This is a genomic window from Alphaproteobacteria bacterium (assembly GCA_040905865.1).
Taxonomy (GTDB): domain Bacteria; phylum Pseudomonadota; class Alphaproteobacteria; order UBA8366.
The window spans coordinates 1-57,671 of record JBBDQU010000005.1 but is presented as its reverse complement, the minus strand read 5'-3'; the positions used below and the strand labels follow the sequence as shown (position 1 = coordinate 57,671).

The window sequence follows — 57,671 nt, the reverse complement described above, 5'->3', positions numbered from 1 at the left end:
GTCCGCGCGGGATCGCGCTCCGCCGCCGTGCGCTGCGACGTGCATACGGATAGCGGCGACATCGTCGCCACCGGGCTCGGCACCTTCATGACACGGCGGGTCCACAAGACCGATCCCGATGGAATGGCGCCGCCGAAGGGGTAGACAACTCCAGGTTCCAATCAGACCTGATGTGCTATAGCCATCGGCGGCGCACGATGGCAACCTGACGACAGCAACCGGAACATCAGGGACACCGCCATGTCGATCACCGTCTACGAATCCTTCCGCGCCGTCTTCTACACCCCCTTCTACCTGCCCCATGCGCTGGGCGCCTATGAAGCCGAGGGCGTCGATGTGCGGCTCGGCACCAGCCCGGATCTCGATCAGGTCGCGACCCATCTGGGCGCCGGCCAGGCGGATGTTTACTGGGGCGGGCCGATGCGCATCCTGATGAACCGTGACCGCGATGCGAATCTGGATCTTGTCGGGTTCTGCGAAGCGGTGACCCGCGACCCGTTCTTCCTGGTCGGCAACCGCCCGAACCCGGATTTCACCATGAGGGGCCTGACCGGCGTCACTGTCGCCACGGTTTCGGAGGTACCGACGCCCTGGATGTGCCTGCAGGACGACCTGCGCCGCGCGGGCATCGACCCCGCCGGCATTTCCCGAATCGCCGACGGCACGATGGCGGAGAATGCGGCGGCGCTGCGGGCCGGCTCGATCGACGTGGCGCAGATATTCCAGCCCGCCGTCGAGGAACTCGTCAGCAGCGGCGCCGGGCATATCTGGTATGCGGCGGCGAACCGGGGCCCCTGCACCTATACGACGCTCTACACGGTGCGCCGGACGCTGGACGAGAAAGCCGACGAACTGCACCGCATGACCCGCGCCATGTATCGCGCGCAGAAATGGCTGCATGCCCATTCCGGCGCGGAGATCGGGGCGGCATTGGCCGGTTTCTTTCCCGATTGCCCGCCGGAAATTCTCAACGCCGCCATCGACCGTTACAAGTCGCTGGGAATCTGGGGCCGCAATCCGATTCTGCCGCGCGAGGGCTTCGAGCGGCTCAGCACGGCATTGCTGTCCGGCGGGCTGATCGCCGAGCCGATCCCCTACGATGCCTGCATCGACATGCGCTTCGCCGAAGCGGCGGTCGCCGAAGTCAGGTAACCGTCGGAAGAAGTGGCGATCCCGGCAGGACTCGAACCTGCAACCGTCGGATTAGAAATCCGATGCTCTATCCGGTTGAGCTACGGGATCCCGGATGATCCGTGCGTAACGCCTAGTGCGTCCAGGGCTGGGTCCGGTTCACGGAAAAATTGTCCGCATAGGCCTTCGGCCGGATGCGGCGTTCCTTCGGTTTCTGCACCGTATAGGTCCAGCCATTGCGTTCGGCATGGGCAATGGCCTCTTCCTTCGTATCGAAGTTCAGCCGCACCTGGCGGCGCGTGTCGGTCGACCTTGCCCAGCCCATCAGCGGATCCGGATCCGCGCGCGACGTGGGTTCGAACTCGATGACCCAGCCGCCGGTCTTGGCGCGGCCGGACTGCATGGCGTTCTTCGACGGCGCAAAAATACGAACTTCCATTGGCGTCACTTTCCTTCGCTTCGTTCCCCGAACGTCCACCCGCTTGCGGGTTCCCGGAAGGCTCCTTCCGGAACCGTGAAACATGGTCGGGGCGGCTGGATTCGAACCAACGACATCCTGCTCCCAAAGCAGGCACTCTACCAGGCTGAGCTACGCCCCGGGCGGCGAGAAACTAGGGTATTCCGGTGCCGCTGGCAACAAAACGATAATGCGCCTGCCTCGGGGTCCTGTCCGGTCGATTAACAGCACTTTCACTGTCGAACAGCGGCGGACCGTGCCTATACTCCCGCTGCCGTTAGATCAGATCTAGCACCTTCACAGGATTGAACAGAACCCGTTGTGGTTCTGTTCAATCCTGATGTGCTCTAACAAAGGGGGAAGCCAACATGCCGGATATCAAGAATGTATTGCTTATCGTCGTCGACCAGTGGCGCGGCGATACGATGGGTGTGCTTGGCCATCCCTGCATCCGGACGCCGAACCTGGACATGCTGTGCCGTGACGGCGTTACCTTCCGCAACAGTTATACCCAGGGTGTGCCCTGCGGACCGGCCAGGGCGTCGCTGCTGACCGGGCAATATGTCATGAACCACCGGCTGGTCCAGAACGGCGTGCCCCTGGATGCGCGGCATTACAATCTGGCGGACGCCCTGCGCGAAGCGGGCTACGACCCGGCGCTGGTCGGATATACCTCGACGGCCCCGGACCCGCGAACGACCTCGCCGAACGACCCGCGGTTTTCGGATCTCGGCCACATGATGCCGGGCTGGAGCGTGGTGGCGTCGCTGGAACCGCGCCGGCGGCCCTATTTCGACTGGCTGCGCCAGCGGGGCGTCGACGTACCGGCAAATCCCAACGACATCTGGCTGCCCGCCGAACCGGGCGATGCGGGCCCCGGCGCCACCATGGCGCCGTCGCGGGTCGACGCCGCGCATTCGGATACGACATGGACGACCGAACACGGACTGGCCTACCTGAAAGGGGCCGAGGGCAAGCCCTGGTTCCTGCATCTCGGCTACTGGCGACCGCACCCGCCCTTCATCGCGCCGCACCCCTACAACGCGCGCTACGATCCGGCCGAAGTGCCGCCGCCGGTCCGCGCCGCCAGCCCGGAGGCGGAAGCGGCGCAGCATCCGCTGCTGGACCATCAGCTCGGCAAGGTCGGGCAGGACAAGTTCTTCCGCGACGGCGCGGGACTGGGCTGCGACATGGACGACGCCGCCGTGCGCCGCATGCGCGCCGCCTATTACGGATTGATCGAGGAGGTCGACGAACATATTGGCCGCGTCATCGCCTGGCTGAAGGAAAGCGGCCAGTACGACAATACCCTGATCGTCTTCACGAGCGATCACGGCGAACAGCTGGGCGACCACTACCTGCTGGGCAAGCAGGGCTATTTCGATGAATCCTTCCACGTCCCCCTGGTCATCCGCGACCCGCGCGCGGCGGCGGACGGCGCACGCGGCGATATCGTCGAGGCCTTCACGGAATCCATCGATGTCATGCCGACGATCCTCGACTGGCTGGGCCGGGACAGGCCGCGAAGCTGCGAGGGCGCCTCGCTGCTACCGTTCCTGGCCGGGAAAACCCCCGCCGGCTGGCGCACGGAGGCGCATTACGAATACGATTTCCGGCCCAATTACGACGTGGCGGACAGCGCCCCGCCCTTCGGCCTGTCCGTCGACCAGTGCGGCATGTCGATCATCCGCGACGCGGACTACAAATACGTCCATTTCGATGCGCTGCCGCCGCTGTTCTTCGACCTGAAGGACGATCCGAACCAGTTCCGCAACCTTGCCGAAGACCCGGCCTATACCGGCCGCGTACTGGAATATGCCCAGAAGATGCTGTCCTGGCGGCTGCACCACGCGGAACGGACGCTGACAGGTTATTCATCCTCGCCGAAGGGTTTGTTGAAAACCGCCTGAGGGTGCTTTACGGCGCGCGCCGCAGCGTGAAGACGCTATCCGCCGGGTTGCGCGGGATGACGACCCGGATGAAATGCGTCGAATTGCGTTTCAGCCAGCGGTTGCTGTCATCCTCGCCATGGATGACCACATGCTGCCGCGCCCCCCACCTGATATCGTCGAAATACCGCACATTCGGTCCAGGCGGCTGCGCGGAAATGCTGAGGCAGAGCAGCCTTGCCGAGTCCTGGCCGCCGTAGAAATTGCGCATCAGGTCGTTCCTGTCGATGAAGAAGCAGCGCCGCGCCGGCAGGCTGGCGTTCACATGCACATGCTCCAGGACTTCCGAATGGAAATAAACCGCGTCCGACACGTCCTCGTCGTTTTCGGTGGCGAAGAACTCAAGGAAATAATCGTCAACCGGCCGGCCGCTGTCGTCAACGACGTCGACGACGATCTGGAAATACTGGTGGAAATGGTCCGGGTCGTCGTCGCGACCGAAGCGCGCCACACGCGCATCCGCATCGTCGGCGAGACTTGCCGTATCCTCATTCAGCGCCCTCCAGGTTTCCGCCAGCGCCTGGTATTCCGCATAGGTCTCGCAGTTGAGCGCGTTCAGGATCAGGCTGTCCAGCGTGTAGTGCGGCCGCGGCGCATTATACGGCACATCCGGGTCTTCCGGGTCGATGACCGAGGCATGGGTCCGGTCCGGCAGGATCGCGAAGGGAAAGGCATATCCGTCATTGTATTCATGCCGCGTCCGCCATTCCGAAACGCGGGGCCTGCGGGATTCATGGGAAAAATCGATGGTCCGGCCCCGTATGTTGAGGTTGGCGGCGGCCACCCGCACCGTGCCGTCGCCGCCGTTTTCATTGACGATCGCCCGTAACTTGCCGGGATAGGGATGCGTTCCGGTGATCACGAAAGGCCAGACCTTGTCGCTGCCATAGGGCGATGGCGACGGGCCGGCGCCTTCCGGCACGAACAGGTCGCGCCGCGCCAGGTCGTACTGATAGAGAGAGGCAAGCTCCAGCGCATGCAGCATGCTCTCGCCGGTTTCGAACCAGTTGCCCCAGCCTTTCGTCACCCGGCCGATGAAGCTGCGCCCCATCCTGGCCAGCACCGAACCGAAATTCGCCGGCGCCAGCATCAGCAGGCGCCGCGCCGGGCACTTTCCCGCGGCGTAATACGCCGAAACCCACTGGCGGGCGACAAGGCCGCCCGTGCTGTGTACGATCATGTCGAACGGCGCCGCCAGCCTGCCGTCTGCCAGATAATCGGTAATGACATCCTGCATCCGCCGGCCGACATCCTCCACCCGGACCTCGTCCTCCATCGAAAGGTAGTCGCCGAGCCAGATCGGCACGGCCTCAAATCCGTTCTGGTGCAGATATCGCGCGAGGGGTTCAAAGGACGAACTTGTGTCGCTCCAGCCATGTACGATGACGACCTGACGTGGCATTCCATGTCCCCCCGATAGCTGCCCCCTCATTCCGTACGCCAGGCACCGCCCGACATGACGAACACGGAATCCACCCTACCACCGTCACGAGAAAATTAAACCCGGAAGGACGAGCCGGAATCGGGATATCCGTTATCCGGCATCCCGCAGGGCGGCCTGCACCGTGGTTTCCAGCGCCTGCAGGAAGTCGGACCGGTCGCGTTTGGAAAACCCGCGGCCGCCGCCATGGATTTCGCCCCTGTCGCGCAGATCCGACATGAGGTTCCGCACGGCGAGCGCATTGCCGATATTGTCCGGCGTGAAGGGCTTGCCGTCATGATTCAGCACCCGCGCGCCGGCCTTCACGCAGCGGTCGGCCAGGGGGATATCGGCGGTAATGGCGATATCGCCCGGGCCCACATGTTCCGCGATCCAGTCATCGGCGACATCCAGCCCGTCCGCGACCACGACCTGCCGGACCAGCGGGCTGCGCGACGGCCGCATACCGCTGTTCGATACCAGATGAACGGTCAGCCCGTGCCGTTCGGCAACCCGGACCACCTCATCCTTGACCGGGCAGGCATCGCCATCGACATAAATCGCCATTCGCTCCCCGGTCCGCGGGTCAGCCCCGCGGTTCGGCCCCGACTTCGGTCAGCAGATGGGCTATAGCCTCATAGGGCTGCGCCCCAACCACGCCATGGCCGCCGGCCACGAAGGTCGGCACGCCGGTCACGCCATACCGGTGCGATTTCGCCCAGTCGGCGTCCACCGCATCCTTGAAGCTGCGGCTTTCCAGCACTTCGCGCGCCGCATCCACCGACAGGCCGACGGATTTGACGATATCGAGCAGCACATCGACATCCCCAATATTCCGTTTGTCGACAAAGTATCCGCGATACAGGGCATCGTGGAGCTTTTCGCCGCCGGGCTGGTTATCGGCCCATTTGCCGAGTTCCTGCGCCAGCCGGCTGTTATAGGTATGCGAACGCTCGCCATAGGGCAGGCCCTCGGCGTCCATCAATCCCTTCATCCGGTTATAGCTGGCCTTCAGGTCCATGCCCCGGCCGGCGAACAGGTCTTCCAGCGACTTTCCTTCGCCCGGCGTATCCGGGTGCAGCGGGAAATGCACCAGCCTGACCGCGATGTTGAAATTTTCCTTCAGCTTTTCAATACGAACCGTACTGAGATAGCACCAGGGTCAGACGTAGTCGGTAAAGACTTCCAGCGTAACGGGCTCTGCCATCGGGCGGCTCCTTTGTTGGGAAAATGGCCGTATCCGGCCTTTGCGCGACAATGCCACGGGACAGGCAACGCGACAACCCGCCGCCGTATAACAATCCCGTGCTATCGCTTGCCTGCGCGGCGCGCCGCGGCATAGTCTGCGGGCGGATTTCCGGAGTAATCTGCATGTCGTTCGGTCGTTTTCGCGAGCCGCTGGCGCTTTGGATCGGCCGGCGCTTCTTTTTCGGCTGGGCGATGCTCGGCGTCGCCGCGCTGGGCATCTTCGTCAGCGGCGCCGGGCAGTCGCATACCTTCAGCGTCTTCATCGGTCCCATCGGCCGGGACCTCGGCCTGTCGGAAACCGCCATTGCCTCGGCCTACGGGTTCGCGACGCTGGGCGCGGCCTTCTGCCTGCCGCTGATGGGACGGCAGGTCGACCGGCACGGCGCGCGCAAGGTGCTGCTGCTGGTGACGCTGGCGCTCGGCCTCGCCTGTTTCGCCTTCGGCGCGGCGGGCGGCATGGTCTGGCTGGCGCTCGGTTTCGCCGCGCTGCGTTTCCTCGGCCAGGGCTCGCTGATGATGATCTGCACCAACCTGGTCTCGCAGTGGTTCGCGCGCAACCGCGGCTTCGCCATCAGCCTGATGACCCTGGGGTTTTCGGTCTCGATGGCGGCTCATCCGGCGCTGTCGCAATGGCTGATAGACCTGGTCGGCTGGCGGCAGGCCTGGATATGGCTTGGGGTCACGACCTGGGTGCTGCTGCTGACGCCGGTGCTGTTCCTGGTGCTGGACAGGCCGTCCAATATCGGCCTGCTGCCCGATGGTGCGGTCGAACCCGCCGACAAGGCCACCGCTGTCACCCTGGCCGCGCGGGCGGCGCGGCAGGATGCGTCCCTCACCCTGCAACAGGCGCTGCGCGGTCCTGCCTTCTACATCGTCGCCGGTGGTTTATGCCTGCTGTCGATGATGGTGACGGCGCTGCATTTCTTCCAGGTGTCGATATTCGCGACTCACGACCTGGACGCGACGATTGCCTCGCGCGTCTTCGCCGTTTCCGCCATCACCATGGTCGCCACCATGCCGCTGATCGGGCGCATGCTGGACCGCTTTCCGACCCACTACATGTTCGCCGCCGGGCTGATCATCGTGGCCTGCGCCCTGACCGGCGCGACGCTGGTCGACGGGCTGCTGACGGCGATCCTCTACGCCGTCGTGTTCGGCCTTGGCAACGCCTTCACGATTACCCTGTACGGCTATATGTGGCCGCGCTATTTCGGGCTGAAACACCTGGGCAGCATCATGGGTGTGGGACAAATGATCGGCGTGATCGGCGCCTCCGTCGGTCCGCTGCCGCTGGGCGTCGCCAATGACTGGCTGGGCGGTTACGATCCGATGCTGCTGGGCATGGCGACGGTTCCCGCAGGATGGGCCGTGATAGCGCTTTTCCTGCGGCCTCCGAAAGCGGCATAACCCGTTATTGCCTGTCCGGGTAGGGCCGCGCCATGCCGGGGCGGACGGGAATCCGGAAGGCGTTCAGGGTCATCGACGCCATGACATACAGCCCGGCGACGCCGATCAGTTCCACCAGCTTCGCCTCGCCCAATACGTCCAGCGCCGCCTTGTAGGTCGCGTCGTCGACCTCGTGCTCGGTCGTCAGGCGATGGACGAAATTATAAACCGCTTCCTCGTCCTGCCTGGCAAAAACCGGCGTCTTGCGGTGGCGGATCGCCTCGACGATTTCGCTGTCGATGCCGACCTTCACCGCGACCGGCGCATGCGAGCCGAAGACGATTTCCGCCGACCAGATGCGCCCCACCGTGATCGCCGTCAGTTCGATCAGCCGCGGCTCCAGCAGCCCTTGGACGCGCAGATACTGTTCCAGCACGCCCAGCTTTTCCGCATAGGCCGGCGCGTGCTGCCAGGCGTGATACGGGCCGGTCAGCGGCGTGCCTTCCGGCAGGTCCCGGAAATTCGGCCGCGCGGCGATGGATTCGTAATAGGCCCGCTGTTCGGGCGACATATCCTTCGGGTGAAACGGCTCAAGTCTCGACATTGTCGGGTTCTCCCTGCATTTCCGTAGATCAGATCATGGTTGAATGGAACCTGTGAAGGTTCCATTCAAACCTGATGTGCTATAGCGGTATCGCCGCCGGCGGCGGATTCCTGCTGTTTCTTCCACATGGCCGCATAGGCGCCGCCCTTTTTCAGCAGCGCGTCATGACGGCCGCGCTCCACGATCCGGCCGGCTTCGAGCACGAGGATTTCATCCGCGTCGATGACGGTGGACAGGCGGTGCGCGATGACCAGCGTGGTGCGGTTGCTGGACACCTCGCGCAGGCTTTCCTGGATTTCCTTTTCGGTATGGGTGTCCAGCGCCGAGGTCGCCTCGTCGAACAGCAGCACCGCCGGGCTTTTCAGGATTGTGCGCGCGATGGCGACCCGCTGTTTCTCGCCCCCGGACAGTTTCAGTCCGCGCTCGCCGACGCCGGTCCTGTAGCCGTCCGGCAGCCCCTCGACGAAATCATGGATGCGCGCCAGCTTCGCCGCCGCCTCGACCTCTTCCCTGCTGGCGTCGGTGCGGCCATACAGGACGTTGTAATAGATCGAGTCGTTGAACAGCACCGTATCCTGGGGAACGATGCCGATGGCGGCGCGCAGACTGTCCTGCGTCACATCGCGGATATCCTGTCCGTCGATCTTCACGGACCCGCCGGCGACATCGTAGAAGCGGAACAGGATACGGCTGATCGTCGACTTCCCTGCCCCGCTTGGGCCGACGATAGCGACCGTCTTGCCCGGCGGCACGGTGAAGGACACGTCGCGCAGGATCGGCCGGCGTTCGTCGTAACGGAAATCCACATGGTCGAAGGTGACCTCGCCGCCGCTTACCTGCAGCGCAACCGCGCCAGGCTTGTCGGTGATTTCCGCCTCGATATCCAATACGCCAAACATGACTTCCATATCGGTCAGCGACTGGCGGATCTGCCGATAGACAAAGCCGAGGAAATTAAGAGGCTGATACAACTGGATCAGATAGGTGTTCACCAGCACGAAATCGCCCAGGGTCATGGTCCCGTCCACCACCCCCCGCCCGGCCATGAGCATCAGCAGCACAAGGCCGACAGCGATGAGCCCGCCCTGCCCCACATTCAGCGCCGACAGGCTGACCGTGCTGCGTACAGAGGCGTTTTCATAGCCCTGCATCGCCTTGTCGAAGCGGTTGGCCTCATGGGTCTCGTTGCCGAAATACTTCACCGTTTCGTAGTTCAGCAGGCTGTCGATCGCCTTGGTATTGGCTTCGGTGTCGCGATCGTTCATTTCCCGGCGGTACTTGATCCGCCATTCGGTGACGACAAGCGTGAAGACGATATAGGACACGATGGTCACGAAGGTGACCACCGCGAACCATATATCGAACATCTTCCACAGGATGCCGCAGACGATCAGGATTTCGAACAGGGTCGGCAGGATGTTGAACATCATGAAGGACAGCAGGAATTCGATGCCCTTCACGCCGCGTTCGATCACCCGGGACAGCCCGCCGGTCTGGCGTTCCAGATGGAAGCGCAGGCTGAGCGCGTGGAGATGTTCGAAGGTGCGCAGCGCCGCCCGGCGCACCGCCCGCTGGGCCACGCGGGCGAAGACCGCCTCGCGCAGTTCGGCGAAGGCGACGGAACCCAGCCGCGCCAGCCCGTAGGCCAGCAACAGGGCGACCGGGAGGACGATGACCGGGCTGGCGTCGCCGCTGAGGACGTCGACCGCGTCCTTGTAAAGGAGCGGCACATAGACATTGACGACCTTCGACAAAACCATGAAAACCAGCGCGACCAGCACCCGGGCGCGCATCGACCATTCGCCGGCTGGCCACAGATAGGGCAGCAGCGTCACCAGCGCCTTGTACTGCTGCCGGCGACCTTGGGTCTTGCTGGAACTGTAAATGCTGGTCTGACTCATGCTGATACGGCATCCGCGAGTCGGCAGGGCCAAGGGACCCCGCTATGCGACCCGCTAACGGTCAGACGTAATAGACCAGCAGATAGCCGCCTAGCAACACCATCACCCAGAGGGCCGAGCCGCTGATAGACCAGTTGCGCGCCATGATACCCCGGGGGCCCAGGTAGCGGAAAATCCGCTCAAGGAAAAACTGCAGCACCGCGTCCCGCCAGCGCGCCAGTTCCCGGCCCGCGTCACGCAGACTGGCCATGAACCGACGGACCAGGACGGGTAGCGCCCAGCGGTACACCCAGTCCGTATCGATGCTGATTTTCGCTTCGCCCCCGACATGTTTCAGCAACACAAAGAAGCCCACGCCGGTAAAGAGGAGGAGTTGCAGTTCCCAGAGAATATGCCCCGCGGTGTAGGCATGGTAATCCACCAGTGTCGGCATCAGGGCGTACAGCCAGTCCGGATAGACGCCGATGAACACGCACAGGAACGCGGCGATGCCCATTGCCACAAGCATGTTGGTCGGCGCTTCTGACGGCCGCAAGCCAGAATCCTTTCCCATGAACGTGAAATAGGGCAGCTTCAGGCCGGTGTGCAGGAACGTGCCCGCGGATGCGAGCGACAGCATCAGCCATATCGCCGCGCGACCGTCCACGGCCGCCGCCTCCACCACCATGGTCTTGCTGACAAAGCCGCTGAACAGCGGGAAGGCCGAAATCGAAAAGGCGCCGACCATGTAGAACAGGAAGGTCAGCGGCATATAGCGGTAGATGCCGCCCAGCTCCGTCAGCTTGCTGCGGCCGGTCATGTGAATGACCGCTCCGGCGCCCATGAACAGCAACCCCTTGTACAGGATATGCGTGAAGGCGTGCGACGCGGACCCGTTGAGGGCAATGGCGGTGCCCATGCCGACCCCGGCCACCATGTAGCCGACCTGACTGATGATATGATAGGCGAGCAGCCGGCGGATATCGTTGGCGAGCACGGCATAGACAACGCCGTAGATCGCCATCACCGCGCCGAACCAGACCAGCATCTCGGTGCCGGGATAGCCGCGGATCAGTGTGTAGACGGCTGTTTTTGTCGTCAGCGCGCTGAGGAAGATAGCGCCGGTGATCGTCGATTCCGGATAGGCATCGGTCAGCCAGGCATGCAGCGGAGGAACGGCCGCGTTGATCATGAACCCGACCAGGATGAGGTAGAAGGCGGGACCGACATTGCGGATCGCATCGAATTCGATTGAGCCGGTCTGGCGGTAGTAAAGTATGATCCCGGCGAGCAGGATCACGCCGCCTGCGGCGTGGACCATGACATATCGCCAGCCGGCGCTCCACGATACCGGGTCGCGGCGGCACCAGATCAGCAGGACCGACGCGAAAGCCATGACTTCCCAGAACACGTAGAGTGTGATCAGGTCGCCGGCAAACACCACGCCCAGCGCGGCGCCGGCATAGACGAACGCCGCGACATGCTGCAGCGCCTCGGTGACATGCAGCGCGTAGATTGCGCCTATCACGAGCATGATGCCAAACACATAGACAAAGACGAGGCTCAGGGAATCGACGCGTCCCATCGTGAGGTCCATGCCGAGGAACTGGAACGTTCCGAAAGCGCCCTTCGAAACCGACGCGATGAGCGCGAGCGTGACCGCGGGCAACAGCAACAGATAGGCCTGCCGCAATCGCCCGGCAAATACCGGGATCAGCAATGCGCCCGCGATCAGCACAAAGGACGGGTGCACCCAGTCGAGCATCGCCACATCAGTCATCGTAAAAATTTTCCCGACGGTAGAGCAGCGCATATCCGAGCGCCTTCGACACGACGATGATCAGGACGCAGGCGCCGAATCCGTAGAGCGCGCCGAAACCGCCGATGCCGTCCCAGGGGAACCGGCCGTAGCCGGTCGGGATCAGCACATCGAGCACGACGAGCAGCGCCAGCACGCCGTACATGACCCGCCGCAGCAGGCGGCTGTTCCGGACCAGTGTTTCGAGAAACCCGCCGATCGTCATCGCGTCCAACCTCCGGCATCGAAAATTCCCTGAAGCAGCCCCATCAGCGGCTCCACATAAAAGAACAGCGCGATGCTGCCAAGCGCGGTCAGGCACAGCGGCACCACGCAGAATAGCGGCGCCTCCTGGATTCCTCCCTTCGCCGCGCCGCCATCGCCGCCGTGCGCGTGGTCATTCCCGTGGTCGTGCGCCTCGTCCTCCGGCTTCGGCGGCAGCAGGAAGGCGCGCACCACCGGCGGAAGCAGATAGGCGACGTTGAGCAGGGTGCTGACCAGGAAGACGGTCACCACCAGCCACATGCCGGCGTCGAAGGCGCCGGAGACGAGGTGCCACTTGCTCCAGAACCCACCAAGCGGCGGCACTCCGATCACGCACAGGGCGCCGATCAGGTAGGCCAGCATCGTGAACGGCATCTTCCGGCCCAGCCCGTCCATCTGGCTCACATTCGTCTTGTGCGTCGCGACCATGATTGCGCCGGCACAGAAGAACAGCGTGATCTTGCCCAGCGCATGCATGGCGATGTGCATGGCCGCGCCCATGATCGCCCAGGGGGTCGCGATGGCGGCGCCCAGAACGATGTAGGAGAGCTGGCTTACTGTCGAATAAGCCAACCGCGCCTTCAGATTGTCCTTGGTCAGCGCCACGCAGGACGCGGCGATGACGGTGAACCCGGCAATATACAAAAGCCATTCGCCCGCCTCGCCCGACGCCAGCGTCGCCGGACCGAAGATATAAATGACCACCTTGAGGACCGTGAACACACCCGCCTTCACGACCGCCACGGCATGCAGCAGGGCGCTGACCGGGGTCGGCGCGACCATGGCCGTCGGCAGCCAGCGATGAAACGGCATCAGCGCCGCCTTGCCGATCCCGTACATGTAAAGCAGAAGAAGCACGCTGACGAGCGCACCCTCCACATGACCCGAGATGATCCCGCCGTCGCGGAAATCCAGCGTGCCGGTCGCGAACCAGGTCCAGACAATGGCGATGAGCTGTAGCCCGATCGACGTTCCCATCAGCAGGCCGAGATAGATCCGCGCGGACTGTTTCGCCTCCTCCGTTTCCGAGTGCGCGACCAGCGGGTAAGTGGAGATCGTCAGGACTTCATAGAAAAAGAACAGGGTCAGCATGTTCCCTGCGGTCGCCACCCCGAAGGCGCCGAAAATCGCCAGGGCAAAACAGGCGTAGAAGCGGGTCTGCTTCCGTTCGTGATGCGCACGCATGTAACCGATGGAATAGAACGAGTTGATGATCCAGAGGCCAGAGGAGACGCAGGCGAACATCATGCCGAGCGGTTCGATCTCAAAGCGGATTTCCAGCCCCGGCAATAACTGGATCAGGGTCACGCCAGGACGGCCGCCGGCGTTAACCTCCGGCACCAGCTGCACGACGACAGCGAACAGCGATACCGCCGTGGCCAACGTGACGAATTCCCGCAGGTTGGGCCAGTTACCCGTAAGCAGGATCAGCACCGACCCGGTCAGCGGAATGGCCAGCCCCAGAAGGATCAGGTATTCGGTACTCACAATCCCCCTCCCAGCAGGAACTCAGCCGCCCTGGTAGCGACGCCCACACTGACGCGCGTATCGATCCCGAAATAGACATTGGCGACGATCAGCATCCAGGTCGGTATCAGCATCGTCAGCGGCGCCTCGCCTTTCGGCGCTCCTTCCGGCGATGGCGAGAAATAGGCAACCTCCACGACGCGCCAGATATAGATGATCGCCAGCAGCGACGAGGCCAGAACAAAAATTACGATCCACCACGAGCCGGAGTCGACGGTCGCCAGCAGCAGATACCATTTGGATACGAAGCCCACGGTCATCGGCACGCCGATCAGGCTCAGCCCGCCGGCCACGAAGGACGCGGTCGTCCAGGGCATCCGGCTGCCGATGCCTGCCATGGCTTCCAGCCGCACCGATCCCATGCGATAGAAAACGCAGCCCAGCGCCATGAACAGGGCTGCCTTCATCAGGGCGTGGTTGAACAGATGCAGCAATCCGCCGGTCAACCCGGTGACCGTAGCGAAGCCGATACCCAGCAAAATATAACCGACCTGCGCGACGCTGGAATAGGCCAGCATGCGCTTGATGTCGTTCTGGAAAATCGCAATCAGCGAAGCCACGATCATCGCTGCGACGGCCAGGATCTGCAGCAGGGCCCCCAGCGACATCACGCCGAACGAGAAATCGGCGCCGAAAACCGTGAAATAAATGCGGATCAGAACATAGATCGCCACCTTGGTTGCCGTGGCGGCCAGAAACGCCGTCGCCACAGATGGCGCATAGGCATAGGCGTTGGGTAACCAGGCGTGCAGCGGAAACAGCGCCGCCTTCAGCGCCAGGCCAATGGCCATGAAGATGAAGCCCGCCTGGACCGTGCGGTTCCCGGTCAGGGGCGGCACCCGCTCCGCCAGGTCGGCAAGGTTGAGCGTACCGGTCATCTGGTACAGCATTCCGACGCCGATCAGAAAGAATGTCGCGCCGATTGTGCCGAAAACAAGGTAGTTGAACGCCGCGACCAGCGCCCGCCGGTTCGAACCCAGGCTGATCAGGATGTAGGAAGCCAGCGAAGAGATTTCGAAGAAGACGAAGATATTGAACGCGTCGCCGGTAATCGTGACGCCCAGCAGCCCCGCCAGGCACAGAAGATGCGCCGTATAATACAGGTATTCCCGCTCCGCCCGGATTTCGCGGTCCACGCTCGGCCTGGCGTAGGTCATGACCATTGCGCCAATCGCGCTGACGATCATCAGGACATAGGCATTGACCGGATCGACCCGGAGTTCGATGCCCCAGGGCGGCGCCCAGCCGCCAAGCTGGTAACTGATCGAACCGCCTTCGAGGACGGAATTCAGCAGCAGCACCGAAATCGCGAACGCGAGCCAGCTGATGACCAGGGTGAATCCATAGGCGAACCGGCCGTGCCCCAACAGGACGCAGACCGGCGCCGCCAGCAGCGGCAGGACAATCTGCAGCGCGGGAAGATGCGGCATCATCGGGCGGACTGTTCCTCTTTTTCGATATCGTCCTCCTCGATCGACCCATACGCTTCGTTGATCCGGACGATCAGCGCGAGGCCGAGCGCCAGCGTGGAGACGCCGACCACGATGGCGGTCAGGATCAGTACATGCGGCAGTGGATTGGCGTAGACGATGTTGTCGCCCGGGATAATGATCGGCGCGGTTCCGCCCGTCACCTTCCCCATGGTGATGTACATGATGAAAACCGACGCCTGGAAAACGGTGAGCCCGACCATCTTCTTGACCAGGTTGCCCTGCGCGATGACGATGTACAGGCCCGCCATCATCAGGAAGACGACGATCCAGTAGTTATAAAGGCCGGGCCATTCCATCGCCGCTCAGCCTTCCAACTCGTCGATCTTGTGGCCGCGTCCGGCGAAGGCGAAGAAGATCGCCACCATCACCGACGCAACCGTCACACCGACGCCCAGCTCCACCGCGAGGATGCCGTAATGCTGGCCATGCGTCGGATCGTGCGCCAGCGGGTCGTAATTCAGGAAATTGTGGCCGAGGAACAGCGATACATAGCCGGTGCCGACAAAGATGATGACTCCCAGCGCGGCCCCCATCCGTACCCAGCGATCCGGCAGGACCCGGCGCGCATTGTTCAGCCCGTAGACCAGCGCATAGAGGATGAAGGCGGCGGCGAAGATGACGCCGGCCTGGAAGCCCCCGCCCGGCCCGAAATCGCCGTGAAACTGGACGTAAAGGCCGAACACCAGGATGAAGGGAATCAACAGCTTGGATACGACACGAACGACGAGATGATGGGTCATGCGCTGTCTCCGGCTTTTTTGCGCCGCTTCGGCCCGACGCCGAACGCCAGCAGCGCCCACACGCCGACTCCCGCCGTGAAGACGACGATCACCTCGCCCATCGTGTCGTAGCCCCGGTAACTGGCGAGCACTACCGTAACGATATTCGGCACGGTGGTTTCCGCCATCCCCTCTTCCAGGTAGAGCGGCGCCACATGCTGATGGATCGGCGCATTCGGGTCGCCATAATGCGGCATATCGAGAGTCGCATAGACCAGTGCCGCGCCGGTCACGAGAACGACCAGCAGCGGAATCCACGGCTTGCGGGCGCCGACCTTTTCATGCTGGGTCGTGAGCGACAGGGCGCCCAGCATCAGCACCGTCGATATGCCCGCCCCGACGGCGGCCTCGGTAAAGGCAACGTCGACCGCATCGAGAACGACGAAAAGCAGCGCCGCCAGAAGGCTGTATATACCGCTCAGCATGACGACCGCGAACAGGTTGTGCAGCCGCACGATGAGAAACACCGTCAGCACCATGAAGGTCAGCACGACGATATCGACTATGGGTTCGATGATTCGCCTCCTTTTTCGGCGGTGGCGTCATCGACGGTCATGGGCTTCACGCCTTGCGACCACGCGGCGTTTGCAAGCGCGTAGGACGCCGTGGGGCCGGCGAAGAACAGGAACACCAGCATCAGCAGCAGCTTGACGGTGACCAGTGTCATGCCGCCCTGGATCATGAGCCCGGCAAGGAACAGCCCGGCGCCCAGCGTATCGACAAGGCTGACGGCATGCATGCGGGTATAGATGTCCGGCATCCGCACCATGCCCAGGGATCCGACCAGGATAAAGAACGAACCCGCGGCAAGCAGGGCGCCGCTCGCGATATCGGCCAGCATTTCCATCAGCCCTTGTCCTCTTCGCCAGGGGAAACGGCGCGGCCGCCCGGGCGCGCCATGTCGCCGTACCGGAAGAACTTCAGCACCGCGATCGTGCCGACGAAATTGATCAGCGCATACAGCAGCGCGATATCCATGAAATCCGGCCGGCCGGAGAGAAAACCCAGAACCGCGATCATCAGCATCGTCTTGGTGCCGAACGCGTTGACCGCCAGCACACGGTCGTAAACCGTAGGTCCCAGTAATGCGCGCAGCAGCGCCAACAGCATGGCGACCACCAGAGCGGCCGTAGCGGCGGCAAACATCATGCGCGTGGCTCCAGCGCGGTCACCCGGCGGTCCATGCCGCCATCCAGAACACCGCCCGCCGAGCCATCGGTCAGGGCATGCACCGTAAATTCATCGCCATCGATATCCATGGTAATGGTGCCGGGCGTCAGCGTGATCGAATTCGCGTAAATGACCTTGCCCAGTTCATTGTGCTGGGTCGCTTTCGCCCGGATGACCTGCGGCTGGATCGGCATCCGAGGCATCAGGATGGCCCTGGTCACATCCACGTTCGCAACGACGATTTCCTTGATCAGCCAGATGAGATAGGTCGGATAGCGATAGGTCAGGTGAATCGGCATCGACTCGTGGTCGACGACATCCATCCGCCGGGCAAGGAAAACGCAGATCACGCAGGAGACTACGCCGAAACCGATGTAAAGCGGCTCATAAACGCCGGACAGCAGCAGCCAAGTCGCAAGCAGCGTCAATCCCAGCGATAGTGCGTGAACCAAGAATTCCTCCCCCAGGGTCCCGTTCCTGCCCATACCGACCCAGTCATAGGAAACCGGCTCTCCCGCCGCAAGATGGCAGATAATTGCCAAATATGACCGAATATTTTTTGCAGTATGACAAAACAGCCAAGGCGGTCAAACCACAATTGGCGTTTTTTTCATGCCGATTTGCAAATAATCCGCGGATGGCCATATCTAGACCCATGTACTCCAGGCCCATGTTCCGCATGTTTCACGTCGCCTGCATCGCCCTCTCGCTGCTGGCGACCGGCAGCGCTGGCGCCGCCGTGCCGCCGGCATGGACGACGACCCTGTCGGCGGACCACCCGCTGGCCGGCCGTCTGTGGTCGCCCGATACGTCGGCATTCGTCCCCGTCGCGACCCTGATCAGGGCCCTGGCGGCGGCCGATCTGATCTTTCTCGGCGAAAAACACGACAATCCCGATCATCATCTGCTGCAGGCCTGGTTGCTGGACCAGTTAGCCGCCGCCGGGAAACGCCCCGGAATTGTCTTTGAAATGATCGACGAGGACCGGCAGGGAATTATTGACACCCATGTCGCCGAACACACGGAAAACGCCGCCGCGCTGGGCACGGCGCTGGAGTGGGGCGAATCCGGCTGGCCCGACTGGCTGGAATACGAGCCGCTCTTCCAGTCCGCCCTGCGCCACCGGCTGCCGGTCGTGGCGGGCAGTTTGCCGCGCGCCGATATCCGCAACGTCGGACGCAAGGGCGTGTCGGCGCTACCGGACGACCGCCGCCGTCGGCTCGGCCTCGACGCGGCCCTCCCGGAAAAAACGCAGGCCGTCCTGCTGGATATCGTCGCCAGGGGCCATTGCGGCCTGATGCCCCGCGAATCGCTGACGCCGATGGTCGCCGTGCAACGGGTCCGGGATGCCGTTCTGGCGGACAACATGATCCGTGCCTTCGAACGGCCGGAAACCGATTCCGCCGTGCTGATCGCCGGCGCCGGCCATGCGCGGCGCGACCTGGCGGCGCCCCGGACGGCCGCTTCGCTCGCCCCGCAAGCCGAAACCGTAACGCTCGCCTTCATCGAGGTGGACGACGCGGTGGACGCCCCCGCACAGTATGCGGAAAATTTCAGCGCCGCGGCGCTGCCCTTCGACTATGTCTGGTTCACGCCACGGGCGAATGACCGGGATTACTGCGCCGAATTGCGCGAACGGTTTTCCGGCCACGGCAAACCGAAACAGCCCTGAGCGTCAGAGAAAAACCTGGGCGTTACTTGACCGCCCGTGGCGACCATTTCTTCCATTCCCGGCCGTCCGGCCCCCGGACCACCGGCTCCGGTTTGGCGTCGCGCCGGGCGGCGAAATACCGGGCGATGCTGGGGAACGGGATTTCCTCTCCCTCGCCCTTCTCCAGGACATCCGTGTAGACCTGATGCGCCCGCACCATCTTGTTCAGGTGTTCCGTCGAATGATGACCGAACCGGCCCCAGAGCCGGTCGAGGAAATCGACGATTTCCGGGGCGGGCTGAATATCCGGCAGTTCCGGCCGCCCCAGTTCATAGGCGCGGAAAATATTCGGTTCCTGCGGCCCGATGGCCATCGCCAGGAAGGTCGCCGGCATCAGCTTGCGCCCGTGATAGGTCGCCGCATAATGGCCCTGGGCAAGCCACAGCATCCGCTGCAGCTTCTGCGCCTGAAGATAGCCGTTTTCGAAGCGCGCGCGTTCCACAAACCATTGCGCGACATCGAAGGTTGAATCGGTTGCGGGTTTCGCCATGGCTCGCTCTTTGTGTTACCGCCAATTGCCTTCAACTTTAATATACCATAGTAACGAAGAGAAATATTCGAAGCCAAACAGGAAGAAAAGCCAATGGAACTGTCAGGCGAGTATCTTATTCCGGCCCCGAAGCAGGCGGTCTGGGATGCATTGAATGATCCCGATGTCCTGAAGCAGTGCATTCCGGGCTGCGATTCGCTGGAGAAAACCTCCGACACCACCTTTGAGGCCGCCGTTACGGCAAAGGTCGGGCCGGTCAAGGCGAAGTTCCAGGGGGCGGTTACGCTCTCCGACATCGATGCGCCGAACGGCTATACGATCTCCGGCGAAGGCAAGGGCGGCGCCGCCGGATTCGCGAAAGGCGGCGCCAGGGTGACGCTGGAGGAAGCCGAGGGCGGAACCCTGCTGAAATACACCGTGGATGCAATGGTCGGCGGCAAGCTGGCGCAGATCGGCGCCCGCCTGATCGAGGCGACCTCGAAGAAGATGTCGGCCGAATTTTTCGGCAGATTCGCGGAAATCGTCGCTGCCGCGGAACCCGAAGCCGCCGCCGAAGCCGCGCCATCTGCCGAACCGCCGGTGGAACCGGCCCAGTCGCAACCTGAACCGAAGCCCGAGAAAGATCTCTATGGCGTCCGCTGGAAAGGGTACAGCCCGACGACCTGGATCAGCGGCATGCTTCTTCTGATCCTGATCCTGCTGGCCATTCACCGCTACGGATTCAGTGGCGGCTGATTCCGGCAACCCGCCCTTAATGCGCGTTATCCGTGCTGTATTTCTTGACCTGACCGGCGCGCGACATCACACTCACCGGGAGGGAGAGTCACGTCGCGGGACCGACGCATTGCGCCTGTCGTGCCTTCGATGACCAATCATTTACCTGGTTTAAAGTCAGGGAGGGAAAATAATGTCCATCTCCGTTTCAATGACGGTGAATGGCAAGCCTGTATCCGGTACCGTTGAAGGCCGGACCTTGCTCGTTCAGTTCATCCGCGAACATCTCGGCCTCACGGGGACGCATGTCGGCTGCGACACCAGCCAGTGCGGCGCCTGCGTCGTGCATGTCAACGGCACGTCGATGAAAAGCTGCACCCTGCTGGCCGTCCAGATGGAGGGCGCCGATGTGAAAACCATCGAGGGGCTGGCCAATGGCGACGAACTGCACCCGATGCAAGCGGCCTTCCGCGAGCATCACGGATTGCAGTGCGGCTTCTGCACGCCGGGCATGGTGATGAGCGCGGTCGACCTGGTGAAGGAAAACCCCGCGCCCACGGATCAGGAAATCCGCGAATGGCTGGAAGGCAATCTCTGCCGCTGCACCGGCTATCACAATATCGTCAAGGCGATCCGCGCCGGCGCGGAAGCGATGAGGGGATGAGCCATGAGCGATCACGGAATCGGCGCCTCGACACGCCGCAAGGAAGATTACCGCTTTCTGACCGGTAACGGCCATTATCTGGATGACATGGCTCTGCCGCGGCAGAGCCACGCCTGCTTCGTCCGCTCGCCCCATGCCCATGCCACCATAAACGGAATCGATATCGCCGCCGCCAGCGCGGCGCCGGGCGTGATCGGCGTTTTCACGGGCAAGGACCTGGAAGCCGACGGCGTGAACCCGCTGATCTGCGGCTGGGGCATTACCGACAAGAACGGCAATCCGCATATGGCCCCGGCGCATCCGGTGCTGGCGACGCAGACCGTGCGCTATGTCGGCGACCAGGTCGCCGTTGTCATCGCCGAGACGCCGGACCAGGCGCGGGACGCGGCGGAACTTGTCGCGGTCGATTATGCGGAACTGCCCGCCGTCGCCGCCCCGAAGGACGCAATGGATCCGGACAGCCCGCTGGTCCATGCGGATGTGCCGAAGAACCTGTGTTACGACTGGGAACTCGGCGACAAGGCGGCGACCGACGCCGCCTTCGGCAAAGCCGCCCATGTCACCAGGATCGACATCGTCAACAACCGGCTGGTGCCGAACGCCATCGAGCCCCGCTCGGCCATCGGCGAATACGACGCCGGGTCGGGAAACCTGACCCTCTATACGACCAGCCAGAACCCCCATGTGGCGCGGCTGGTGCTGTCCGCGTTCAACAATATCGCGCCGGAACACAAGCTGCGCGTGGTCGCGCCCGATGTGGGCGGCGGATTCGGCTCCAAGATCTTCATCTACGCCGAGGAAACCGTCTGCCTGTGGGCCGCGCGCAAGGTGCGCCGCCCGGTCAAATGGACCGCGACGCGGTCCGAGGCCTTCCTGACCGACGCGCATGGCCGCGACCATGTCACCCATGCGGAACTTGCGCTTGATGCCGACGGAAAATTCACTGGTCTGCGGGTCAATACGATCGCCAACATGGGCGCCTATCTGTCCACCTTCGCCACCTGCGTGCCGAGCTATCTCTACGCCACGCTGCTGGCGGGCCAGTACACGACCCCGGCCATCTATTGCGACGTGCAGGCGGTCTTCACCAACACCACGCCGGTCGATGCGCTGCGCGGCGCCGGCCGCCCGGAAGCGACCTTCGTGATCGAACGGCTGGTCGAAACGGCGGCCAAGGAAACCGGCCGGGAGCCCGCCGAACTGCGGCGGCGGAACATGGTGCCCGCCGACGCCTACCCGTATCAGACGCCGGTCATCATGCAGTATGACTGCGGCAATTACGGCGCGTCGCTGGACGAGGCCCTGAAGATTGCCGGACATGCCGATTTCGCTTCCCGCAAGGCGGAGGCGAAATCGCGCGGCAGGCTGCGCGGCATCGGCTTCTCCTCCTATATCGAAGCCTGCGGCATCGCGCCGTCAGCCGCGGTCGGTTCGCTGGGCGCCGGTGTCGGGCTCTGGGAAGCGGGACAAATTCGTTTCAATCCAACGGGTAACGTGACGATCTTCACCGGATCGCACAGCCACGGACAGGGGCATGAAACCACCTTTGCCCAGATCGTCTCCGACCGGCTGGGCGTGCCCTTCGACAATATCGAGGTCGTGCATGGCGACACCGACAAGGTGATGTTCGGCATGGGGACCTATGGCTCCCGGTCGGCGGCTGTCGGCGGTTCGGCGCTGGTCAAGGCGGCGGACAAGATCATAGAGAAAGGCCGCAAGATCGCGGCGCATATCCTCGAGGCCTCCGTCGACGATATCGAATTCGCCGACGGCAATTTCACGGTCGCGGGCACCGACAAGTCGATGGATATCGGCGCCGTCGCCTTCGCCGCCTATGTGCCGCACAACTATCCCGAAGGCTTGGAACCGGGCCTGAACGAAACGGCGGTCTACGATCCGTTGAACTTCTCCTTCCCCGCCGGCACGCATATCTGCGAGGTCGAGATCGATCCGGATACGGGACAGGTCGAGATCGTCAATTACACGGCGGTGGACGATTTCGGCACGGTCATCAATCCGATGATCGTCGCGGGACAGGTCCAGGGCGGCGTGGCGCATGGCGTCGGGCAGGCGCTGCATGAAGGCTGCGCCTATGACGCGAGCGGCCAGCTGATCACCGGGTCCTTCATGGATTACAGCATGCCCCGCGCCGACAACACGCCGTTCGTCGGGCTCGGCTACACCGCAACGCCCTCGCCGCTTAACCCGCTCGGCGTCAAGGGCTGCGGCGAGGCGGGCGCCATCGCGGCGCCGGCGGCAACCATCAATGCGGTTGTCGACGCGCTGTGGGACCTGGGTGTCCGCGACATGGCGATGCCCGCGACGGCATCGAAAATCTGGCAATCGATTCAAGCCGCCAAAGCGGCCGCGTAAGGAAGGAATCCAGCAATGTACGATTTCGAGTACCAGCGCCCGGCCTCGCTAGCCGACGCCGTGAGCGCCCTGAAGGCCGCCGAGGACGGCAAGCTGGTCGCCGGCGGCCATACGCTGATCCCGACCCTCAAACAGCGGCTGGCCAACCCGTCGGCCCTGATCGACCTGTCCGGCATCGGCGAATTGCGCGGCATCCGATCCGAAGGGGACATGATCGTCATCGGCGCGACGACAACCCATGCGGAGGTCATGGCGTCGGACGCGGTCAAGTCGGCCATCCCGGCGCTGGCGGAACTCGCCGGCATGATCGGCGACCCGCAGGTCCGCCATCGCGGCACCATCGCAGGCTCGATTGCCAATAATGACCCCGCCGCCGATTACCCCGGCGCGCTGCTGGGCCTTGGCGCGACAATCGTGACCGACTCCCGCGAGATCGCCGCCGACGATTTCTTTCTGGGCCTGTTCGAAACGGCGCTGGAGGAAACCGAGATCATCACGGCGGTGAAATTCCCGGTGCCGGAAAAGGCGAACTACCAGAAGTTTCCCCAGCCCGCGAGCCGCTTTTCGCTGGTCGGCGCCTTCGTCGCCAAAACGGCGGGCGGCGTGCGCGTCGCGATCACCGGGGCGGGCCAGAATGGCGTATTCCGGGTGACGGAGATGGAATCGGCGCTGGACGGCAATTTTTCGCCGGACGCCATCAAGGGGATCGCCGTTTCGGACGCGGACCTGAACTCGGATATTCACGCCAGCGCCGAATACCGCGCCCACCTGATCGGCGTCATGGCCGGCCGCGCGGTCGCCGCCTGCGGGTAACGCGCCCCCCCAGCGCGGGGCGATCAGCACGCCGGCAGGGTCGCGATGTCGATCCGGCCGGGCGCTTCGCCCGCCCGGTAGCGGCGCCACATTTCCGCGTAGCCGCGCTCCAGGTCGCGAGCAAAGCGGCGCGTATCGAATAGCGGCGCATCCGCTCGTCGCCTTTCCACCTCGCGCCTGAACGCCGCCAGCCGCGCCGGATTGCCCGCCAGGGCGACCCCCCGTGACCGGTAATCCGCCAGCGTATCGACGATCAGTTCCGGCATGCCGCATGCGGACAGGATGCTGGCGGAGACCCGCGAGGCGAAATGCGTTCCCCGCAATGTCAGCACCGGCACCCCGGCCCAGAGCGCGTCGCTGGTCGTCGTGTGGCCGTTATAGATCCGTGTATCCAGCACCAGGTCGGCCAGCCCCATCCGTTTCAGGTGCATCGGCTTTGCCATCATGTCGGCAAAGACCAGCCGGGCCGGGTCGATTCCGGCCGCCGACGCCGTACGCCGCAGGTTTTCCGCCGCGCGCGGGTTGTTGACCAGCAGCCACAGCACCGCATCCGGCACCGCCCGCAGGATTTCCATCCAGACCGCGAACATCACCGGTTCCAGCTTATAGGTATTGTTAAAGGACGCCAGAACGACCGCCCCGTCCGGCAGGCCCGCCTCGGCGCGCGATATCGGGCTGGCGGCGATATCCTGCCCGTCGTTGTTGACCTGGTAACAATGCGGCATCGCCGCGAAGGCTTCGCTGTAGAATGCGGCATCGCCGGGCGGCGTGACGATATCATCCGTCACGATATAGTCGAAAAAACCGGCGCCGCTGGTGCCAGGGAAGCCTAGCCACGTCGCCTGCACCGGGCTGGGCCGCAAGGCGCAGATATCGAGCCGGTTATGGCGCGTATAGCCTTTCAGGTCGATCAGGATATCGATGCCGTCCCCGTAAATCCGCCGCGCCGCGTCGCGCGCATCCACGCCGGCCAGATCGGTAAAGGTATCGCAGTCACCGGCAATGCGGCGGCCATAAGCCCCGCCATCGCCCCCGCCGCAGGAATAGGCATGGATCGAAAACCGGGCGCGGTCATGCGCGGCAAACAGGCCGAGCATCAGATGCGCCGTGGCGTGATCATGGAAATCGCTGGACAGGTAGCCGATCCGCGGCGGCAAACGGTCATGCGGCGCATGCGCGAAGGCCATCCCCGTTCTGGCGGCGGCAGTTTCGACACCGGCGCTCCATGCTTTGGCGACGGCGAGGTTCCGCGCGGGGTCGGCGCGGCGGGTCACATGCATGAACGGGTCCTCGACACTGGACCTGCCTGCGGCAATTGCCGCTTCGGTAAACGCATCCACCTGTTTCTCCAGGGAACTGAAGCCGTCCCAGTCACAGGTCATTTGTTTTGCCGCAAACAGCCCGACCGATGCGGGATTATCGTTCGGCTGCAATGCCAGCGACGCCTCGAAGGACGCGATACTGTCGCCCAGCAGCCCCTGTTTCAACTGGCAGGCACCGAGCCGATTGCGGGCGGCGACGCTGTCCGGGGCGCGCGCCACCGCATGGCTGTAGGCGTCGAGCGCCCCCGACAAGTCAAGCAGCGCTTCCAGCGCCTGCCCGAGCGCCTGCCAGTCGGCGCCCCGCGCGGCATCGTCGGCAAGGACGCGCCGGCATGCGGCGGCGGCATCCGACATCCGGCCGGATGCGGCGTATTGCCGGCCGAGCTGGCGCAGCGAGTCGCGATCCGCCGGGTTGAGGTCAATTGCCCGCTCCAGCGCGGCAATTGCCTTCGCATTGTCGCCAGATTCCGCCAGAAACGCCCCCAGCGTTGCCTGAAAGGAGGCGTTTTCCGGCGCCAGCGCCACAGCCTCCGTCACCAGCGAAATGGCGCGGGGAGCGTTCCCCTGCCGCGCGGCGATCAATCCGCGCAGGAACAGCACCGCCGGCGCTTCCGGCAGTGTCGCCAGCAATTCCCGGCAGATCGCGTCGGCCTCGCCCAGCCGGCCGACATCGACCATATCCACCGCCTGCTGAAATCGCGCATCCGCATCCGCGGCCGCCATGCCGTCACCCGTCACCCGTCAAAGATTACGGCGTCATTAGAACAGATTCGCCGCCTCGATACAGAGGCCCTATTCTCCGACAGATGAATGAAGATTCGCCACCGTCGCCAAAAGGCCGCTTGCGCCGGCGGGCGCTGATCACGATAGCCTGCCTGGTGGCGGGGCTGATTCTGGCCGGATTGGCCGGATGGTACTACCGTCTCGCGCTGGCCGAGCGCATAATTCTGGCGGCCCTTGCAACACAGGGTGTCGCGCCCGCCGGTCTGACCGTCGACAGGCTGTCGTTGCATTCCGCGAGCCTATCCGCGATTTCCCTTGGCCCCGATCAGGCGCAGAAGATCGAACGCATCGATGTCACCTATTCGCTGGACGCCCTGCGCCGCGGCGAAGTCACCGGCATTCATATCGAGGCGCCCCGGCTCATGGGGCGCCTCGTGGAAGGCCGGCTCGAACTGCCGGGCCTCGGTGCACTGTTCGAGGGGGAATCGTCCGGCGACGCCATGCCGCTGCGCATCGCAAGGCTGACCGCGGACGATTTTCATGTCGCTCTGGCAACGCCCTATGGCGATGTCGCCCTGACAGGCGAGGCAACTGCCACGACGTCGATAGAGGGGCTCGTCGAAATAGCGGCAACATGGTCAGCCGATGCCGCCGACAACCTGAATAACATCGACGCGAAGGGCAACGCGAGCGCGACGCTGCTGCCGACAGGGGAAGTGATCGGCAGGGTGTTCCTGGAAGACGGCAATGCGCGGCTTGCCGAAGACGGCGTCGAGGGTCTGCACGGCGGCGCGCAGATCCTGGGACATGGCGGCAATTACAGCATCGATGCGACGATAACCGGCGACCGCATTCGCCTGCGCGGCAACACGGTCGAGAATGCGATGCTGACGGCAGGGCTGACCATCGGCGAACCGGGAATCCGGGTCGATGCACGGCTTGACTCCACGGAAGGCCACGCGGCCCTGACCGGCACGGTTCAGCCCGCCCCGAATGGCGGCTTTGCATATGACGGCAGCCTGTCCGCCGGGCTGGATCTGCCGAATATCGTCGCGCGGCTGACCGGGGCACTGCATGCCGTCGCGCCGGCGGACGGTAAAATCGCGGGACGGATGGAGATCACCGATGCCGCGCTGACGTTACGCGAAATCGGATTCGAAGCCACGGGCGTTTCCGGTATGGCGCGCTTCACGCAACCGGCCGCAGGCTTGCCCGATCTCACTGCCGAGATCGATTTCCAGCGCTTCAGGTATGCCGGATTTGACGCCGACTGGGCCGCGCTGACTTTCGAACACAACGCCGAAGGCGCCGTGTTGAATGCCGATCTTTCGGCCACCAAAGGGAACAACGTCAGTGTCCGCGTACGGCAAAACGCGGGCCAGCCGCTGACTTTTGATGCAACTGGCCTTGTCGCGCCCGGCCCTGTTCTGGACGCGCGGGCGGTTGGCATACGGACCGCCGGCGAAGTTGGTTTCGACATATCGGGAACGCTCGCTGACCCGTGGGGCGCCCCGGAAACGCTGCTGGACCGCCTGACGGTCGAAGGCGACCTGACGCCCGACCTGAAGCACTTGCACGTTCCCGGCGTGCTGCGTGACGGATCGCTGAAAGGATCGGTCCAGGTAACCGCCGGGCCGGGCGATTGGGTATTTTCCAGCCCGTCGTTCACGCTGTCCAACGCACGTCTCGCCCCGGAACTGCTGCAGGCACTGCCCGAGACATTGCACCAGCACACGCAAACGCCCCTCACCGTTGAATTGCGCGCCGCCGACAAACCGCACGCCGTACTGCGCATTACACCGCGCGAGGGCGGTTATGCCGCCGCCTTTTCCGGCACGGCCCGTGCCGCATCCCGCAGCGTGGCGCTGACCGTCACCGGGCAGGCCGACGCCACGCTGCCGTTTTCCGTCGCCGGAGGAAGCGGACAATTTCACCTGACGGGCACGCACACGCAATCCGTCGGCGATGGCGTCGATCCGGTCACTATCCGCCCGGACGTCAACGGCACGTTCACCCTGACGGACAACGTCCTGGCGGCCCGAACGGGCGCCGCGAGCCAGTTGAAAATCGACAGTGTGGGTGTCCCGGACCAGTTCCGCACGACAGCGCCGCTGCTGATGACAATCGAACAGCCCTTCAGCCTCCGCGCCGATTTCGGCAAACAGCCAACTGACCTGTCCTATGGCGGCGGCGTCACCTTGCGGAACAGCCGCTTCGCGATCACCGCCGGGCGGGAACCGACGAATCTGATCCTTTCGGACATCCCCGCCCGGATCAACGGCGGAACGAACCGCCTCGCCGTGGCCGTCGGACCGGCGCAAGCCGAACTGCCCGGTCATGCGATCCATGCGGAAGGTGTCGCCATAAAACTGGCCGCGGCGGATGGCGTCACGGTCGATATCGACATTGGCGACATACGTCAGAAATCCCCGGCCCCCGTCATCATTCCAATGCAGTTGCAGGCGTCGGTGAAGTCGACAAACGGCCTGGCGCGTTTTTCGGCGCATTTGCATGACAAATCGGAAACAATTTCCATTCGTGCAACGGGTGAACACGATCTGGCGCATGCCAAAGGCTCCGCGACTGTGAAAAGCACCCGGATTACCTTCCTGCCGACGGTCCTGCAGCCGGCCGACCTGTTCCCGGTCATCGGCAATCAGCTTCAGGACACCGATGGCTATTTCGAAGGCAAGGCGTCATTGCAGTGGCAGGACGGCGTGATCGAATCCAGCGCCGAAATCCTCGTGGACATCACGGCGCTGGAAACAGATGAGGTGCGCCTGGAAAACGCGGCAACGGTCATTACCTTTGACAGCCTGTTTCCGCCTTCCACACCGCCGGGGCAGGAAATCCACGTCGGGATACTCGATATCGGCATCCCCCTGACGGGCGGGCGGATCGAATTCCAGGTGGCCCGCGAAGGGTATATCACTGCCGCCCTGCGCGAACTGGACCTGTTCGGCGGCCGGATCGAAACCGACCTGTTCACGGTTCCGGCGAAACTCGACGGTTTCACCATTCCCCTGGAGGTCAACGGCGTGCGGCTGGACTCATTGCTTGCGGCGACGAAAGTCGGCGATCTTACGGCAACCGGGACGTTGAATGGCCAGATACCGGTCGTGTTCGAGGATGGGCGCGTCTTCGTGCGCAACGGCGTCCTCGAATCGGCGGCGGGCGGCGGCCTCATACAATACCGGCCGGAAGGTGTGGGACCCGCCCTTTCCGACGCCAACGAAGGGACGGCCCTTTTTCTCGATATCGTCCGCAACTTTCAATACGACAGCGTCCGCGTCACAATCGACGAACAGGCATCCGGCGACATTCCCTTCGAATTCAAGATCAAGGGCAAAAACCCCGCCGTATACAAGGGCATCCCGGTCGAGTTGAACCTGTCAATGAGCGGGCCGTTGCGCGCCATTCTGCAACAGGGCCTGAAAACCTACACCCTGCCGAACCGCCTGCTGGAACGAATGGAGGGCTTTACCAACCAGTGATCGGGCCGCACACTGGTATTTCAAGGCAGGAACCGTCATATTCAGGAGATGAAAATATCGAACCGCTTCAAGATATCCCTGTTTTCCGTTGCGCTTGCCGCATTGGGCGCCTGCACACCCGAAGTCCAGATCCGAGCACCCGACAAGCCGATCGTGATTAATCTGAACGTCAAGATCGAACAGGAAATCCGGATCAAGGTCGAAAAGGACATCGACAACCTGCTGGAAACAAACAAGGACCTGTTTTAGCCATGACGAACAGGAAAAACACCGTTCTGCTGCCCCTCCTCGCCTTTCTGGCCATCGTCTCGGTAATTCTCACCGGCCCGGCGGCGGCCGATAGCCTGGACGATGCCAAGCGCAACGGTCTGGTCGGCGAGACTCTGCGCGGCTATATCGCGCCGGTGAAAGCACCTTCTGCCGAGACCACCCGGCTGGTGAATGACATCAACCAGCGCCGCAGGGCGGCTTACGAGGATATCGCGAAGAAGAACGGTATCCCCATCCAGCAGGTCGAGGTGCTCACCGGACAGCGCATCATCGAACGCGCGCCTGCCGGAACCTTTTACCAGGATAGCAGCGGGAATTGGACCCGGAAGTAGCGACCGGCCGTTTCCCGTATAAACAGGTCATCGAAGGCTAAGGTCCATGGAGCTTCCCGATTCCGTAGAGCAAACCCACGCGCTATTGGCGAAAGGCGCCTATGTCGCGGACCGCAGCCTGGCCACGGCGCTGTACCTCTCGCTCAGCCTTGGCCGCCCCCTGTTTCTGGAAGGCGAAGCCGGCGTCGGCAAGACGGAAATTGCCAAGGTTCTGTCGCAGACGCTGGGCCGCAGGCTGGTCCGCCTGCAATGCTATGAGGGGCTGGACGCGGCGACGGCGGTCTACGAATGGAATTACGCGCTCCAGATGGTCGAAATCCGCCTGGCCGAAGCCATCGGGGACATGGACCGGACAACCCTGGAGGGCGATATCTTTTCGCGCCGCTTCCTGATCGAACGCCCCCTCCTCCAGGCGCTGGAGCCTTCCGTCGACGGACCGCCGGTCCTGCTGATCGACGAGTTGGACCGGACCGACGAACCCTTCGAGGCCTATCTGCTGGAACTGCTGTCGGACTTCCAGATCACGATCCCCGAAATCGGTACGATCCGCGCGGGAAAACCGCCGCTGGTCATCATCACATCGAACCGGACGCGGGAAATCCATGACGCGCTGAAGCGACGCTGTTTCTATTACTGGGTCGATTATCCGAACGCCGCGCGCGAACTGGAAATCCTCGCCGTGAAAGCGCCCGGCGTTCCCGAGGCACTGTCCAGACAGATCGTCGGTTTCGTGCAACGCCTGCGCGACATCGACCTGTTCAAGGCGCCCGGCGTGGCGGAAACCATCGACTGGGCCGAGGCGCTGGTACAGCTAGACCGGATGACCCTAGACCCGGAAAGCATCAACGACACCCTCGGCACGCTGCTGAAATACCAGGACGACATCGCCAGAATAAAAGGCAGCGAAGCGAGCCGTATCCTGCAGGAGGTCAACGCCGAACTGGCGAGTGTAGCCGAATGAGCGCGCTGCCGGCGGATGGCGGCCGCATCGCGGGCAATATCATGCATTTCGCCCGGGCGCTGCGGGCCGCGGGGCTGCCGATCGGCCCCGGCAAGGTGCTGGACGCGATCCAGGCCGTCCAGGCGGTCGGGCTGGACAGCCGGCAGGATTTCTACTGGACACTGCATGCGGTTTTCGTGAATCGGCGCGACCAGCGCGAACTGTTCGATCAGGCCTTCCATATCTTCTGGCGCAATCCGAAAATCCTGGAACGCATGATGTCGCTGGCGCTGCCCGGTTTCCCGACCCCGCCGGATGAAGACGCCGGGATCATGTCGCCGCGCCTCGCCGCCGCGCTGGCGGCGCAGCAGGACGGGGAACCAAAGGAACGCGAAAAGGAAATCGAATTCGACGCGGCGATGACGTCGAGCCAGTCGGAACAACTCGGCGAAAAGGATTTCGAGAAGATGACGGCGGAGGAAGTGGACGCCGCCCGCCGCGCCATCCGGACCATGCGGCTGCCGATCATGGAAATTCCGACCCGGCGATTCCGACCCGATCCGGCGGGGTTGCGCGCCGATATGCGGGCGACGCTGCGTGCCTCCCTGCAGCATGGCGGCAACATCATCGCGTTGCGCCACCGCACAAGGCGCCGACGCCGCCCGCCGCTGGTCATCCTGTGCGATATATCCGGTTCGATGGACCGTTACGCGCGGATGCTGATCCACTTCATGCATGCGGTCACCAATGACCGGGACCGGGTGCACACCTTCCTGTTCGGCACGCGCCTGACCAATGTCACCCGGCACCTGCGGCACAAGGATATCGACGTCGCGCTCGAAAAGGTCGCCGGTTCTGTCGCCGACTGGTCCGGCGGCACGCGGATCGGCAAATGCCTGGCCGATTTCAACCGCAACTGGTCGCGCCGGGTGCTGGGCCAGGGCGCCGTGGTGCTGTTCATTTCCGACGGGCTGGACCGGGATGCCGGTGACGGCGTCAGCCATGAAATCAGACGGTTGCATGGTTCCTGCCGCCGCCTTGTTTGGCTTAACCCGCTCTTGCGGTATGATGGGTTCGAACCTAAATCTATAGGTGTGCGGGCCCTGTTACCGTATGTCGACGATTTCTGTCCCGTCCACAACCTGAACAGCCTGGCCGCGCTGACCGGGGCCCTCAACCGGCCGGGCCAGCGCGAGGCCGCCGAGATGGCGCAATGGCGAAGGAGAAGCGCATGACTGATACGCAGATGCTCGATCATGACAACGTGCTGGAGCGGGCCGCCGCCTGGAAGGCGGAAGGCGGCGATGTGGCGCTGGCGACCGTGGTCACGACCTGGGGCTCCTCGCCCCGCCCGGTCGGCAGCCAGTTGGCGATCAGGGGCGACGGTTCCTTCGTCGGTTCGGTTTCCGGCGGCTGTATCGAGGGCGCCGTCATCACCGAAGCCATGAACGTCATGCAGGACGGCTCGACCAAGGTGCTCGATTTCGGCGTCACCGACGAGATGGCCTGGGAGGTCGGCCTCGCCTGCGGCGGCAAGATATCGGTTTTCGTGGAGCACCTCGACTGACCGCGTCGCGGCGGATGGCGTAATTTCCGGCAACAGACGAACCTGATGGATCCGAAGACATGAAAACCACCCACCTGACGGCCCTCAACGACGCACGGCGCAGCGGCAAGGCCACGCTGATGATCACCGATGTCGAAAGCGGCGCCCAGACGCTGGTCGTCGAAGGGGAGGCCAACGGCGATATCCCCGTAACCGCCGCCGTACAGGCGGCGATCGACCGGGCGCGCAACAACGACCGCAGCCGCATGGACGAGGTCGATGGCCGCCGGCTGTTCTTGCAGGTCTTCAACCCGCCCCGCCGGTTGATCGTCGTGGGCGCGGCCCATATCGCGCAGCCGCTGGTGCCGATGGCGACGCTGGCCGGTTATGCGGTCACCATCGTCGATCCGCGCAGCGCCTGGGCGACGCCGGAACGGTTCCCCGATGTGGATATCGACTCGCGCTGGCCGGATGAGGCGCTGGACGACCTGAAGCCGGATGCGCGCACCGCCGTGGTGACGCTGACCCATGATCCGAAACTGGACGACCCCGCGCTGATCGCCGCCCTGCGGTCGAACGCTTTTTATATCGGCGCGCTGGGCGGGCAGAAAACCGCCGGAAAACGGCGTGAACGGCTAGCCGCGGAAGGTTTCGGACCGGCGGATTTCGCGCGCATCAACGGCCCGGTCGGGCTGGATATCGGCGCGATCACCCCGGCGGAAATCGCCATATCGATCATGGCTGAAATCACCGAAGCGCTGCATCGACCGGAAAAAAGGGCCGCCGCATGAATTTCGGCGACATCGCCGTCGCGAACGCGAAGGGTGCTATTCTTGCGCACCGGGTCCGCTGCGGAAAGAACACGCTGAAGAAGGGGCGGACCCTCTCGGCGGAAGACATCGAAACCCTGCAGGCCGCCGGGGTCGAAACCATTACCGGCGCGCAGCTGGAAGCGGGCGATGTCGGCGAGGACAGGGCCGCCGCCCGGATCGCCACGGCCATCGCCGGTGACAGCCTGGACGTTTCCGCCGCCTTCACCGGCCGCGTCAACCTGTATGCCAAGGCCGACGGGCTGGTCAATTACGACCCGGTCCGGCTGAACGCCCTTAACCTGATCGACGAATCCGCAACCGTCGCCCTGCTGCCCCCCTATGCGCAGGTATCGCCGCGCCAAATGGTCGGCACGGTGAAGATCATTCCCTTTGCCGCGCCCGAACCCGTTGTTGCGGCCTGCGAGGCGATTGCGACCCAAACCGCGCCGCTTGTCCGGGTGGCGCCCTATCGCGGTCGCCCCGTCGGGCTCATCCAGACCCGACTGCCGGGAACGAAGGAATCCGTGCTGGACAAGACAACCGAGGTCCTGACGCAGCGCGTGGTCGCCCTGGGCGGCACTGTCACGCAGGAACGCCGCTGCGGCCACACCACCGGCGAAATCGAGCAGGCCATCGGCGCGCTGACCCAGGGCGGCAGCGCCATGGTCCTGATCATCGGCGCGTCGGCCATCACCGACCGGCGCGACGTGATTCCGGCCGGGATCGTCCAGGCGGGCGGAATCGTCGATCATTTCGGCATGCCGGTCGATCCGGGCAACCTGTTGCTGATGGGGCATGTGGGCGACGTGCCGGTTGCCGGGCTGCCCGGATGCGCGCGCTCGCCGAAGCTGAACGGTTTCGATTGGGTATTGCAGCGGATGTTCGCCGATATCCCGGTACGGCGGGAGGATATCATGGCGATGGGCGCGGGCGGCTTGTTGAAGGAAATTCCGGCGCGCCCCCTGCCCCGCGCCGAAGCGATCGAAGGGGCCCAGGAAGATGACGATACCGGCCGCGCGCCGCGCATCGCCGCCATCGTCCTCGCGGCCGGGCAATCGCGGCGCATGGGCGCGACGAACAAGCTGCTGGCGGAAATCGACGGTCGCGCGATGGTCAACCGGGTGGTCGATGCCGTGCGCGCCTCCAAGGCCGAACCGATCATGGTTGTGCTGGGTCATGAGGCGGACCGGGTTCGGGCCGCCATCGGCGACGACGACAGCCTCTCCTTTACAGTGAACCCGAATTTTCCGGACGGCCTCAGCACATCCGTCGTCAGCGGTCTCAACGCCCTGCCCGCCGGTATCGACGGGGTGATTGTCTGCCTCGGCGACATGCCGCGTGTATCCGCCGCGGAAATCGATCGCCTGATCGCGGCGTTCGACCCGCTGGAAGGCCGGGCAATCTGTATCCCGACCCATAACGGCAAACGCGGCAATCCGATGCTGTTCGCCCGACGTTTTTTTGACGAGGTCCGCGAAATTTCCGGCGACCTGGGCGCGCGGCAACTGACCGGCGCCTACCCGGACCTGGTCTGCGAGGTCGAAATGTCCGGCGACGGCGTGCTGCTGGATATCGACACGCCGACGGCGCTGGCGGCGCTGACTGCCTGAACCGCCTAACCTTCCGCTTCCGGGAACATTTTTTCCAGGAATTTCAGGACGATATCCGGCAGTCCGTGTTCCAGCAGATTGTTGTGCCGTGCGCCGGCAATCAGGTGAAACACCTTGGGTTCGTTCGCTGCATCAAACAGGCGGCGGGCGTATTTGACCGGGATCACCGTGTCGTGTTCACCGTGCACGATCAGCAGCGGCGCCGTCACCGCCGCGATACGCGAGACCGAATCAAAACGGTCGCGGACCAGCCAGCGCGACGGCGCGTACCAGTAATGATGCTGCGCCAGGTCCGGCATGCTGCTGTAGGGCGCCTCGAGAACCACGGCGCCCACCGCGTGTTTTACCGCCATGGCGACCGCAATCCCGCTGCCCAGCGATTCGCCATACAGGACGATCCGGTTATCTGGAATACCTTCCGACCGGAGAAATCCCAGAGCCGTTCCCGCGTCTGAAAACAACAGATCTTCGGCGGGGCTTCCCCCGGCACCGGCATTGTATCGATAGCTGAGCAGCAGCACGCCATAGCCAGCGTCCAGATACGCCCGCACCTTGTCCCCCCGAATCCCGATATGGCCCGCATTGCCATGAAAATATGCGATTACCGGTGCTTGCGCTGTCGCAGCAGGACGCCACCAGGCAAGCAATTCGAGCCCGTCCGAAGTCTTCAGGCGAATCGGTTCCATCTCGCCGACCCCGTAATCCGCCGGCCGCGGAACCGTCTGGTCGGGATGGTACAGCAGGTTGCGCTGCCCGAAATACAGCAGGGCGATAAAAATCCCATAAACCGCGACCGCTATCCCCAAAAATCCCATGCGCAATTCACACCCTTGCGATACCGATTCAGCATCCCTGCGCAGACTACCCGTCCCGCGACGATCGGAAAACCCGCCATCACAGCACCGAAATAACCGTGCCTTACCGTTCGCGCGCCTGGGACAGGATATAGGCGGGAATCAGCGCGATAACGAACACGATTGCAATCAGCATGAACCCGTCCTGGAACCCCTGCGTTTGCGCCTGTGCGTGCAGCACCTGCCCGAGATGGTTCAGCGATATGGGAGTCTGGATCGCGACGGGAATCCCGCCCTCGCTCAGCAGTCCCTCTATCCTCCCAAGCAACTCCCGTGTCGCGGCGTTTCCCGCCGTCTGGGTCGCGGTCATCGCGTCGATATGAAACTGCGTGCGCAGTTCCAGCGCCACGACCAGCGTGTTGATTCCCATGGCGCCGCCCAACTGGCGGAAGAAATTGATCGTGCCGGACCCCGCATTCAGTTTGTCCGTCGGCACGGACCGCATGGCCGACGCCATCAGCGCCGGTGAAATGAAGGCCATCCCGAACCGGCCGACGATGCAGAACACCGCGACGGCCCAGAACCCCGTATTGATATCCACGTCCGCCAGAAGATACGCTCCCAGCACAAACAGCAGGAGGCCCCCGATGATCGGATAGGCTGGCGCGACGCTGTCCGACAATTTTCCCGTCATTGGCAGCATCACCACGACGATCAGGCTGGCCGGCAGCAGCAGGAACCCCGCCACCGTCGGCGAATAGCCCTGCACAAGCTGCCCGAATACCGGGATGGCGTAGGTAATCGCAAAATTGCCCGCGCCGAACACGAAGGCGACGACAACGGCGCTGGCGAACCGCGGGTTGCCCAGCAGATTCATTTCCAGCAGGGAGGAGCCCGCCCTGAATTGCGATACGACGAAGCTGACGCCGGCCACTGTCCCGATGACGATGGTCAGCAGGATCGTGTCGGAGCTCCAGCCCTCCCGCTGGCCGTTCCCGATCGCCGTCATCAGACAGAACAGCGCCGTGCACAGTAAAATGTACCCCGCCCAGTCGAACCGCTTGGTGGGCCCGTCGGGACGCTCGGACGGCATGAAGATCAGCCCCATGGCGAAAGACGCGAGGACAAGCGGAATCGGCATGAAAAAGATATAGCGCCAGTTCAGGGCGTCCGAGGTGATCCCGCCGATGACCGGGCCGAAACCCAGCGCCAGCATAAGCCCGATGCCGTAGATTCCCATCGCGAAGCCGCGGCGGTCCGATGGGAACACCTGAAACAGCGTCACCATCACCAGGGGCTGAACGATACCGGCGGCAAAACCCTGCATGATCCGGCCCACGATAATGCCATCCAGGCTGGGACTGAATCCGCAGATCAACGCGCCCGCAAGAAACAGCGTCAGAACCCCGAGGAAGGCATTCCGCTGTCCCAGCTTGCCGACGACCCAGGCATTGAGTAGCTGGCTCGCGGTCATTGTCGTGATAAACGACGTCTGCAGGAACTGCGCCTTGTCCTGACCGACGCCAAAGGCGCCCATGACGTCCGGCACCGCAACGTTGACGATCGTTGCGGTCAGAACCATCGTGAACGCCGCTGTCATTCCCGCGATTGTCACCAGCCACCGGTAGGCGGGTCCAAATCGCGCGAAAAGATCGTCGATACTTTCCGGTTCGGATACCACGATCTGACAGGCCTTCAGGCTACAGGGAAGCACGGGCCCGGAAAGCGCCGGGTCGTATGGTTAATGATTCCCTACTTTTTCGGGAGACGAAACTGTTGTATAACACGCCATTGGGCGTGCCGGACAGCGCCCGCAATTCACGACCGGATACTGCGGCGATATCATGGACAGCGCAATAATTTCAGGTGTCGAGAATGCCGGCGCCGTGTCGGCCCAGCATCTCGTCACACTGGCGCGGGACGCCTCGCCGCCCGCGCGAAGCGCGCTTGTCGAAGCGGTAACGGACCTCCCGGAAACAGGCGACGAAACGACGACACAGCGCGAGCGGGAAATCATGTTCGATATCCTGCGGCGGCTTGTCCACGATACGGAAATGGTCGTCCGGCGCACGATCAGCACGCGCCTGGCCCAGATGCCGGACGCGCCCCGCGACCTGGTCCGGTTGCTGGCGAATGACAAGATCGAAATCGCCTACCCTATCCTGACGACCAGCGGCGCACTCAACGACGAAGACCTGATCGAAATCGTCAAATTCCGGACATTCGAGCATCAGCTTGCCGTATCGATCCGCAGCAATCTGAGCGAATCCGTTTCAGATACCCTTGTCGAGACGGGCAACAGAAACGTCATAAAATGCCTGTTGCAGAACGCCACCGCGAAGATATCCCGCGCCACGATGGAGTATCTGGTCGAGCAGTCGGAACGCGAGGATATCTTTCGCGAACCGCTGGTGCGCCGGCGCGACCTGGACCGGGATCTGGCCGAGCGGCTGTTCGGCTGGGTCTCGGATTCCCTGCGGCAGATCATCATCAAGGACTGGAAACTCGACGAAGCGACCGTCTCGCAACTCCTGTCGAAGTCGACCGCGCAGGAATTGCCGGGGCATGAAGCCGGGACGCAGCGGCAAAGCAAGGCCCAGCAACTCGCCGAGCAGCTTTCGGAACAGGGGCTGCTCAATCAGGAAGCCGTGCTCCGGGTCCTGAAAAACGCCGATATTTCCCTGTTCATGGCAATGTTTGCGCAAAAAACCGGGCTGCCTGAAACCTTCATAAAACGCATCTTCTACGATTCTTCCGGGCTCGCGCTCGCGGCGGCCTGCAAGTTCGCGAAGTTCGACAAGGATACGTTCCGGACAATATATACCTATGCACGCCATGCCAGGCAGGGATCGTCGCACAGCGGATTGAAACTGCAGAAGGCGCTGAAATTTTTCGACGAGAAATCGCCCGAACAGATCGACAGGATCGCCCGCAGCTGGCAGATCCATCCGAACCCGACCGGCATGTGGGATTTGGGCGTCGGCTAGAGCAGATCGCCTTTTACCCGACGCAATAATTGCGTCGGGTAAAAGGCGTGAATCTGCTCTATTTTTTTGGATTAAAAGCAGATCGCGGCTGTTGGAATCGCAACCGGTGCCATTCAAACCTGATGTGCTACGGACCGTTCCGCAGCGCTTCCCGGGTAATGATCAACAGGCTTTTCAACCCCTGCCGGATATCCGACATAATGAATTCGGACTGCTGCAGCAAACCGTGATCACTATTCCCGAAGCGTCGGCTCCAGGCCGACAGCTTGACCGACAGGCCGCACAGCACCGCCCCGATCGTCGTGTGGTTTCGTTCGATCAGCAGTCGCACCCGGCGAAACGTATCGGCTGAAAAATCATCCCACATGTTTTCGGATTCCTTCGTGAAGGAAGCGAACATCGCCTCGATGGACCCCTTGAGTTCGCCGAGATCGTCAAGGGTTTCCGTCATCGAGTTCATGAGATACCCGTTCTGCCTGAGCTGATGGTTCTCCCGAATATTATTGACCGCCGCGGAAAGCGACAGGAATTCCGGCTCAAGCGAATCGTGCGTGTCCTGGAAATAAGCCAGCGACAGGAACGTATCGCCGTAATCCTCGAGAAACCGCGGCAGATCGGCAAGCTTGATCCCCAGCTTGTCGGTTATCAGGCGCAGGTTGTTCAGCGCCTCTGCAGGGTCGGGGTTGTCGAACAGGGCGATCAGTTCGGAGATATCCTCAATGTCGGTTTTGTTCGACCCGTAAATCTGCCGGATCAGCGGCCGGGTAAAGCCGAGCATGTATTTCGTCAGTTCGGCCCGCTTGGCCTTCGAGAGACGCAGGTGCTCCTGATCCTCCAGGACGATTCCGAGCCCGCGAATCTGGATGCGAAGACTGTATACGTCGAAACTGTTCAGTTTCGCGAGCGCCCGGATTTTACGGCCGTCATCCATCTCCTCACCCGTGGCGATATCGAATGTCTGTTCGATCATGTCCGGGTGAATCTGACCGCTACCCGCGCTGGCGTCGTCGAAGACTTCCAACATACTTTCAAGCTTGGCATTTTTTATCAGCCGCGCACGCGACAGCGCGTTCGACTGCAGCGGAATCATGGCAAGAGGCAGTATATGCAGCGAATCCTTCTCGAAATCGGAAATCGGCAATGAATTTTCTGTCGCCTCGCCAGACATCAACACTGGTCCTTTTCGCCTTGCTGCGCGCGGTTCATTTGTTTTGAGGCCTCGACACGGCACGTGCGTTCGCTTGCCGCCTAATAATCACATCGCGACATTCCGTCAAACATCCATTTAGATGACGCTTCCCCCGCCACTCGACGCAGGTTCCCCGCCACTCGACGAACGCGTGTTCGGGATATCACTCGATCTCGCCACCGTTTCACCGCGCCGTTATCCGACAACTCGGCGCTAATGTATGCTTTTCGCGCGCCCCGATGCGGCGGGCGACGCCCGATCACGGCCGGATTACCGATTGTTGCAGTTCGTTTACGCGCCTGTGAGGTGTTTCCGGCGACAATAATGGCGCGCGCCGACCCGGTCGGCTCATTTCGGCCTGCGGTCGCCCTTCGAAAGGCGTTGCTGCAAGGCCTCGAGGTAGTGACGGTCGGCGACCGTGAATTCGTTCTCCTTGATGTCTTCGAGAAACCCGTCCAGTTCCTCGCGCAATGACTCCGAAATATCCTTCATCGACTGAATCTGCTCGATCCGTCTGATATCGTCGGCAGCCGCGCCGACAAGGTCAAAGGCTGCATCGTCCGCGCGAGGCGCCACATCGTCACCGTCGCCGTCAAATTCGCCTTCTCCGTCACGGCCACTGTCGTTGTCGTCGTAATCCTCCGGCGCCGTCGCGCCGGCGCCGGCATAATTGACCGGCGGGCTGACGCTGCCATCATCCTGGACCAGCAATTCGTCCCAGGTTACGCCCATTTCCGAAATTTTCGCGTGCAGGGTGCGCGCCGTCGCGAGGACCTCAGCGTCGTCGTCATTTCCCAGACCTTCCAACAGTCCTATAACGGTCTTGCGAGCGGAGCTTTCATTCATAACCTTCTCCCTACACGATTCTTTCGCCGATTCTGGCACATTATAGCACATCAGGTTCAAACGGAACCGCAACAGGTTCCGCTTGAACCTGTGAAGGTGCTATATTTCAATAAGATAGATCAGATTCACTTGGTTGTGGATCGCCACGGTCGATTCCAGCCAAACACTGCCGATCTAACCGGCACGGCGCTTTGCGACCAGCTTCTCGGCAACGCGCGGCGAAACGAACTGCGCGATATCGCCGTTCAGCAGGCAGATTTCCTTCACCAGGCGTGATGAGATGAACTGGTTCCGGTCCGACGCCATCAGAAAGGTGGTTTCGATTTCTGGCTTCAGGTAGCGGTTCATCGACGCCATCTGGAATTCGTACTCGAAATCCGATACGGCGCGCAGCCCGCGAACCAGAACGCTGGCGCCATGCGCTCCGGCAAAATCGGTCAGCAGGGAATCGAATGGATGGACCTCGGCCCGCGCCGCGAAGCTGGTGGCGTCCAGTTCCGCCCGGACCATCGCCACCCGGTCATCCAGCGAAAAAAGCGGTCCCTTCCCGGGATTGCGGGCGACCGCGATGATGAGTTTGTCGACGAGGTGCTTCGCCGCCCGGGAAATGATATCCATATGCCCGTTCGTGATCGGATCGAACGTTCCCGCGTATACCCCGACATGCCCTTCGGCCATTCCGTTCCCCCTCCGCTTCCCGGCCCGGCTTCACACCGGCGCTGTCAGGAATCCTCTAAAGTGCCGTTTTCCGTATTGTCTTCCGTGCCGACGATGGCGTCACCCGCGACTTCGCCATCGTCATCCCCCACGTCGCGCAACCGCGCGACAGAGACGACCTTGCCCTCGCCATTCACGTCGAAAAGCGTGACGCCCTGGGTCCGTCGGCCCGCGATCCGGACCTGGTCGACCGGGAACCGGATGACCTGCCCTCTATCGGTAACCAGCATGATCTGGTCGCTCGGCTCGACCGGGAAGGTTGCGACGACATGGTCGTTCCGCTTGGCGATATCGACATTGACGATGCCCTTCCCGCCCCGGTTCGTGATCCGATAGTCATAAGCGGACGTCCGTTTGCCGAAACCCTTTTCGGTGACGGTCAGGACGAACTGTTCGCGCGCGGCCAGCAGCTCGAAAACATCCGCCGACAACTGGCCCGTCGTGCCTGATTCAGGAACCTCTTCGTCCTCGACTTCAATCGCACGCCGCATTGCATTGGCCTGGCGCAGATATAAATCGCGCTGTTCGATTGCGATATCGACCTGCACCAGCGCCGACATCCAGATCACCTCGTCGCCGTCATCGAGGCGGATACCCCGGACACCGGTCGACGTCCGGCCGCTGAACACGCGGACATCCGGCACCGGGAAACGGATGCACATGCCCCGCCTGGTTGCCAGAAGAATGGTATCGTTATCGGTGCAGGTCCGGACCCGGACCAGCTGGTCGCCCTCGTCCAGCTTCATCGCGATCTTGCCGTTCGCCATGATATTGGTGAAATCGCTCAGCAGGTTGCGCCGCACATTACCCGTCGCGGTCGAGAACATGACATGCAGGCGGCTCCAGCTTTCCTCGTCCTCCGGCATCATCATGACCGTCGAAATCGTTTCGCCCTCTACCAGCGGCAGCAAGTTGATCATGGCCTTGCCGCGCGCCTGCGGGCTGCCCAGCGGCAACCGGTAGACCTTGAGCTGGTAGACCATGCCCCGGGACGAAAAGAACAGGACGGTGGTGTGGGTCGACGCAACGAAGACCTCCTGCACGAAATCCTCGTCCCGGGTGGACATTCCCGTCCGTCCCTTGCCGCCGCGGCGCTGGGCGCGGTAGGTGGATAGCGGCACCCGTTTGATATAGCCGCCATGGGTGACGGTCACGACCATATCCTCGCGCTGGATCAGGTCCTCGATATCGTGCTCGAATTCCGCCGGCTGGATATCGGTCCGGCGCGGCGTGCCGTATTTTTCCGAAATTTCCCGCAATTCCTCGCGCAGCACCTCAAGCAGGCGGTCGCGGTCCGTCAGGATCGTCAGGAAATCGTTGATCCTGCCGGACAGTTCCTCGGTTTCGCCGGTCAGCTTGTCCCGCTCCAGACCGGTCAGGCGTTGCAGCCGCAACTCCAGAATCGCCCGGGCCTGGATTTCGGAAAGGCGGTATCGTCCCTCGATCACCGCCCGGCCCGGATCGTCGATCAGCGCGATAAACGGCGCGACATCGCCGGCCTCCCAGTTTTCCGCCATCAGGCGTTCGCGCGCGACGGCCGGATCCGGCGACCGGCGGATCAGGTCGATGATCGGATCGAGATTCGCCAGCGCGACCAGCAGGCCGGCCAGGACATGCGCCCGTTCCCGCGCCCGGCGCAGCAGATAGACCGTCCGGCGGGTAATAACGACTTCGCGGAAATCGACGAACGCGGCGATGATTTCCTTCAGGTTCATCTGTTCCGGCCGGCCGCCGACCAGCGCCAGCATATTGACGCCGAAACTCGTCTGCAGGGGCGTGTAACGGAACAGTTGGGCCAGCACGACTTCCGTGATCGAATCGCGCTTCAGTTCGATCACGACACGGACGCCGTCCCGATCCGATTCGTCGCGCAGATCCGATATCCCCTCGACCGTCTTGTCCCGGACGACCTCGGCAATTCGCTCCACCATCCGTGACTTGTTCACCTGATAGGGAATTTCGGTAACGACGATTGCCTCGCGGTCCGCGCCGAGCGGTTCGACATGCGTTCGCGACCGCATGACCACCGAGCCGCGCCCGGTGTGATACGCGGAACGGATTCCCGCTTCCCCGAGGATCTGGCCACCGGTTGGAAAATCGGGACCGGGAACCAGTTCGATCAGTTCCGCAATCGAAATTGCCGGATTGTCGACATAAGCCAGGCAGGCATTGACCACTTCGGTCAGGTTGTGCGGCGGAATATTCGTCGCCATGCCGACCGCGATGCCGCCCGCGCCGTTGACCAGCAGATTCGGGAACCGCGCCGGCAGAACCGAAGGTTCGGATGTGGTTTCATCATAGTTGTCGATGAAATCGACCGTTTCCTTGTCGATATCGTCGATCAGCGCTTCCGCCGATGCCGCCAGGCGCGCTTCGGTGTAGCGCATGGCGGCCGCCCGGTCGCCATCCATGGAACCGAAATTGCCCTGCCCGTCGATCAGCGGCAGCCGCATCGAGAAACCCTGCGCCATCCGCACCATGGCGTCATAAATCGCCTGGTCGCCATGCGGGTGATACTTACCCATGACGTCACCGACAATCCGCGCCGACTTGCGATACGGCCGGGTGGAATCGAAACCGCTTTCCTTCATCGAATAAAGGATCCGGCGATGCACCGGCTTCAGACCGTCGCGGACATCAGGCAACGCCCGGCTCACGATGACGCTCATCGCGTAATCGAGATACGAACGCTTCATTTCCTCTTCTATGGAAATATAAGAGGGTTCTATCGGCGGCATGGCTGCGGGCTCAAGAAACGATCACTCTATTACTGCTTTTCATTGGATATTTGGCGGGAAGGCGACAAAGCCGTCCAGCCAACCTCAAGATGACAACCGAAGGCAAAATATAGAGGGTTTTCTGTTATGGAACAACGAAATACGGAATTTCCCGACAAGTCATCTACCGGGCAATTCACTACGGCAATACCGTTAATGCCAGTCTTGCCTTGCCGGCCGGCCCGTTCTGCCACCTGCGAATGAAGTGGTCCCGCATACCGATACTCCTGCGATAAAACGGGCCGCAACCTGACCCCGACGCCCTTGCTCGGCATCCGGGCGGGGCTGCGGCCCATTCCTGTTACCGTGCGGTCGGGCCTCAGTAGAGTCTGATCACCACCCGGCGATTCGCGTCCTCGCGGACGCCGTCACCGGTCGGCTTTTCCTGCCCCGATTCACCGACCGAAACCGGTTCGATGATATCTGGATTGACGTCCAGTCCGACCAGAACTTCCTTCACGTTCTCGGCGCGGCGCAATGCCAGGGCCTGATTGTACCCGTCCCGGCCCGCCGAATCCGTGTGCCCGACAACGACAACGCTGGAAATCTTGTTCTCGCGGATCGAATTCGCGGCCTTGACCAGCGCGACGCCGGCCTCGGCGCCCCTCACCTCGTCACTGTCGAATTCGAAATAAACGTTGAACGGGCCTTTTTCCGGCATCGCGACCGGCGCCGGCTTCGCGGGTTCCGGCTCCTTTTCCGCCGGCGACGGCTTCATCATCTCATCCAGCGACTGCATGGCCAGCATATAGCCGTTGCGGCACTTCGCGATATCGTCCGGCTGGGTGTTTTCCTCAAGCTCCTGCGCCCAGCAATCGAACTGCGTCTGCGCCCGCGCGGCGATTCCCGGGAAATCCTTGCGGCCACCCGAATCGAGTGCGTAAACAAGGCGGGACCGCTCGCCGATCAATTCGTCCAACTGCTTTGCCGAATAATGGCGATCCCACAGAATATCCGGGTCAACGTCCTTGCCCATCGCCGCCGCTTCGGCGCGCCGCGCAAAGACGCCCGCATCGTAACGGTCGCCTTCCTCCAGTTCTATCTTCGCCAGAGTCACGTACTGATGCTGCAGGTTAGCCTTAAATCCCTTTTCCTTCGGCTCCATTTTTTCAACCGTTTCGATCAACCGGCCGTCCGCGCAGGCGCCCGCCAGCAACGCCACCCCGAACAGGGTTGCAAGGGCTCGCATTTTCATAAGTTCTCTCCCCAGACTGAATAGCTCATGATTTCCCCCTCCCGCCATGTACAGCATCGCGCCGGTTCAGGCGCGAATAAGGTACCATACCGTAACACTGTAAGACGAAATCACCGCATTCCGCCATAAATCCATGGCTTCCGCCTCGTCGAGGCAACAGGAAGGGGTTTTTGCCGACCTAGAATGGAATTTCGTCATCCAGATCGTCGTGGGACCGACCGCCGCCACCGCCTCCCCCACCATAATCGCCGCCGCCCGAGGAAGCGTCATTGCCACCGCCGGCATAGGAACCGCCGCCATCGCCGCCGCCGCGACTGTCGAGCATCTGCAACTCGCCCCGGAACCGGTTGAGCACGATCTCCGTCGTATAGCGATCCTGTCCCTGCTGGTCGGTCCATTTGCGGGTCTGCAACTGTCCCTCAATATATACCTTGGACCCCTTGTGCAGGAAGCGTTCGGCCACTCCGACAAGATGCTCGTTGAAAATCGCGACGCTGTGCCATTCGGTGCGCTCCTGCATTTCGCCGGAATTGCGGTCCTTCCAGCGTTCGCTGGTGGCGATGCGGATATTGGCGACCTTCATGCCGTTCTGCGTGGTCCTGATTTCCGGGTCGCGCCCCAGATTTCCGACCAGGATGACCTTGTTGATGCTGCCTGCCATGACGAGGGTCTTTCAGTGATGAAAATTCCGTGGCGGTCAGTCTATGCGCCGCGCCGTCTTTTTCCAAGGCGTGAGACACGTTTTTGGAGTCGATAAGCGGCGCGGCGGCTCCTATATTCGAAACAAGCCGGCGTCGCAATTTGCGGCGGTCGAAAACCCCAATCATGATTGAGCCATGCTGACACATATCCGCGTGCGCGGCGCGCGTGAACATAACCTGAAGAATGTCGACGTGGACCTGCCACGCGACCGGTTGATCGTGATCACGGGGTTATCCGGGTCGGGCAAATCGTCGCTGGCTTTCGATACGATCTATGCGGACGGTCAACGCCGCTACGTCGAAAGCCTCAGCGCCTATGCCCGCCAGTTCCTCGAACTGATGCAGAAACCGGATGTCGACCTGATCGAGGGGCTGTCGCCGGCCATTTCCATCGAACAGAAAACGACCAGCCGAAACCCGCGCTCGACCGTCGGGACCGTCACGGAAGTATACGATTACATGCGGCTGCTGTATGCGCGGATCGGCATCCCCTATTCCCCGGCAACGGGACTGCCGATCGAAAGCCAGCAGGTCAGCCAGATGGTCGATATCATCATGGCCATGGAAGAAGGCACCCGTTTGTTCCTGCTGGCGCCCATCGTGCGCGGCCGCAAGGGCGAATACCGCAAGGAACTGGCGGCATTGCAGAAACGCGGTTATCAGCGGGCCAAGATCGACGGCGAAATGCACCTGATCGAGGATGCGCCGAAGCTCGACAAGAATTTCAAGCATGACATCGATATCGTCATCGACCGCGTCGTCGTCCGCCCCGGCATCGAATCGCGGCTGGCCGATTCGCTGGAAACGGCGCTCGCGCTCGCCGACGGGCTGGTATTCGCCGAGAACGCGGAAACCGGCGACCGCAGGACGTTTTCGGCGCGCTTCGCCTGCCCGGTATCGGGCTTCACGATCGACGAGATCGAACCGCGGCTGTTTTCCTTCAACAACCCGTTCGGCGCCTGCCCCGCCTGCGACGGTCTGGGCACCACGATGCATGTGGATGCCGACCTCGTCGTGCCGGATCCGGGCAAGCCGCTGGCCATAGCCATCGCGCCCTGGACCGGCTCGACCTCGCCCTATTACCGGCAGACGCTGCAAAGCCTGGCGGCGCATTACAAGGTCGATATGGGCACCCCGTTCGCCGACCTGCCCAAAGCGGTGAAGAACGCCATCCTGAACGGCACCGGCAATACCGCCGTCACCATGACCTTCGACGACGGGGTCAGGACCTATAGTACGAAGAAACCCTTCGAGGGCGTCCTGCCGAACATGACCCGGCGCTGGCATGAAACGGACAGCGCCTGGCTGCGCGATGAGCTGGGCAAGTATCACAGCGTCAGCGACTGCGAGGCCTGCGGCGGCGCGCGGCTGAAACCGGAAGCGCTGGCGGTGAAAATCGACGGCGCGCATATCAGCGCCATCGCGGATAAGTCCATCCTCGAGGCGCGGGACTGGTTTGCGGCGCTCGGCGCAAAGCTGACCGACAAGCAGCTTGAGATCGGCACGCGCATCCTGAAGGAAATCAACGAGCGGCTGGGATTTCTGGTCGATGTCGGGCTGAATTACCTGACGCTCAGCCGGTCCTCGGCAACCCTGTCCGGCGGCGAAAGCCAGCGCATCCGCCTCGCCTCGCAGATCGGGTCCGGCCTGACCGGGGTGCTGTATGTTCTCGACGAGCCGTCCATCGGACTGCACCAGCGCGATAATGAGCGTCTGCTGGAGACGCTGAAGCGCCTGCGCGACCTCGGCAATACGGTGATCGTCGTCGAACATGACGAGGACGCCATCCGGTCGGCGGACTACCTGGTCGATATGGGGCCCGGCGCCGGGGTGCATGGCGGCCATGTCGTCGCCGCCGGCCTGCCGGAAGAGGTGCTGCGCTGTCCCGAAAGCCTGACCGGCCAGTACCTGACCGGCGCGCGGCGGATCGAGATTCCGGCGCGGCGGCGCAAGGCGAAGAAAGGAAGGTCCCTGCGGGTCGAGCGGGCCTCGGCGAACAACCTGCTGGATGTCGATGCGGAAATCCCGCTCGGCGTCTTTACCTGCGTGACGGGCGTTTCCGGCAGCGGCAAGTCGACCCTGATCATCGACACCCTGTACAAGGCCCTGGCCCGCCAGTTGAACGGCGCCCGGCAGGGCGGCGCCGCCCATGACTCCATCACGGGCGTGGAGCACCTGGACAAGGTCATCGACATCGACCAGTCGCCGATCGGCCGCACGCCGCGCTCCAATCCCGCGACCTATACCGGCGCCTTCACGCCAATCCGGGACTGGTTCGCCAACCTGCCCGAGGCCCGCGCCCGGGGTTACGCGGCGGGCCGGTTCTCCTTCAACGTCAAGGGCGGCCGCTGCGAATCCTGCCAGGGCGACGGCGTCATCAAGATCGAGATGCATTTCCTGCCGGATATCTATGTCCAGTGCGATGCCTGCAAGGGACAGCGCTACAACCGGGAAACGCTGGAAGTGACCTTCCGGGAACATTCCATCGCGGATGTCCTGTCGATGACGGTCGACGAAGCGGCGGAAACCTTCAAGGCCGTGCCGTCGATTCGCGACAAGATGGCCATGCTGCAGCGGGTCGGGCTCGGCTATATCAAGGTGGGGCAGCAGGCCACAACCCTGTCCGGCGGCGAGGCGCAGCGGGTGAAACTGGCCAAGGAGCTTTCCCGACGGGCCACCGGCCGTACTTTATATATCCTGGACGAGCCGACCACCGGGCTGCATTTCGAGGATGTCCGCAAACTGCTCGAAGTGCTGCAGGCGCTGGTCGACCAGGGCAACACCGTCGTCGTCATCGAACATAACCTGGAAGTCATCAAGACCGCCGACCATGTCATCGACCTGGGCCCGGAAGGCGGCGGCGGCGGCGGCCGGATCGTAGCGGCCGGCACGCCGGAAGAGGTCGCCCGGGTTCCCGAAAGCTATACAGGCCGCTATCTGGCCCCGTATTTCGAGGCCGGCCGGTTGACCCGCAAAAGCGCGTAGCTTCGCCGCGCGGATCCCCTGCATGCCGTTTTCCGCACCGTTCCCCGCCGACGCCGCCATCGAACAGGATCACCCTCGCACCTTCGACGGCATGTACAATTTCTGGTGCCGCAAAATTCAAGCGCCCGGCGTACAGAAATCGAAAGCGATGCTGATGCGGTGATCGTCGCCGTCCAGCGGCAGGGTCCGGTGGTACAGATAGGCGGGAAACATCACCATCCGCCCCCGCTTCGGCTGGAACATGCGGGTCGCCAGGGTTTCCGGCTGGAAGAAATCGGAATGCGGCCGCCCGAATTCGATCCATCCGGACCGGTCGTTTCCGTCCCGGATCGATGGCGGCACTTTCGCATAGACGACGCCGCTGATCCGCGAACTGGGATGGATATGCGCTTCCTGATGGCCGCCCCGCCGCATCACGACCGCCCACATGCGGAACAGGTTCCCCTCCAGGGACAGGTTGTCGAAGAACGGATTGCCCGCATCAGCCCGCCGCGCCGCATAGTCGCGGACATTGTCTTCTATCGCGGCGATCAGGTCCCGCAGGGCCGGCGCCACCGGTTCCTCCGCCAGGTTGTCGCTGTGGAAACCCTCGCGCGTGGCATGTTCCGGCGGCGATTCCCGCAGGCTGGGATGCGCATAGACCGCGGCGCAGACGGCGTCCCAGAAGGACTCCCCGTCCGCATAGCCGTCCGGCACGGCGATTTCAGCCGCCTGGATATCGGCGTCGTAACGGACCTCGTTCAGGGCCGTATCCCTGCCGCCCGACGCCGCATCCAGGATCGTGTCGCAGGAATAAACATCGGCGGAGGCCGGGAATTTTACCCGGTACATCGCCTGGTATTCTCGGGCCAGCGCCTCCGCGCCGTTTTTCAGACAGGCATTGATCAGTTCGGGGCAGATCCCGGTCCGGTCGGGCCAGGCGCTCGCCATCGCCGCGAAAACCGTTTCGGCCGCCGCCGCGTTACCCGATTTCAGCAGCGCCTTTCCCCAGGAAAGATTGGCGTCAAAATCATCGGGGCGGGATTCGATATAGGATTCGTACAGTTCCGCCGCGCCGGCATGGTCCCCCGAATTCGCCAGCGAGGCCGCGAAATTCGACAGGACGTCCTTGCGCTGGGGAAAGCGTTGCAGGATTTCCCGGTAGGCGGCCTGCGCGCGCGCCCCTTCTCCCATCTGTCCCAGCATATTGGCCCGGTTGACCTGCGGCGCCGGGTTCCCCGGTTCCAGCGCGACGGCCGTTTCATAGGCCTGCAGGGCGTCGTCATACCTGCCCTGCTGCCGCAAGGCGTTGCCGAGGCCGAGGTACGCGCCGCCGCGCCGGGGCTGCACCCGGGTCAGTTGCCGGAAACAGGTTTCCGCTCCGGCGGGACGTTTCAGCATATCGTTCAACACGCCCGCATTGTTCAGCAGATCAGGATGGTCGGGGAATTTCTTCAGACCGGACATCACCGTTTCCAGGCACTCATCGAGCCGCCGCAGTTGCATCAGCGCATGGGCCCGCATCAGGAAGACATCGGCCGGCGCCTTGCGGTTGCCCGTCATTTTCGCCAGCACATCCGCCGCCGCGCCATTGTCGCCGCCGCCCAGCAGCGCCTGGGCATAAATAAGGCCGAGGGGGATATTCGCCGGATTTTTCGTATATACCGAACGGCCCAGCGCACAGGCGCCCGCGAAATCGCCCGCCGCGGCCAGCGCCCTTATCCGCTCGATCTGTTTTCGTACTGACATTGCCGTCCGCCACTTGAGGAATATCAATGCCACCCGATCCTTGCAGTGCAATACCTCACTGTCTAGGCTGTCGCGCGGTTTACCTGAAGGAGTGTGAAGGCAGCCATCGGGATGGCGGGGAGAATCAGCGACAAACGCCGGCGGCGCCAGCGCGATTCCTTTATCAGGAAGCTGTTGCGCCAGCCGGTCAGCCGGTCTGGCGGTGACAGCGGGCGCAGCCGCTCCGGCGCAACCGCCAGGGACCTGACGGATGCCGGCCAGCAGTTCCACGCCGGACTGTTTCGCGATACCGAGGAGTCCTGTATCCGTATCCTGACCCGGGACCGCGATATCCCCGAAGCCCTGCGCCTGCTCGCGCTGTGCTGTTTTCGGACCGGCGCGCAAGGACCGGCGGAAGACCTGCTGCGCCGGGCCATCGAAATCGCCCCCGACGATGGCGAAGCCCATGCGGAACTGGGCCTGGTTTATGGACAGCAGGGGAAGTTCGATGCGGCAATATCATGCTTTCGGGCTTCGCTCGAACGGCGGCCCGACGACCTGCCGACACTCCATAACCTCGGCTATGCCTGTGTCCAGACCGGCGCGTTCGACGATGCCGTCGGGGTTTTCAGGAAAGCCATCGCGCTGAGCCCCGACACCGGCATCCTGCACATGAACTGCGGCGGCGCGCTGCAGCAGGCCGGGCGCCTGGAAGAAGCCGAGGCCTGTTACCGGCGGGCCATCGAACTCGAACCCGATTCCGCGGATTGCCAGGTCAATCTGGGTTCGCTGCTGGGCCGAATGAACCGCCTCGATGAATCGCTGCGGGCCTTTGAACGCGCCGTCGCGCTGTCGCCCGAACATCGGAGCGCCATTCGCAGCATCGGCGACACCTGCCTGAAGACCGGCGACCATGCCGAGGCCGCCAGGGCCCTGAATCGCGTTGTGCAACTGGCGCCCGACGACCTGAAGGCGCGCTTCGACCTTACCCATGCGCTCGCCCTGTCCGGCCGGACGGCGGAAGCGGTGGCGGTCGGCGAAGCGGCGATCGCGCTGGCGCCGCCGTCGGCGGAAAACCTGATCACCCTGACCATTGCGTATCTCTGCGACCGGAACCACCGGGCGGCGCTGGAAACCTGCGACATGATTCTTGCCGGCGATCCGGGACATTGCGCCGCGCTGGCTTTCAAATCGACAGCGCTGAACGAAATGGGCTGCGCCGCGGAAGCGCAATACCTGCTGGACGCCGATTCCCTTGTCCGGTGCTTCGATCTGGCCCCGCCGGACGGATACAGGGATATCGGCGCCTTCAACCGGGCGCTTTGCGAGCATATCCGCAATCATCCTACACTTTATCATTCAAAAACCAATCGCTCGCTCAATAACGGGCAGGCCACACTGGAACTGCTGGACGGCGAGAAAGGCCCCTTCGCGGATTTCGAGGAAATGATCCTGGGGACCATTGCGCAATACCAGGCCGTGGTGGATGCCGACCCGTCGCACCCCTTCCTGCAGTCTCCCCCGCAAGACCACCATCTGGAAGTATGGGCGAATATCATGGATTCAGACGGATTCCATGACACGCATTTCCACCCGACCGGCTGGCTCAGCGGCACCTACTATCCATCGCTGCCGCCACTGGACGCGGGACAGGCGCGGGAAAATGCCGGATGCATCGAATTCGGCCGCAGCCTTTATTCCATTCCCACGACCCGCGACCCCAGGACACGGGTAATCCAGCCAAGGGAAGGCCTGGTCGTTTTATTTCCATCATATTTCGGCCATCGCACGCTTCCCTTCGACAGCCCGGAGAAACGCTACAGTATCGCATTCGATGTCGTACCCAATACTTAGAGCACAATTTTGCGGCCCTTCAGCACCCCGGCGCGCATTAACCTTTTAAAGCGGGGCAAAGCGCCATGTTGCAATAATGCAACAAGCGCCAGCTTAATACCGCCATACCTCCCGCTTTCGTTGACACCCCGCCTGCCCAAAGAATAGGTTCTCGACAGATCAACCGGTATCGGAGCTTGGATGAGCCGCTTGCCTTCTGAACATGTTCACTATTCCACACTGATCATGCTCAAAGTCAAAGCTTGCAAGCTGAGCAACATCCAATACTTCGGGTTGTTCGATTTGAGGGAAGTCAACGTTCGTTTTTAAATGATCAGTATGGAGGAAGTAATGCAATTACGTGTGAAGCTGCTCAGCAGCACAGCACTTGCCGCGGTTGCCGCCCTGGCCGCCTCGTCGGTTTCGGCGCAGGACATCGGCGCACTCGAAAAGCGCGTTCAGGCGCTCGAAAAGTCCGGCGGTGGCCAGTATGTCGCCCGCAGCAAGAAGACAATGAATCTCGTTGTCTCCGGTCATGTCAACCAGATGATGCAGTACAGGGACAATGGCCAAAGCAGCGCCGTGATCTTCTCGGGGAACGGCGAATCTGAAACGCGGTTCCGCTTCGTTGGCACCGGCAATATCTCGGACGATCTCAGCGTCAGGACGACCATCGAACTCGGTGAAAACAGTTCCAGCGATCAACTGATTGACTCCAATGATCTGACGAACGATCAGGACACATTCAGGGTTCGGCAGATGACACTTGCGTTGTCGAGCAAGTCCATGGGGACGTTCTCCCTCGGTGACGGCAGTCTCGCGACTGACGGTTATCACGGCAGGGCGGATATGTCCGGAACGACCTTGGTCCAGACGGCGGGTAACGCCATGATCGGCGCCGAACCGTTCAAGAATTCGGCAACCGGCGCCAACAGCGGCGTCACTGGCTCAATCTTCAGCAATCTTGACGCTGGCCGTACGGATCGTATCCGGTACGACTCGCCGGTGTTCGGTGGCTTCCAGTTTGTGACGTCGTTGGCCAATGAAGATAACCAGAACTACGGCCTCAACTACGGCGGCGATTTCGGCGGCGTAAAGGTCAAGGCGGCAATCGCGTATGACCGCCTCAAGGACGGCAACGGCACCAACACTCCCGCCACTCCCGACCTCGATAGCGATACGATCAATGGTTCGATCGGTGTTCTGCTTCCGATGGGTCTCAACTTCATGGTTGGCGCGGCCGATCGTGATGCCGATACGACTGACCAGGACCGGCTCTACGTCAAGGTCGGTTACATGTTCAACGCAACCGAACTTGGCCAGACCCGTCTTGCCATTGACTGGAGCCAGAACGAAACCGACAACGCCACGAACGACGAGGGCGAGCGTTGGAGCCTCGGTGTTGTCCAGGTGGTCGAACCCCTTGGCGCCGAGGTCTATGCCGCTTACCACAACTTCGCGGCTGAACGTACCGGTGTCTCCATCGACGATATCGACATCGTAACGGCTGGTATGCGCATCAGCTTCTGAGCCGTATAACAATCGACCGGAAAGAGGAAGTTCAACGTGAAACGGGTTTGTACGGTTCTGACAATGGCGGCGGCGATATCCATCGCGGCGACTGCGTGCCAGAAAATTCCGTACAAACCGTACCTTCCGGAAGCACAGCGGGGCGATCCGCGGGATCCGAAAGGGCCGGGAATTTTCACCGGACAACGCGGCGAAATGGTCATCTACGGTCGGTAAGACGATATTGAGACGAAGCCGGCTTCGGGAAACCGAAGCCGGCTTTTTCTTTTTTGTAATCTTTATATAAACCGCTAGATTCCCCGCCCCTGCAACAGGACAAATCGGACGAAACGCCCTGGAACCTGTTCACATCATCGGCGGTGGCCTCGCCGGCTCGGAAGCGGCCTGGCAACTGGCCCACGCCGGCATTCCCGTAATACTGCACGAAATGCGGCCCGTTCGCGGCACGGATGCGCATCAGACCGACGGCCTTGCCGAACTGGTCTGTTCCAACTCCTTCCGGTCCGACGATGCCGAACACAATGCCGTCGGCCTGCTGCACGAGGAAATGCGGCGTTGCCATTCGCTGATCATGGCGGCGGCCGACTTCAACCGGGTCCCGGCCGGCGGGGCGCTGGCGGTAGACCGCAACGCCTTTTCCCATACGGTGACCCGACGCCTCGAGGCCGAACCGCTTGTCACCATCGCCCGTGAAGAGATTTCAGGCCTGCCGCCGGCGTCGTGGTCGTCCGTCATCGTCGCCACCGGCCCCCTGACCGCGCCGCCGCTCAGCGAGGCGATCCGCCAGCTCACCGGCGAGGATTCCCTCGCCTTCTTCGACGCCATCGCGCCGGTCATCCACCGTGAGTCGATCGATTTCTCGAAATCCTGGTTCCAGTCCCGGTACGACAAGGGCGACGGCGCCGACTACATCAACTGCCCGCTCGACGAAGCGCAATACAAGGCGTTCATCGCCGCGCTGCGCGCCGGCGACGTTACCGAATTCCACGACTGGGAAAAGGACACGCCCTATTTCGAGGGCTGCCTGCCGATCGAGGTCATGGCGGAACGCGGCGAGGATACCCTGCGCTTCGGCCCGATGAAGCCCATCGGCCTGACCGACCCGCATACCGGCCGGCGCGCCCACGCCGTGGTGCAGTTGCGCCAGGACAATGCGCTGGGCACGCTTTACAACATGGTCGGATTCCAGACCAAGCTGAAACACGGCGCCCAGAAAGCCATCTTCCGGACCATCCCCGGCCTGGAATCGGCGGAATTCGCACGGCTTGGCGGTATCCACCGCAATACCTTCCTCAACAGCCCCCGCCTGCTGGACGGGACGCTCCGCCTGGCGCAAATGCCCCGCCTCCGCTTCGCGGGGCAGATCACCGGCGTCGAGGGATACCTGGAATCCGCCGCATGCGGCCTGCTCGCCGGCCGGTTCGCCGCCGCCGAACAGCGGGGCGACGCGCCGGTCCCGCCGCCGCCGACCACCGCGCTGGGCGCCCTGCTGGCGCATATTACCGGCGGCGCGTCGGACGATACCTTCCAGCCGATGAACGTCAATTTTGGCCTGTTTCCACCGCTGGACGTGCTGGAAAAGAACCAGCGCCGCCGCAAGGGCCGGCGGGAGCGCCGCGCCGGCTATTCCCAGCGCGCCCTCACCGATCTCGCCGCCTGGCTTGGCGTCGACCAGGCTGAAACGGGAGTCCTGTCAATACCGACCCGATAGCAGGCGCAGCAGCAGCCGCCATGCGATCATCGGCGGCGGCCCCGCCATGCGGGCATCGTATGGATTGAATCCGACTCTTTCGAGACGGCGCTGGTAAGCGGCGGCAAAGGATACGGGCAGCAACGCCGGCAGTCCGGCGCGTGTCAGACGGCCGCGCGCCGAACGCGCCGCGGCGATCCGTTGGCCGGTGTATTCCGAAATGTCGCAGACAACCCGCGACAGTTTCTCCTGCGCCGCCGCCGCCGGCAAGTCCTGCACCGCAAAGCCGTGCCGCGCGCAAGCATCCACCGGCAGGCAGTTCCAACCATTTCGCAAATGAAACGGTATGGCCCTGACAAGCCCGGTCAGCGCCCAGGCGACCCCGGCGTCCGAAGCCACTGCGGACAGATCCTCGCGCTGGCCCGTGATTTCCAGCGCCAGCAGGATTAGCGGCGTCGATGTCTCGTCCGCATAAGCCACAAGACCGTCGAGCGTCGCCGGCTGCGTACTGTCCAGGTCGGCCGCCCGGCCGTCGATGACACGATGGAACAGATCCTGCGACAATCCATGCCGTTCGACGGCCTCACCCAGCGGACGGATGACCGCGTGGGCAGGCCCCCGACCCGAATACAGCGCGTCGATCGCATCGCGCCACCACTGCAGTCGAATGGCGCCCAGCATGCTTTCCGACACTGATTCGCGAATTCGTACAATTTCAACATTGAAGGCGTAAACAGCCAGTAACGCGGCGCGGCGCGACACAGGCGCCATCATGGTGAGTAGATACCGGTCCGAATCATACTTTCGCACAAGATCCGCGCAGTATGAATCCACCTCTTCCGGCATCAATTCCTCTGGAAATTCAATGCGGTACCACAGCATCTTCCCGTCCGGCGCCGTACGCGGCATGCCCTGACAGGAATCAGGCCGCGTAACCGCCGTGTGGTAAGGCCGTTACCTATCCGTTACATGCGACTGTACAATTTGTCGCACCGTCCGCATAATAATTAGGCACAAGTTCCATATGTTGTGGCTCAACGTCATAGAAAACAATAGGGGGTGGTAGAGATATGGGCGCAATCCTTCAAGACCTGACGAAAACGATTATTGCGGGGCTGGTAATCCTGATTCTTCTGTTTGTCATGTATTACAGCTACGGCGACTTTGAAGGGACGGCTTTCTGGAGCTTTGCCTGGCGCTGGCTGCATGTCGCCAGCGGCATCATGTGGATCGGCATCCTGTGGTATTTCAACTTCGTGCAGATACCCAATATGGGCAAGATTCCGGACGAGCAGAAGCCGGCAATCAGCAAGGTGATCGCACCCGCGGCATTGTTCTGGTTCCGCTGGGCCGCCATGGTGACCATCGTAACCGGGCTCGGCGTCGCGTCGCTGAACGGTTACATCATCGAAGCCATGTCGCTCGGCTTCGCCGGCACCGAACCGACAACCGGTCACCGGATGATCGGCATCGGCATGTGGTTCGGCATCATCATGTGGTTCAACGTCTGGTTCATCATCTGGCCAAACCAGAAGGTTGCCCTGGGCATCGTCGATGGCAGCGCCGAGGAAAAAGCCGCGGCCGGCCGCAAGGCGATGCTGTTCTCGCGCACCAACACGATGCTGTCGCTGCCGATGCTCTTCGCCATGGTCGCGGCGCAGAACCTGTACCGTCTCTCCTGAGATTGCGGCGGTAGAGCGATGGAAAACGGGGCTTTCGGGCCCCGTTTTTTTTGCCGCGCACTCTAGGGCCTGTTGAGATTCAGGATTCCCCTGCGGGAGAAATTGTGATTCAAGCTCC

Annotated in this window: 51 protein-coding genes and 2 tRNA genes (1 of these 53 running past the window's edge); 23 read left to right on the top strand and 30 right to left on the bottom strand. The window is 62.7% G+C overall.

The window, feature by feature from the left end; all coding sequences use genetic code 11:
* Both WD767_01220 and WD767_01215 read left to right on the top strand, forming a co-directional pair.
* Positions 1 to 144, top strand: the 3' portion of a protein-coding gene (locus tag WD767_01220) for a PaaI family thioesterase (protein MEX2614691.1). 276 nt of this gene lie to the left of the window's left edge; the window shows 144 of its 420 coding nt (coding positions 277-420); its start codon lies beyond the left edge, outside the window; its stop codon occupies positions 142 to 144.
* Positions 145 to 240: 96 nt separating this feature from the next.
* Positions 241 to 1,152, top strand: coding sequence for an ABC transporter substrate-binding protein (locus WD767_01215; protein MEX2614690.1), 912 nt, complete (start codon positions 241 to 243; stop codon positions 1,150 to 1,152).
* A gap of 13 nt (positions 1,153 to 1,165) precedes the next feature.
* On the opposite strand, the gene WD767_01210 is transcribed toward WD767_01215, so the two are convergent.
* From WD767_01210 to WD767_01200, 3 genes are all read right to left on the bottom strand, one after another.
* Positions 1,166 to 1,242 (bottom strand) — tRNA-Arg (locus WD767_01210).
* A 22-nt stretch (positions 1,243 to 1,264) separates the two neighbouring features.
* The gene (locus tag WD767_01205; GenBank protein MEX2614689.1) at positions 1,265 to 1,570 is read right to left on the bottom strand and encodes an ETC complex I subunit; all 306 of its coding nucleotides are present in this window, start codon (positions 1,568 to 1,570) and stop codon (positions 1,265 to 1,267) included.
* A gap of 83 nt (positions 1,571 to 1,653) precedes the next feature.
* Positions 1,654 to 1,730, bottom strand: a tRNA-Pro gene (locus tag WD767_01200).
* 226 nt (positions 1,731 to 1,956) lie between these two features.
* On the opposite strand from WD767_01200, the gene WD767_01195 reads away from it, so the two are divergent.
* On the top strand, positions 1,957 to 3,498 hold the full coding sequence (locus tag WD767_01195) for an alkaline phosphatase family protein (protein ID MEX2614688.1): 1,542 nt from the start codon (positions 1,957 to 1,959) through the stop codon (positions 3,496 to 3,498).
* Between the two features lie 7 nt (positions 3,499 to 3,505).
* Here the strand turns inward: WD767_01195 and WD767_01190 are convergent, their stop codons facing one another.
* The 3 genes from WD767_01190 to WD767_01180 form a co-directional block, all read right to left on the bottom strand.
* Positions 3,506 to 4,939: an alpha/beta hydrolase gene (locus WD767_01190; protein MEX2614687.1), complete on the bottom strand. Its 1,434-nt coding sequence runs from the start codon at positions 4,937 to 4,939 to the stop codon at positions 3,506 to 3,508.
* A gap of 132 nt (positions 4,940 to 5,071) precedes the next feature.
* Positions 5,072 to 5,524: a YaiI/YqxD family protein gene (locus tag WD767_01185; protein MEX2614686.1), complete on the bottom strand. Its 453-nt coding sequence runs from the start codon at positions 5,522 to 5,524 to the stop codon at positions 5,072 to 5,074.
* Positions 5,525 to 5,543: 19 nt separating this feature from the next.
* On the bottom strand, positions 5,544 to 6,164 hold the full coding sequence (locus tag WD767_01180) for a DsbA family oxidoreductase (protein MEX2614685.1): 621 nt from the start codon (positions 6,162 to 6,164) through the stop codon (positions 5,544 to 5,546).
* Positions 6,165 to 6,328: 164 nt separating this feature from the next.
* Between WD767_01180 and WD767_01175 the strand changes: the two genes are divergently transcribed.
* Positions 6,329 to 7,612, top strand: coding sequence for an MFS transporter (locus WD767_01175; GenBank protein ID MEX2614684.1), 1,284 nt, complete (start codon positions 6,329 to 6,331; stop codon positions 7,610 to 7,612).
* Positions 7,613 to 7,616: 4 nt separating this feature from the next.
* Here WD767_01175 and WD767_01170 read toward each other — a convergent pair whose 3' ends face one another.
* From WD767_01170 to WD767_01115, 12 genes are all read right to left on the bottom strand, one after another.
* Complete coding sequence (locus WD767_01170) at positions 7,617 to 8,195, bottom strand: carboxymuconolactone decarboxylase family protein (GenBank protein MEX2614683.1); 579 nt, start codon at positions 8,193 to 8,195, stop codon at positions 7,617 to 7,619.
* Positions 8,196 to 8,260: 65 nt separating this feature from the next.
* Positions 8,261 to 10,096 (bottom strand): ABC transporter ATP-binding protein/permease, encoded by a 1,836-nt coding sequence (locus WD767_01165; protein ID MEX2614682.1) that lies wholly within the window; start codon positions 10,094 to 10,096, stop codon positions 8,261 to 8,263.
* A gap of 61 nt (positions 10,097 to 10,157) precedes the next feature.
* Complete coding sequence (locus WD767_01160) at positions 10,158 to 11,840, bottom strand: Na(+)/H(+) antiporter subunit D (GenBank protein ID MEX2614681.1); 1,683 nt, start codon at positions 11,838 to 11,840, stop codon at positions 10,158 to 10,160.
* Positions 11,841 to 11,847: 7 nt separating this feature from the next.
* The gene (locus tag WD767_01155) at positions 11,848 to 12,099 is read right to left on the bottom strand and encodes a hypothetical protein (GenBank protein ID MEX2614680.1); all 252 of its coding nucleotides are present in this window, start codon (positions 12,097 to 12,099) and stop codon (positions 11,848 to 11,850) included.
* Entirely contained in the window at positions 12,096 to 13,625 is a 1,530-nt protein-coding gene (locus tag WD767_01150; GenBank protein MEX2614679.1) for a monovalent cation/H+ antiporter subunit D family protein, read from the bottom strand. Before WD767_01150 ends, WD767_01155 begins: the two co-directional genes overlap by 4 nt.
* Positions 13,622 to 15,097, bottom strand: a complete 1,476-nt coding sequence (locus tag WD767_01145) for a monovalent cation/H+ antiporter subunit D family protein (protein MEX2614678.1) — start codon at positions 15,095 to 15,097, stop codon at positions 13,622 to 13,624. The genes WD767_01150 and WD767_01145 overlap by 4 nt, the downstream gene beginning before the upstream one ends.
* Complete coding sequence (locus tag WD767_01140) at positions 15,094 to 15,453, bottom strand: cation:proton antiporter subunit C (protein MEX2614677.1); 360 nt, start codon at positions 15,451 to 15,453, stop codon at positions 15,094 to 15,096. The genes WD767_01145 and WD767_01140 overlap by 4 nt, the downstream gene beginning before the upstream one ends.
* A 6-nt stretch (positions 15,454 to 15,459) precedes the next feature.
* Positions 15,460 to 15,897 carry a Na(+)/H(+) antiporter subunit B gene (locus WD767_01135; GenBank protein MEX2614676.1) on the bottom strand — a complete coding sequence of 146 codons (438 nt, stop codon included), beginning with the start codon at positions 15,895 to 15,897 and terminating at the stop codon, positions 15,460 to 15,462.
* Positions 15,894 to 16,427: a DUF4040 domain-containing protein gene (locus tag WD767_01130; GenBank protein ID MEX2614675.1), complete on the bottom strand. Its 534-nt coding sequence runs from the start codon at positions 16,425 to 16,427 to the stop codon at positions 15,894 to 15,896. The genes WD767_01135 and WD767_01130 overlap by 4 nt, the downstream gene beginning before the upstream one ends.
* A gap of 11 nt (positions 16,428 to 16,438) precedes the next feature.
* A complete protein-coding gene (gene mnhG / locus WD767_01125; protein ID MEX2614674.1) occupies positions 16,439 to 16,783 on the bottom strand; it encodes a monovalent cation/H(+) antiporter subunit G in 345 nt (114 codons plus the stop codon).
* On the bottom strand, positions 16,783 to 17,082 hold the full coding sequence (locus WD767_01120) for an MrpF/PhaF family protein (GenBank protein MEX2614673.1): 300 nt from the start codon (positions 17,080 to 17,082) through the stop codon (positions 16,783 to 16,785). Before WD767_01120 ends, mnhG begins: the two co-directional genes overlap by 1 nt.
* On the bottom strand, positions 17,082 to 17,558 hold the full coding sequence (locus WD767_01115; GenBank protein MEX2614672.1) for a Na+/H+ antiporter subunit E: 477 nt from the start codon (positions 17,556 to 17,558) through the stop codon (positions 17,082 to 17,084). The genes WD767_01120 and WD767_01115 overlap by 1 nt, the downstream gene beginning before the upstream one ends.
* 203 nt (positions 17,559 to 17,761) lie before the next feature.
* Here WD767_01115 and WD767_01110 point away from each other — a divergent pair, with 203 nt between their 5' ends.
* Positions 17,762 to 18,778 carry a ChaN family lipoprotein gene (locus WD767_01110; GenBank protein ID MEX2614671.1) on the top strand — a complete coding sequence of 339 codons (1,017 nt, stop codon included), beginning with the start codon at positions 17,762 to 17,764 and terminating at the stop codon, positions 18,776 to 18,778.
* 22 nt (positions 18,779 to 18,800) lie between these two features.
* Here the strand turns inward: WD767_01110 and WD767_01105 are convergent, their stop codons facing one another.
* Positions 18,801 to 19,307: a hypothetical protein gene (locus WD767_01105; protein MEX2614670.1), complete on the bottom strand. Its 507-nt coding sequence runs from the start codon at positions 19,305 to 19,307 to the stop codon at positions 18,801 to 18,803.
* A 93-nt stretch (positions 19,308 to 19,400) separates the two neighbouring features.
* On the opposite strand from WD767_01105, the gene WD767_01100 reads away from it, so the two are divergent.
* The 4 genes from WD767_01100 (at position 19,401) to WD767_01085 (ending at position 23,871) form a co-directional block, all read left to right on the top strand.
* Positions 19,401 to 20,042 carry a carbon monoxide dehydrogenase subunit G gene (locus tag WD767_01100; GenBank protein MEX2614669.1) on the top strand — a complete coding sequence of 214 codons (642 nt, stop codon included), beginning with the start codon at positions 19,401 to 19,403 and terminating at the stop codon, positions 20,040 to 20,042.
* Between the two features lie 172 nt (positions 20,043 to 20,214).
* Positions 20,215 to 20,685, top strand: coding sequence for a (2Fe-2S)-binding protein (locus tag WD767_01095; protein ID MEX2614668.1), 471 nt, complete (start codon positions 20,215 to 20,217; stop codon positions 20,683 to 20,685).
* A gap of 3 nt (positions 20,686 to 20,688) precedes the next feature.
* Complete coding sequence (locus WD767_01090) at positions 20,689 to 23,058, top strand: xanthine dehydrogenase family protein molybdopterin-binding subunit (GenBank protein ID MEX2614667.1); 2,370 nt, start codon at positions 20,689 to 20,691, stop codon at positions 23,056 to 23,058.
* Between the two features lie 15 nt (positions 23,059 to 23,073).
* Entirely contained in the window at positions 23,074 to 23,871 is a 798-nt protein-coding gene (locus WD767_01085; protein MEX2614666.1) for a xanthine dehydrogenase family protein subunit M, read from the top strand.
* A 23-nt stretch (positions 23,872 to 23,894) separates the two neighbouring features.
* On the opposite strand, the gene WD767_01080 is transcribed toward WD767_01085, so the two are convergent.
* The gene (locus WD767_01080) at positions 23,895 to 25,916 is read right to left on the bottom strand and encodes a tetratricopeptide repeat protein (protein MEX2614665.1); all 2,022 of its coding nucleotides are present in this window, start codon (positions 25,914 to 25,916) and stop codon (positions 23,895 to 23,897) included.
* Positions 25,917 to 25,999: 83 nt separating this feature from the next.
* On the opposite strand from WD767_01080, the gene WD767_01075 reads away from it, so the two are divergent.
* The 8 genes from WD767_01075 to WD767_01040 are packed head-to-tail and all read left to right on the top strand — an operon-like array spanning position 26,000 to position 34,920.
* Positions 26,000 to 29,410: a YdbH domain-containing protein gene (locus tag WD767_01075; protein MEX2614664.1), complete on the top strand. Its 3,411-nt coding sequence runs from the start codon at positions 26,000 to 26,002 to the stop codon at positions 29,408 to 29,410.
* Between the two features lie 48 nt (positions 29,411 to 29,458).
* Entirely contained in the window at positions 29,459 to 29,659 is a 201-nt protein-coding gene (locus tag WD767_01070; protein ID MEX2614663.1) for a YnbE family lipoprotein, read from the top strand.
* Between the two features lie 2 nt (positions 29,660 to 29,661).
* On the top strand, positions 29,662 to 30,012 hold the full coding sequence (locus tag WD767_01065; GenBank protein ID MEX2614662.1) for a YdbL family protein: 351 nt from the start codon (positions 29,662 to 29,664) through the stop codon (positions 30,010 to 30,012).
* Positions 30,013 to 30,058: 46 nt separating this feature from the next.
* Entirely contained in the window at positions 30,059 to 30,973 is a 915-nt protein-coding gene (locus tag WD767_01060) for a MoxR family ATPase (protein MEX2614661.1), read from the top strand.
* A complete protein-coding gene (locus WD767_01055; GenBank protein ID MEX2614660.1) occupies positions 30,970 to 32,187 on the top strand; it encodes a VWA domain-containing protein in 1,218 nt (405 codons plus the stop codon). Before WD767_01060 ends, WD767_01055 begins: the two co-directional genes overlap by 4 nt.
* On the top strand, positions 32,184 to 32,519 hold the full coding sequence (locus WD767_01050) for an XdhC family protein (GenBank protein ID MEX2614659.1): 336 nt from the start codon (positions 32,184 to 32,186) through the stop codon (positions 32,517 to 32,519). Before WD767_01055 ends, WD767_01050 begins: the two co-directional genes overlap by 4 nt.
* A 59-nt stretch (positions 32,520 to 32,578) precedes the next feature.
* Positions 32,579 to 33,289 carry an XdhC family protein gene (locus WD767_01045; protein MEX2614658.1) on the top strand — a complete coding sequence of 237 codons (711 nt, stop codon included), beginning with the start codon at positions 32,579 to 32,581 and terminating at the stop codon, positions 33,287 to 33,289.
* The gene (locus WD767_01040) at positions 33,286 to 34,920 is read left to right on the top strand and encodes a molybdopterin-binding/glycosyltransferase family 2 protein (GenBank protein MEX2614657.1); all 1,635 of its coding nucleotides are present in this window, start codon (positions 33,286 to 33,288) and stop codon (positions 34,918 to 34,920) included. The genes WD767_01045 and WD767_01040 overlap by 4 nt, the downstream gene beginning before the upstream one ends.
* Before the next feature lie 5 nt (positions 34,921 to 34,925).
* Here the strand turns inward: WD767_01040 and WD767_01035 are convergent, their stop codons facing one another.
* Both WD767_01035 and WD767_01030 read right to left on the bottom strand, forming a co-directional pair.
* The gene (locus WD767_01035) at positions 34,926 to 35,735 is read right to left on the bottom strand and encodes an alpha/beta hydrolase (GenBank protein ID MEX2614656.1); all 810 of its coding nucleotides are present in this window, start codon (positions 35,733 to 35,735) and stop codon (positions 34,926 to 34,928) included.
* Between the two features lie 103 nt (positions 35,736 to 35,838).
* A complete protein-coding gene (locus tag WD767_01030) occupies positions 35,839 to 37,428 on the bottom strand; it encodes a DHA2 family efflux MFS transporter permease subunit (GenBank protein MEX2614655.1) in 1,590 nt (529 codons plus the stop codon).
* A gap of 130 nt (positions 37,429 to 37,558) precedes the next feature.
* Here WD767_01030 and WD767_01025 point away from each other — a divergent pair, with 130 nt between their 5' ends.
* Entirely contained in the window at positions 37,559 to 38,701 is a 1,143-nt protein-coding gene (locus WD767_01025) for a DUF2336 domain-containing protein (GenBank protein MEX2614654.1), read from the top strand.
* Between the two features lie 127 nt (positions 38,702 to 38,828).
* Here WD767_01025 and WD767_01020 read toward each other — a convergent pair whose 3' ends face one another.
* The 6 genes from WD767_01020 to ssb form a co-directional block, all read right to left on the bottom strand.
* Positions 38,829 to 39,842 carry a hypothetical protein gene (locus tag WD767_01020; GenBank protein MEX2614653.1) on the bottom strand — a complete coding sequence of 338 codons (1,014 nt, stop codon included), beginning with the start codon at positions 39,840 to 39,842 and terminating at the stop codon, positions 38,829 to 38,831.
* Between the two features lie 396 nt (positions 39,843 to 40,238).
* The gene (locus tag WD767_01015) at positions 40,239 to 40,736 is read right to left on the bottom strand and encodes a hypothetical protein (GenBank protein MEX2614652.1); all 498 of its coding nucleotides are present in this window, start codon (positions 40,734 to 40,736) and stop codon (positions 40,239 to 40,241) included.
* Positions 40,737 to 40,910: 174 nt separating this feature from the next.
* Positions 40,911 to 41,414, bottom strand: coding sequence for a pantetheine-phosphate adenylyltransferase (gene coaD / locus WD767_01010; protein MEX2614651.1), 504 nt, complete (start codon positions 41,412 to 41,414; stop codon positions 40,911 to 40,913).
* Positions 41,415 to 41,458: 44 nt separating this feature from the next.
* Positions 41,459 to 44,191, bottom strand: coding sequence for a DNA gyrase subunit A (gyrA, locus tag WD767_01005; GenBank protein MEX2614650.1), 2,733 nt, complete (start codon positions 44,189 to 44,191; stop codon positions 41,459 to 41,461).
* A 358-nt stretch (positions 44,192 to 44,549) separates the two neighbouring features.
* Complete coding sequence (locus WD767_01000) at positions 44,550 to 45,425, bottom strand: OmpA family protein (GenBank protein MEX2614649.1); 876 nt, start codon at positions 45,423 to 45,425, stop codon at positions 44,550 to 44,552.
* Positions 45,426 to 45,603: 178 nt separating this feature from the next.
* Positions 45,604 to 46,086, bottom strand: coding sequence for a single-stranded DNA-binding protein (gene ssb, locus WD767_00995; GenBank protein ID MEX2614648.1), 483 nt, complete (start codon positions 46,084 to 46,086; stop codon positions 45,604 to 45,606).
* 175 nt (positions 46,087 to 46,261) lie between these two features.
* On the opposite strand from ssb, the gene uvrA reads away from it, so the two are divergent.
* The gene (gene uvrA / locus WD767_00990; protein MEX2614647.1) at positions 46,262 to 49,111 is read left to right on the top strand and encodes an excinuclease ABC subunit UvrA; all 2,850 of its coding nucleotides are present in this window, start codon (positions 46,262 to 46,264) and stop codon (positions 49,109 to 49,111) included.
* Between the two features lie 117 nt (positions 49,112 to 49,228).
* Here the strand turns inward: uvrA and WD767_00985 are convergent, their stop codons facing one another.
* A complete protein-coding gene (locus WD767_00985) occupies positions 49,229 to 50,839 on the bottom strand; it encodes a putative 2OG-Fe(II) oxygenase (GenBank protein ID MEX2614646.1) in 1,611 nt (536 codons plus the stop codon).
* 111 nt (positions 50,840 to 50,950) lie between these two features.
* Here WD767_00985 and WD767_00980 point away from each other — a divergent pair, with 111 nt between their 5' ends.
* From WD767_00980 to trmFO, 3 genes are all read left to right on the top strand, one after another.
* Positions 50,951 to 52,672, top strand: coding sequence for a tetratricopeptide repeat protein (locus WD767_00980; protein ID MEX2614645.1), 1,722 nt, complete (start codon positions 50,951 to 50,953; stop codon positions 52,670 to 52,672).
* A 330-nt stretch (positions 52,673 to 53,002) separates the two neighbouring features.
* Positions 53,003 to 54,181, top strand: a complete 1,179-nt coding sequence (locus WD767_00975; GenBank protein ID MEX2614644.1) for a hypothetical protein — start codon at positions 53,003 to 53,005, stop codon at positions 54,179 to 54,181.
* A 334-nt stretch (positions 54,182 to 54,515) separates the two neighbouring features.
* The gene (gene trmFO, locus WD767_00970; GenBank protein ID MEX2614643.1) at positions 54,516 to 55,892 is read left to right on the top strand and encodes a methylenetetrahydrofolate--tRNA-(uracil(54)-C(5))-methyltransferase (FADH(2)-oxidizing) TrmFO; all 1,377 of its coding nucleotides are present in this window, start codon (positions 54,516 to 54,518) and stop codon (positions 55,890 to 55,892) included.
* Here trmFO and WD767_00965 read toward each other — a convergent pair.
* Positions 55,875 to 56,780: a phytoene/squalene synthase family protein gene (locus WD767_00965; GenBank protein ID MEX2614642.1), complete on the bottom strand. Its 906-nt coding sequence runs from the start codon at positions 56,778 to 56,780 to the stop codon at positions 55,875 to 55,877. The genes trmFO and WD767_00965 overlap by 18 nt on opposite strands.
* A gap of 161 nt (positions 56,781 to 56,941) precedes the next feature.
* Here WD767_00965 and WD767_00960 point away from each other — a divergent pair, with 161 nt between their 5' ends.
* Complete coding sequence (locus WD767_00960; GenBank protein MEX2614641.1) at positions 56,942 to 57,553, top strand: urate hydroxylase PuuD; 612 nt, start codon at positions 56,942 to 56,944, stop codon at positions 57,551 to 57,553.
* Positions 57,554 to 57,671 lie beyond the last annotated feature (118 nt).

What these genes read in the sequence shown, in the direction of transcription:
- WD767_00960 (MEX2614641.1), top strand. Translation starts at nt 56,942, where the DNA reads ATGGGCGCAATCCTTCAAGACCTGACGAAAACGATTATTGCGGGGCTG.
- WD767_01070 (MEX2614663.1), top strand. Translation starts at nt 29,459, where the DNA reads ATGAAAATATCGAACCGCTTCAAGATATCCCTGTTTTCCGTTGCGCTT.
- WD767_01000 (MEX2614649.1), bottom strand. Translation starts at nt 45,425, where the DNA reads ATGAAAATGCGAGCCCTTGCAACCCTGTTCGGGGTGGCGTTGCTGGCG.
- WD767_01135 (MEX2614676.1), bottom strand. Translation starts at nt 15,897, where the DNA reads ATGACCCATCATCTCGTCGTTCGTGTCGTATCCAAGCTGTTGATTCCC.
- WD767_01105 (MEX2614670.1), bottom strand. Translation starts at nt 19,307, where the DNA reads ATGGCGAAACCCGCAACCGATTCAACCTTCGATGTCGCGCAATGGTTT.
- WD767_01100 (MEX2614669.1), top strand. Translation starts at nt 19,401, where the DNA reads ATGGAACTGTCAGGCGAGTATCTTATTCCGGCCCCGAAGCAGGCGGTC.
- WD767_01025 (MEX2614654.1), top strand. Translation starts at nt 37,559, where the DNA reads ATGGACAGCGCAATAATTTCAGGTGTCGAGAATGCCGGCGCCGTGTCG.
- WD767_01175 (MEX2614684.1), top strand. Translation starts at nt 6,329, where the DNA reads ATGTCGTTCGGTCGTTTTCGCGAGCCGCTGGCGCTTTGGATCGGCCGG.
- WD767_01015 (MEX2614652.1), bottom strand. Translation starts at nt 40,736, where the DNA reads ATGAATGAAAGCTCCGCTCGCAAGACCGTTATAGGACTGTTGGAAGGT.
- WD767_01165 (MEX2614682.1), bottom strand. Translation starts at nt 10,096, where the DNA reads ATGAGTCAGACCAGCATTTACAGTTCCAGCAAGACCCAAGGTCGCCGG.
- WD767_01085 (MEX2614666.1), top strand. Translation starts at nt 23,074, where the DNA reads ATGTACGATTTCGAGTACCAGCGCCCGGCCTCGCTAGCCGACGCCGTG.
- WD767_01160 (MEX2614681.1), bottom strand. Translation starts at nt 11,840, where the DNA reads ATGCTCGACTGGGTGCACCCGTCCTTTGTGCTGATCGCGGGCGCATTG.
- mnhG (MEX2614674.1), bottom strand. Translation starts at nt 16,783, where the DNA reads ATGGAAATGCTGGCCGATATCGCGAGCGGCGCCCTGCTTGCCGCGGGT.
- WD767_01040 (MEX2614657.1), top strand. Translation starts at nt 33,286, where the DNA reads ATGAATTTCGGCGACATCGCCGTCGCGAACGCGAAGGGTGCTATTCTT.
- WD767_01170 (MEX2614683.1), bottom strand. Translation starts at nt 8,195, where the DNA reads ATGTCGAGACTTGAGCCGTTTCACCCGAAGGATATGTCGCCCGAACAG.
- WD767_01140 (MEX2614677.1), bottom strand. Translation starts at nt 15,453, where the DNA reads ATGGAATGGCCCGGCCTTTATAACTACTGGATCGTCGTCTTCCTGATG.
- WD767_01065 (MEX2614662.1), top strand. Translation starts at nt 29,662, where the DNA reads ATGACGAACAGGAAAAACACCGTTCTGCTGCCCCTCCTCGCCTTTCTG.
- WD767_01190 (MEX2614687.1), bottom strand. Translation starts at nt 4,939, where the DNA reads ATGCCACGTCAGGTCGTCATCGTACATGGCTGGAGCGACACAAGTTCG.
- WD767_00985 (MEX2614646.1), bottom strand. Translation starts at nt 50,839, where the DNA reads ATGTCAGTACGAAAACAGATCGAGCGGATAAGGGCGCTGGCCGCGGCG.
- WD767_01155 (MEX2614680.1), bottom strand. Translation starts at nt 12,099, where the DNA reads ATGACGATCGGCGGGTTTCTCGAAACACTGGTCCGGAACAGCCGCCTG.
- WD767_01145 (MEX2614678.1), bottom strand. Translation starts at nt 15,097, where the DNA reads ATGATGCCGCATCTTCCCGCGCTGCAGATTGTCCTGCCGCTGCTGGCG.
- WD767_01195 (MEX2614688.1), top strand. Translation starts at nt 1,957, where the DNA reads ATGCCGGATATCAAGAATGTATTGCTTATCGTCGTCGACCAGTGGCGC.
- WD767_01090 (MEX2614667.1), top strand. Translation starts at nt 20,689, where the DNA reads ATGAGCGATCACGGAATCGGCGCCTCGACACGCCGCAAGGAAGATTAC.
- WD767_00975 (MEX2614644.1), top strand. Translation starts at nt 53,003, where the DNA reads ATGCAATTACGTGTGAAGCTGCTCAGCAGCACAGCACTTGCCGCGGTT.
- WD767_01060 (MEX2614661.1), top strand. Translation starts at nt 30,059, where the DNA reads ATGGAGCTTCCCGATTCCGTAGAGCAAACCCACGCGCTATTGGCGAAA.
- WD767_00965 (MEX2614642.1), bottom strand. Translation starts at nt 56,780, where the DNA reads ATGCCGCGTACGGCGCCGGACGGGAAGATGCTGTGGTACCGCATTGAA.
- ssb (MEX2614648.1), bottom strand. Translation starts at nt 46,086, where the DNA reads ATGGCAGGCAGCATCAACAAGGTCATCCTGGTCGGAAATCTGGGGCGC.
- WD767_01095 (MEX2614668.1), top strand. Translation starts at nt 20,215, where the DNA reads ATGTCCATCTCCGTTTCAATGACGGTGAATGGCAAGCCTGTATCCGGT.
- WD767_01205 (MEX2614689.1), bottom strand. Translation starts at nt 1,570, where the DNA reads ATGGAAGTTCGTATTTTTGCGCCGTCGAAGAACGCCATGCAGTCCGGC.
- WD767_01055 (MEX2614660.1), top strand. Translation starts at nt 30,970, where the DNA reads ATGAGCGCGCTGCCGGCGGATGGCGGCCGCATCGCGGGCAATATCATG.
- WD767_01080 (MEX2614665.1), bottom strand. Translation starts at nt 25,916, where the DNA reads ATGGCGGCCGCGGATGCGGATGCGCGATTTCAGCAGGCGGTGGATATG.
- WD767_01075 (MEX2614664.1), top strand. Translation starts at nt 26,000, where the DNA reads ATGAATGAAGATTCGCCACCGTCGCCAAAAGGCCGCTTGCGCCGGCGG.
- WD767_00980 (MEX2614645.1), top strand. Translation starts at nt 50,951, where the DNA reads ATGGCGGGGAGAATCAGCGACAAACGCCGGCGGCGCCAGCGCGATTCC.
- WD767_01185 (MEX2614686.1), bottom strand. Translation starts at nt 5,524, where the DNA reads ATGGCGATTTATGTCGATGGCGATGCCTGCCCGGTCAAGGATGAGGTG.
- WD767_01110 (MEX2614671.1), top strand. Translation starts at nt 17,762, where the DNA reads ATGTACTCCAGGCCCATGTTCCGCATGTTTCACGTCGCCTGCATCGCC.
- uvrA (MEX2614647.1), top strand. Translation starts at nt 46,262, where the DNA reads ATGCTGACACATATCCGCGTGCGCGGCGCGCGTGAACATAACCTGAAG.
- WD767_01050 (MEX2614659.1), top strand. Translation starts at nt 32,184, where the DNA reads ATGACTGATACGCAGATGCTCGATCATGACAACGTGCTGGAGCGGGCC.
- WD767_01215 (MEX2614690.1), top strand. Translation starts at nt 241, where the DNA reads ATGTCGATCACCGTCTACGAATCCTTCCGCGCCGTCTTCTACACCCCC.
- coaD (MEX2614651.1), bottom strand. Translation starts at nt 41,414, where the DNA reads ATGGCCGAAGGGCATGTCGGGGTATACGCGGGAACGTTCGATCCGATC.
- WD767_01120 (MEX2614673.1), bottom strand. Translation starts at nt 17,082, where the DNA reads ATGTTTGCCGCCGCTACGGCCGCTCTGGTGGTCGCCATGCTGTTGGCG.
- WD767_01035 (MEX2614656.1), bottom strand. Translation starts at nt 35,735, where the DNA reads ATGGGATTTTTGGGGATAGCGGTCGCGGTTTATGGGATTTTTATCGCC.
- WD767_01045 (MEX2614658.1), top strand. Translation starts at nt 32,579, where the DNA reads ATGAAAACCACCCACCTGACGGCCCTCAACGACGCACGGCGCAGCGGC.
- gyrA (MEX2614650.1), bottom strand. Translation starts at nt 44,191, where the DNA reads ATGCCGCCGATAGAACCCTCTTATATTTCCATAGAAGAGGAAATGAAG.